At 57.3% G+C, this 54,888-nt stretch carries 60 protein-coding genes and 1 other RNA gene (2 of these 61 only partly in view); 37 read left to right on the plus strand and 24 right to left on the minus strand.

Features of this window, described 5'->3' with window-relative positions; all coding sequences use genetic code 11:
• On the minus strand, positions 1-534 hold the 5' end (the start) of the coding sequence (locus ACR0JX_RS00275) for a M24 family metallopeptidase (protein ID WP_480540386.1). 633 nt of this gene lie to the left of the window's left edge; only the first 534 of its 1,167 coding nucleotides appear in the window; its start codon is at positions 532-534; its stop codon lies beyond the left edge, outside the window.
• Positions 534-1,226 carry a metal-dependent hydrolase gene (locus ACR0JX_RS00280; RefSeq protein ID WP_480540388.1) on the minus strand — a complete coding sequence of 231 codons (693 nt, stop codon included), beginning with the start codon at positions 1,224-1,226 and terminating at the stop codon, positions 534-536. Before ACR0JX_RS00280 ends, ACR0JX_RS00275 begins: the two co-directional genes overlap by 1 nt.
• Positions 1,227-1,285: 59 nt before the next feature.
• On the opposite strand from ACR0JX_RS00280, the gene ACR0JX_RS00285 reads away from it, so the two are divergent.
• Complete coding sequence (locus ACR0JX_RS00285) at positions 1,286-1,963, plus strand: ceramidase domain-containing protein (protein WP_480540390.1); 678 nt, start codon at positions 1,286-1,288, stop codon at positions 1,961-1,963.
• Here ACR0JX_RS00285 and ACR0JX_RS00290 read toward each other — a convergent pair.
• From ACR0JX_RS00290 to ACR0JX_RS00300, 3 genes are all read right to left on the minus strand, one after another.
• On the minus strand, positions 1,944-2,633 hold the full coding sequence (locus ACR0JX_RS00290; RefSeq protein WP_480540392.1) for an SGNH/GDSL hydrolase family protein: 690 nt from the start codon (positions 2,631-2,633) through the stop codon (positions 1,944-1,946). The genes ACR0JX_RS00285 and ACR0JX_RS00290 overlap by 20 nt on opposite strands.
• 118 nt (positions 2,634-2,751) lie before the next feature.
• Positions 2,752-3,315 (minus strand): DUF4202 domain-containing protein, encoded by a 564-nt coding sequence (locus tag ACR0JX_RS00295; protein WP_480540394.1) that lies wholly within the window; start codon positions 3,313-3,315, stop codon positions 2,752-2,754.
• Positions 3,316-3,467: 152 nt separating this feature from the next.
• Positions 3,468-3,626 carry a hypothetical protein gene (locus tag ACR0JX_RS00300; RefSeq protein WP_170531829.1) on the minus strand — a complete coding sequence of 53 codons (159 nt, stop codon included), beginning with the start codon at positions 3,624-3,626 and terminating at the stop codon, positions 3,468-3,470.
• 228 nt (positions 3,627-3,854) lie between these two features.
• Between ACR0JX_RS00300 and gatC the strand changes: the two genes are divergently transcribed.
• From gatC to rpmG, 7 genes are all read left to right on the plus strand, one after another.
• Positions 3,855-4,142 (plus strand): Asp-tRNA(Asn)/Glu-tRNA(Gln) amidotransferase subunit GatC, encoded by a 288-nt coding sequence (gatC, locus tag ACR0JX_RS00305; protein WP_480540396.1) that lies wholly within the window; start codon positions 3,855-3,857, stop codon positions 4,140-4,142.
• Between the two features lie 3 nt (positions 4,143-4,145).
• Entirely contained in the window at positions 4,146-5,633 is a 1,488-nt protein-coding gene (gene gatA, locus ACR0JX_RS00310; protein ID WP_480540398.1) for an Asp-tRNA(Asn)/Glu-tRNA(Gln) amidotransferase subunit GatA, read from the plus strand.
• 38 nt (positions 5,634-5,671) lie between these two features.
• Positions 5,672-6,376 (plus strand): hypothetical protein, encoded by a 705-nt coding sequence (locus ACR0JX_RS00315; protein ID WP_480540400.1) that lies wholly within the window; start codon positions 5,672-5,674, stop codon positions 6,374-6,376.
• Positions 6,321-7,085, plus strand: a complete 765-nt coding sequence (locus ACR0JX_RS00320; RefSeq protein ID WP_480540402.1) for an N-acetylmuramoyl-L-alanine amidase — start codon at positions 6,321-6,323, stop codon at positions 7,083-7,085. Before ACR0JX_RS00315 ends, ACR0JX_RS00320 begins: the two co-directional genes overlap by 56 nt.
• Before the next feature lie 12 nt (positions 7,086-7,097).
• An RNA gene (rnpB, locus tag ACR0JX_RS00325) (RNase P RNA component class A) lies at positions 7,098-7,497 on the plus strand.
• Between the two features lie 118 nt (positions 7,498-7,615).
• Complete coding sequence (locus tag ACR0JX_RS00330) at positions 7,616-8,323, plus strand: DUF533 domain-containing protein (protein ID WP_480540404.1); 708 nt, start codon at positions 7,616-7,618, stop codon at positions 8,321-8,323.
• Between the two features lie 125 nt (positions 8,324-8,448).
• On the plus strand, positions 8,449-8,616 hold the full coding sequence (gene rpmG, locus ACR0JX_RS00335; RefSeq protein ID WP_005630270.1) for a 50S ribosomal protein L33: 168 nt from the start codon (positions 8,449-8,451) through the stop codon (positions 8,614-8,616).
• 12 nt (positions 8,617-8,628) lie between these two features.
• Here the strand turns inward: rpmG and ACR0JX_RS00340 are convergent, their stop codons facing one another.
• The gene (locus tag ACR0JX_RS00340) at positions 8,629-8,826 is read right to left on the minus strand and encodes a hypothetical protein (RefSeq protein ID WP_480540406.1); all 198 of its coding nucleotides are present in this window, start codon (positions 8,824-8,826) and stop codon (positions 8,629-8,631) included.
• Here ACR0JX_RS00340 and ACR0JX_RS00345 point away from each other — a divergent pair.
• Entirely contained in the window at positions 8,825-9,331 is a 507-nt protein-coding gene (locus ACR0JX_RS00345; protein ID WP_480540408.1) for a hypothetical protein, read from the plus strand. The two genes, ACR0JX_RS00340 and ACR0JX_RS00345, sit on opposite strands and share 2 nt — an antisense overlap.
• Positions 9,332-9,461: 130 nt before the next feature.
• On the opposite strand, the gene ACR0JX_RS00350 is transcribed toward ACR0JX_RS00345, so the two are convergent.
• On the minus strand, positions 9,462-10,241 hold the full coding sequence (locus ACR0JX_RS00350) for a Bax inhibitor-1/YccA family protein (RefSeq protein WP_170531842.1): 780 nt from the start codon (positions 10,239-10,241) through the stop codon (positions 9,462-9,464).
• Positions 10,242-10,424: 183 nt separating this feature from the next.
• Positions 10,425-10,634, minus strand: coding sequence for a YjiS-like domain-containing protein (locus tag ACR0JX_RS00355; RefSeq protein WP_480540410.1), 210 nt, complete (start codon positions 10,632-10,634; stop codon positions 10,425-10,427).
• A gap of 127 nt (positions 10,635-10,761) precedes the next feature.
• Between ACR0JX_RS00355 and ACR0JX_RS00360 the strand changes: the two genes are divergently transcribed.
• The gene (locus ACR0JX_RS00360) at positions 10,762-11,643 is read left to right on the plus strand and encodes a LysR family transcriptional regulator (RefSeq protein ID WP_170531846.1); all 882 of its coding nucleotides are present in this window, start codon (positions 10,762-10,764) and stop codon (positions 11,641-11,643) included.
• A 5-nt stretch (positions 11,644-11,648) separates the two neighbouring features.
• On the opposite strand, the gene ACR0JX_RS00365 is transcribed toward ACR0JX_RS00360, so the two are convergent.
• Positions 11,649-12,605 carry an NADPH:quinone oxidoreductase family protein gene (locus tag ACR0JX_RS00365; RefSeq protein ID WP_480540412.1) on the minus strand — a complete coding sequence of 319 codons (957 nt, stop codon included), beginning with the start codon at positions 12,603-12,605 and terminating at the stop codon, positions 11,649-11,651.
• Between the two features lie 321 nt (positions 12,606-12,926).
• Here ACR0JX_RS00365 and ACR0JX_RS00370 point away from each other — a divergent pair, with 321 nt between their 5' ends.
• The 3 genes from ACR0JX_RS00370 (at position 12,927) to ACR0JX_RS00380 (ending at position 15,590) form a co-directional block, all read left to right on the plus strand.
• The gene (locus ACR0JX_RS00370) at positions 12,927-13,298 is read left to right on the plus strand and encodes a helix-turn-helix domain-containing protein (RefSeq protein ID WP_480501238.1); all 372 of its coding nucleotides are present in this window, start codon (positions 12,927-12,929) and stop codon (positions 13,296-13,298) included.
• A gap of 50 nt (positions 13,299-13,348) precedes the next feature.
• Complete coding sequence (gene hisN, locus ACR0JX_RS00375) at positions 13,349-14,140, plus strand: histidinol-phosphatase (protein WP_480540414.1); 792 nt, start codon at positions 13,349-13,351, stop codon at positions 14,138-14,140.
• 112 nt (positions 14,141-14,252) lie between these two features.
• Positions 14,253-15,590, plus strand: coding sequence for an 8-oxoguanine deaminase (locus ACR0JX_RS00380; RefSeq protein ID WP_480540416.1), 1,338 nt, complete (start codon positions 14,253-14,255; stop codon positions 15,588-15,590).
• Here the strand turns inward: ACR0JX_RS00380 and guaD are convergent.
• Entirely contained in the window at positions 15,587-16,873 is a 1,287-nt protein-coding gene (gene guaD / locus ACR0JX_RS00385; RefSeq protein ID WP_480540418.1) for a guanine deaminase, read from the minus strand. The genes ACR0JX_RS00380 and guaD overlap by 4 nt on opposite strands.
• A 139-nt stretch (positions 16,874-17,012) precedes the next feature.
• Between guaD and mgtE the strand changes: the two genes are divergently transcribed.
• Both mgtE and ACR0JX_RS00395 read left to right on the plus strand, forming a co-directional pair.
• Positions 17,013-18,407, plus strand: a complete 1,395-nt coding sequence (gene mgtE / locus ACR0JX_RS00390; protein WP_480540420.1) for a magnesium transporter — start codon at positions 17,013-17,015, stop codon at positions 18,405-18,407.
• Positions 18,404-18,967 (plus strand): 5-formyltetrahydrofolate cyclo-ligase, encoded by a 564-nt coding sequence (locus ACR0JX_RS00395; RefSeq protein WP_480540422.1) that lies wholly within the window; start codon positions 18,404-18,406, stop codon positions 18,965-18,967. Before mgtE ends, ACR0JX_RS00395 begins: the two co-directional genes overlap by 4 nt.
• Here the strand turns inward: ACR0JX_RS00395 and ACR0JX_RS00400 are convergent.
• Positions 18,964-19,191 (minus strand): putative hemolysin, encoded by a 228-nt coding sequence (locus ACR0JX_RS00400; RefSeq protein WP_480540424.1) that lies wholly within the window; start codon positions 19,189-19,191, stop codon positions 18,964-18,966. The two genes, ACR0JX_RS00395 and ACR0JX_RS00400, sit on opposite strands and share 4 nt — an antisense overlap.
• 88 nt (positions 19,192-19,279) lie before the next feature.
• On the opposite strand from ACR0JX_RS00400, the gene ACR0JX_RS00405 reads away from it, so the two are divergent.
• The 3 genes from ACR0JX_RS00405 to ACR0JX_RS00415 all read left to right on the plus strand — a co-directional run bounded on the left by ACR0JX_RS00405 (position 19,280) and on the right by ACR0JX_RS00415 (position 22,779).
• Entirely contained in the window at positions 19,280-20,092 is an 813-nt protein-coding gene (locus ACR0JX_RS00405) for a TIGR00282 family metallophosphoesterase (protein WP_480540426.1), read from the plus strand.
• Between the two features lie 76 nt (positions 20,093-20,168).
• On the plus strand, positions 20,169-21,947 hold the full coding sequence (locus ACR0JX_RS00410) for an SLC13 family permease (protein WP_480540428.1): 1,779 nt from the start codon (positions 20,169-20,171) through the stop codon (positions 21,945-21,947).
• A 97-nt stretch (positions 21,948-22,044) separates the two neighbouring features.
• Positions 22,045-22,779, plus strand: a complete 735-nt coding sequence (locus ACR0JX_RS00415; protein WP_480540430.1) for a YbaY family lipoprotein — start codon at positions 22,045-22,047, stop codon at positions 22,777-22,779.
• Between the two features lie 6 nt (positions 22,780-22,785).
• Here the strand turns inward: ACR0JX_RS00415 and ACR0JX_RS00420 are convergent, their stop codons facing one another.
• The 4 genes from ACR0JX_RS00420 to ACR0JX_RS00435 form a co-directional block, all read right to left on the minus strand.
• Positions 22,786-24,447 (minus strand): FAD-binding dehydrogenase, encoded by a 1,662-nt coding sequence (locus tag ACR0JX_RS00420; protein WP_480540432.1) that lies wholly within the window; start codon positions 24,445-24,447, stop codon positions 22,786-22,788.
• A gap of 11 nt (positions 24,448-24,458) precedes the next feature.
• On the minus strand, positions 24,459-25,316 hold the full coding sequence (locus tag ACR0JX_RS00425) for a bile acid:sodium symporter family protein (protein ID WP_480540434.1): 858 nt from the start codon (positions 25,314-25,316) through the stop codon (positions 24,459-24,461).
• A gap of 73 nt (positions 25,317-25,389) precedes the next feature.
• A complete protein-coding gene (locus tag ACR0JX_RS00430) occupies positions 25,390-26,124 on the minus strand; it encodes a glutamine amidotransferase (RefSeq protein WP_480540436.1) in 735 nt (244 codons plus the stop codon).
• A 16-nt stretch (positions 26,125-26,140) separates the two neighbouring features.
• Positions 26,141-27,913, minus strand: coding sequence for an SLC13 family permease (locus tag ACR0JX_RS00435; protein ID WP_480540438.1), 1,773 nt, complete (start codon positions 27,911-27,913; stop codon positions 26,141-26,143).
• Positions 27,914-28,024: 111 nt separating this feature from the next.
• On the opposite strand from ACR0JX_RS00435, the gene ACR0JX_RS00440 reads away from it, so the two are divergent.
• Both ACR0JX_RS00440 and ACR0JX_RS00445 read left to right on the plus strand, forming a co-directional pair.
• Positions 28,025-28,765, plus strand: a complete 741-nt coding sequence (locus ACR0JX_RS00440) for a YebC/PmpR family DNA-binding transcriptional regulator (RefSeq protein ID WP_480540440.1) — start codon at positions 28,025-28,027, stop codon at positions 28,763-28,765.
• 150 nt (positions 28,766-28,915) lie between these two features.
• Positions 28,916-30,217 carry an MFS transporter gene (locus ACR0JX_RS00445; RefSeq protein ID WP_480540442.1) on the plus strand — a complete coding sequence of 434 codons (1,302 nt, stop codon included), beginning with the start codon at positions 28,916-28,918 and terminating at the stop codon, positions 30,215-30,217.
• On the opposite strand, the gene ACR0JX_RS00450 is transcribed toward ACR0JX_RS00445, so the two are convergent.
• Both ACR0JX_RS00450 and ACR0JX_RS00455 read right to left on the minus strand, forming a co-directional pair.
• The gene (locus tag ACR0JX_RS00450) at positions 30,203-30,892 is read right to left on the minus strand and encodes a nitroreductase family protein (RefSeq protein ID WP_480540444.1); all 690 of its coding nucleotides are present in this window, start codon (positions 30,890-30,892) and stop codon (positions 30,203-30,205) included. The two genes, ACR0JX_RS00445 and ACR0JX_RS00450, sit on opposite strands and share 15 nt — an antisense overlap.
• 4 nt (positions 30,893-30,896) lie before the next feature.
• The gene (locus ACR0JX_RS00455; protein ID WP_480540446.1) at positions 30,897-31,814 is read right to left on the minus strand and encodes a LysR family transcriptional regulator ArgP; all 918 of its coding nucleotides are present in this window, start codon (positions 31,812-31,814) and stop codon (positions 30,897-30,899) included.
• Positions 31,815-31,900: 86 nt separating this feature from the next.
• Between ACR0JX_RS00455 and ACR0JX_RS00460 the strand changes: the two genes are divergently transcribed.
• From ACR0JX_RS00460 to ACR0JX_RS00475, 4 genes are all read left to right on the plus strand, one after another.
• Positions 31,901-32,500 carry a LysE/ArgO family amino acid transporter gene (locus ACR0JX_RS00460; protein WP_353011449.1) on the plus strand — a complete coding sequence of 200 codons (600 nt, stop codon included), beginning with the start codon at positions 31,901-31,903 and terminating at the stop codon, positions 32,498-32,500.
• Between the two features lie 40 nt (positions 32,501-32,540).
• Positions 32,541-33,449 carry a DMT family transporter gene (locus ACR0JX_RS00465; RefSeq protein ID WP_480540448.1) on the plus strand — a complete coding sequence of 303 codons (909 nt, stop codon included), beginning with the start codon at positions 32,541-32,543 and terminating at the stop codon, positions 33,447-33,449.
• 170 nt (positions 33,450-33,619) lie between these two features.
• The gene (gene betC / locus ACR0JX_RS00470) at positions 33,620-35,128 is read left to right on the plus strand and encodes a choline-sulfatase (protein WP_480540450.1); all 1,509 of its coding nucleotides are present in this window, start codon (positions 33,620-33,622) and stop codon (positions 35,126-35,128) included.
• Between the two features lie 113 nt (positions 35,129-35,241).
• The gene (locus ACR0JX_RS00475; protein ID WP_170531892.1) at positions 35,242-35,481 is read left to right on the plus strand and encodes an HP1242/YdcH family protein; all 240 of its coding nucleotides are present in this window, start codon (positions 35,242-35,244) and stop codon (positions 35,479-35,481) included.
• Between the two features lie 73 nt (positions 35,482-35,554).
• Here the strand turns inward: ACR0JX_RS00475 and ACR0JX_RS00480 are convergent, their stop codons facing one another.
• Together ACR0JX_RS00480 and ACR0JX_RS00485 are read right to left on the minus strand one after the other, a co-directional pair.
• Positions 35,555-36,955 (minus strand): helix-turn-helix domain-containing protein, encoded by a 1,401-nt coding sequence (locus ACR0JX_RS00480; protein ID WP_480540452.1) that lies wholly within the window; start codon positions 36,953-36,955, stop codon positions 35,555-35,557.
• A gap of 65 nt (positions 36,956-37,020) precedes the next feature.
• Positions 37,021-38,226 carry a multidrug effflux MFS transporter gene (locus ACR0JX_RS00485; protein ID WP_480540454.1) on the minus strand — a complete coding sequence of 402 codons (1,206 nt, stop codon included), beginning with the start codon at positions 38,224-38,226 and terminating at the stop codon, positions 37,021-37,023.
• A gap of 182 nt (positions 38,227-38,408) precedes the next feature.
• Between ACR0JX_RS00485 and ACR0JX_RS00490 the strand changes: the two genes are divergently transcribed.
• From ACR0JX_RS00490 to ACR0JX_RS00505, 4 genes are all read left to right on the plus strand, one after another.
• The gene (locus tag ACR0JX_RS00490; RefSeq protein WP_170531898.1) at positions 38,409-39,941 is read left to right on the plus strand and encodes an acyl-CoA carboxylase subunit beta; all 1,533 of its coding nucleotides are present in this window, start codon (positions 38,409-38,411) and stop codon (positions 39,939-39,941) included.
• 228 nt (positions 39,942-40,169) lie between these two features.
• Entirely contained in the window at positions 40,170-40,538 is a 369-nt protein-coding gene (locus ACR0JX_RS00495) for a DUF6497 family protein (protein WP_480540456.1), read from the plus strand.
• Between the two features lie 2 nt (positions 40,539-40,540).
• Positions 40,541-40,681, plus strand: a complete 141-nt coding sequence (locus tag ACR0JX_RS00500; protein WP_480540458.1) for a hypothetical protein — start codon at positions 40,541-40,543, stop codon at positions 40,679-40,681.
• Entirely contained in the window at positions 40,675-41,025 is a 351-nt protein-coding gene (locus ACR0JX_RS00505) for a hypothetical protein (protein ID WP_480540460.1), read from the plus strand. The genes ACR0JX_RS00500 and ACR0JX_RS00505 overlap by 7 nt, the downstream gene beginning before the upstream one ends.
• A 71-nt stretch (positions 41,026-41,096) precedes the next feature.
• Here ACR0JX_RS00505 and ACR0JX_RS00510 read toward each other — a convergent pair whose 3' ends face one another.
• Positions 41,097-42,254 carry a DcaP family trimeric outer membrane transporter gene (locus ACR0JX_RS00510; protein WP_480540462.1) on the minus strand — a complete coding sequence of 386 codons (1,158 nt, stop codon included), beginning with the start codon at positions 42,252-42,254 and terminating at the stop codon, positions 41,097-41,099.
• A gap of 650 nt (positions 42,255-42,904) precedes the next feature.
• Between ACR0JX_RS00510 and ACR0JX_RS00515 the strand changes: the two genes are divergently transcribed.
• The 3 genes from ACR0JX_RS00515 (at position 42,905) to ACR0JX_RS00525 (ending at position 46,130) form a co-directional block, all read left to right on the plus strand.
• The gene (locus tag ACR0JX_RS00515) at positions 42,905-43,108 is read left to right on the plus strand and encodes a hypothetical protein (protein ID WP_170531909.1); all 204 of its coding nucleotides are present in this window, start codon (positions 42,905-42,907) and stop codon (positions 43,106-43,108) included.
• Between the two features lie 116 nt (positions 43,109-43,224).
• Positions 43,225-45,270, plus strand: coding sequence for an acetyl-CoA carboxylase biotin carboxylase subunit (locus tag ACR0JX_RS00520; RefSeq protein WP_480540464.1), 2,046 nt, complete (start codon positions 43,225-43,227; stop codon positions 45,268-45,270).
• Positions 45,270-46,130: a hypothetical protein gene (locus tag ACR0JX_RS00525; protein WP_480540466.1), complete on the plus strand. Its 861-nt coding sequence runs from the start codon at positions 45,270-45,272 to the stop codon at positions 46,128-46,130. Before ACR0JX_RS00520 ends, ACR0JX_RS00525 begins: the two co-directional genes overlap by 1 nt.
• Positions 46,131-46,281: 151 nt before the next feature.
• Here the strand turns inward: ACR0JX_RS00525 and ACR0JX_RS00530 are convergent, their stop codons facing one another.
• Complete coding sequence (locus ACR0JX_RS00530; protein WP_480540468.1) at positions 46,282-46,734, minus strand: DUF4174 domain-containing protein; 453 nt, start codon at positions 46,732-46,734, stop codon at positions 46,282-46,284.
• A gap of 168 nt (positions 46,735-46,902) precedes the next feature.
• Here ACR0JX_RS00530 and scpA point away from each other — a divergent pair, with 168 nt between their 5' ends.
• The 6 genes from scpA to ACR0JX_RS00560 all read left to right on the plus strand — a co-directional run bounded on the left by scpA (position 46,903) and on the right by ACR0JX_RS00560 (position 52,355).
• Positions 46,903-49,029: a methylmalonyl-CoA mutase gene (gene scpA, locus ACR0JX_RS00535; protein WP_480540470.1), complete on the plus strand. Its 2,127-nt coding sequence runs from the start codon at positions 46,903-46,905 to the stop codon at positions 49,027-49,029.
• A 103-nt stretch (positions 49,030-49,132) separates the two neighbouring features.
• Positions 49,133-49,735: a VOC family protein gene (locus ACR0JX_RS00540; protein WP_480540472.1), complete on the plus strand. Its 603-nt coding sequence runs from the start codon at positions 49,133-49,135 to the stop codon at positions 49,733-49,735.
• Positions 49,732-50,220, plus strand: coding sequence for an N-acetyltransferase family protein (locus ACR0JX_RS00545; RefSeq protein WP_480540474.1), 489 nt, complete (start codon positions 49,732-49,734; stop codon positions 50,218-50,220). Before ACR0JX_RS00540 ends, ACR0JX_RS00545 begins: the two co-directional genes overlap by 4 nt.
• 45 nt (positions 50,221-50,265) lie before the next feature.
• A complete protein-coding gene (locus ACR0JX_RS00550) occupies positions 50,266-50,946 on the plus strand; it encodes a TerB family tellurite resistance protein (RefSeq protein ID WP_480540476.1) in 681 nt (226 codons plus the stop codon).
• Between the two features lie 4 nt (positions 50,947-50,950).
• A complete protein-coding gene (locus ACR0JX_RS00555) occupies positions 50,951-51,943 on the plus strand; it encodes an endonuclease/exonuclease/phosphatase family protein (RefSeq protein WP_480540478.1) in 993 nt (330 codons plus the stop codon).
• A gap of 37 nt (positions 51,944-51,980) precedes the next feature.
• Positions 51,981-52,355, plus strand: a complete 375-nt coding sequence (locus ACR0JX_RS00560) for a hypothetical protein (RefSeq protein WP_480540480.1) — start codon at positions 51,981-51,983, stop codon at positions 52,353-52,355.
• An 8-nt stretch (positions 52,356-52,363) separates the two neighbouring features.
• Here ACR0JX_RS00560 and ACR0JX_RS00565 read toward each other — a convergent pair whose 3' ends face one another.
• The 3 genes in view from ACR0JX_RS00565 to ACR0JX_RS00575 are tightly spaced (at most 49 nt apart) and all read right to left on the minus strand, a layout consistent with a single transcriptional unit that may run on beyond the window.
• On the minus strand, positions 52,364-53,908 hold the full coding sequence (locus ACR0JX_RS00565; protein WP_480540482.1) for a Ppx/GppA family phosphatase: 1,545 nt from the start codon (positions 53,906-53,908) through the stop codon (positions 52,364-52,366).
• Between the two features lie 49 nt (positions 53,909-53,957).
• The gene (locus ACR0JX_RS00570; RefSeq protein ID WP_480540484.1) at positions 53,958-54,647 is read right to left on the minus strand and encodes an HdaA/DnaA family protein; all 690 of its coding nucleotides are present in this window, start codon (positions 54,645-54,647) and stop codon (positions 53,958-53,960) included.
• Positions 54,648-54,888, minus strand: partial view of an AI-2E family transporter gene (locus ACR0JX_RS00575; RefSeq protein WP_480540486.1) — the end only. It continues 836 nt past the right edge of the window; only the last 241 of its 1,077 coding nucleotides appear in the window; its start codon lies off the right edge, out of view — the gene reads right to left on this strand; its stop codon occupies positions 54,648-54,650.

Consider the following 54,888-nt stretch of genomic DNA (forward strand, 5'->3'; position numbering starts at 1 on the left):
CAATACTTCGTGCATATGCGCCGTCAACTGACCCGCCTTGCGCATCATCGCGATCTCGGCCTCGCTTTTGACCGCACGCTGCCAGTTCACAAGGCCGGTGGCGTCGATCAATTCGCCAAAGGCGCGTTCAAGAACCTGGTGGCTGGCGGCCGAGTAGTAATAGTTGTCCATCTCGACACCCAGCCCGGTGTTCCAACCTCGATCGCGCAGCGTAGTGACCAGCGCGTCGACGGGGTGGTGATCAGGGTGCTGAACATGTTCTTCGGGCCAGTCCAGCAGGTCAGACGGGTCCAGCCATGTGGTCTGGGCCGCCCCCGCCTTGTCTTGCGTGCGCCCCCACCAAAGGGGCGCGCCTTTCGCAGGCAGGATCACCATTTGGGGAACATAGAAGCTCCACCCGTCATAGCCCGTCAGCCAGGCCATGTTGGAGGGATCAGTGATCAGCAAAGTCTCAACCCCGCGCTGCGCCATCGCTGTACGGGTCTTGGCCAAACGGTGCGCGTATTCCTGCGTGCTGAAATCCGAGGCCGGCATCAGAGGGAGATTGCCTGCATAACCTCGGGTTCTATCACATCGACCCCAGGCAACCCGTCGACAAGCGCCTGGGCGGATTGTTCCAGTATCGGGAAGGTCTTGTAGTGGCTGGGGATCACCGTCTTAAAGTCGAAATATCGCTTGGCGGCATAGGCCGTCGCCTTCATATCCATGGTAAAATGGCCACCCGCCGAGAGGATGCCGATATCGGGTTTGTAATAATCGCCCATCCAATCCATGTCGGCCATGATGTCCGTATCGCCCGACACATAAAGCATGCGCCCCTCGGCGGCGATCATATAGCCGACCTCGCTACCGCCAGTCCTCAGCCCGTCAGGTGTGGAGAATGTGGAACTGTGCGAAGCAGGAACCATTGTAACCTTGACTCCGTTCAGGTTGACGGTTCCGCCTTTGTTAAACCCGATGGTTTCGATCTCTTCGGCCTCGGCCCAATAGCCCATCAGATCGTACTGGCCAACAACCGGTACCTTCAGGTGCTTGGACAAAGGCAGCACATCGACCACGTGGTCGAAATGCGTATGAGTCAGCAAGATATGCGTTGCCCCGTCCAATGCGGCGTCATGCTGGTCTTCGGGCAGAACCGGGTTACCCGTCAGCCAGGGATCAATCAACAACACCTGGCCCCCGGTCTCGATGCGGAAACTGCCATGTCCCAACCAAATGATGTTCATACTGAAATCCTCCGATAATGCCTCTTGGCACCAGCCTAGCATCCGCTATGTAAAATTCTATGGATTGGATGCAGGAAATCGACAGCTATTGCGAAAGACTGTCAGCCGCTTATTGGGCTGAGCCGATCAATGCAATCACCAACGCTGCCTTTCTGATCTCGGCCTTTATCATGTGGCGGCGGGTGCGCGGGCAAGACATGCCTCTTGCGATAGCGCTGGTTCTGGTACTGGGAGTCATCGGTGTCGGCAGCTATTTGTTTCATACCCATGCACAGGTTTGGGCGGCCGTTGCCGATGTCACGCCGATCTTGCTGTTCATCTTGATCTACATCTTTGCCGTAAACAAAAACATCTGGCGTATGCCATGGGGATATGCGCTGGGCGGGGCCATTCTGTTTGTCCCCTACGCAGCGGCGACGATCCCTTTGTTCCAGTGGGTGCCTGGCCTTGGCAGCTCGGCCGCTTATGCACCAGTGCCCTTGTTGATCCTGATCTACGCGTATCTGCTGCGCGACCGGCAACCGCAGTTTGCCAGGGATATGACGATTGGCGCGTTCATTCTGATCCTGTCAATCACGTTCCGTTCTTTGGATCACCCGATCTGTTCGCAGTTTCCGATTGGCACACATTTCATGTGGCATATCCTGAATGCCACTATGCTCGGTTGGATGATTGAGGCCTATCGCAGGGTTTTGATCCGCATGCGAGCGTGCGCCGTCAAATACCCTGCGCTTTGATAACGGCTGCAACGCGCTGACCGATGATCCGGCTGGATTTACGCGATGGATGAATCAGGTCAAACGAGAAATATGAGGCATCGCCGGGCTGCGCCACATCCTGAGATGAGACGAAGGTAATCCCCTCATCCTGCTGTGCCAGTTTGGCAATGCGGGCTTCAAATTCGTCGCCTTCGGCTTTGCAGTGTTCGATCGGTGTGATCAGATTGGGACTGCGCAAGTAGCCGACATAAATCACGCGGGTGCCAGTTGCCCGAATCCGGCTCAGGAACTGCGGTATTTGACCATGCTGACCATCAGCCGAGATCATATTGTCCAGAACGGCATCACAGCGGGTGCATCCGCAACCCAGCATCAGATCATTACCACCGCCGTTTACAACTGCCCATGACCAATCGCCATCGGCATATTGCGCTTGAACCCCAGATTCAGGTGCGCCATTCGGGTCAAATTTCGTTTGCAGCCAAGCTGCAGACACTGTGCGGTCAACGACCGGGGCACCAATCGTCTCTTCGATAACATCGGGGATAGATGAACCCGAGGGTGAGTTCCACGCCATCAGCGAATCGCCTATCGCAATGACTTTTGCATCCGGTTTGCTGGAAGGCATTTCCTGACATCCGACCAAGGCAAATAGAATGCCGACGACAAGATACAGATTTCTGGACATCTTTGACTCGGAAATTGGAGTTAAGAAGCGCCCATATGGGCTGAATATGGTTCATGCACAGTTAACCTGGCGTTGGTTAACGCACGATTAATGAAGCTGGTTCAGCGCAGCCTCTGTGTCAGCCATGAAAGGCGGCAGCCAGGTGCTCCGGCAGGTCAAATTCAACTAAAACCCGTGCGCGCCCTTCGGGTGACATTTTGCGTGCGGTCTTTTCGACAATGCTCTGGATTTTTTCCGGGGAATGCTTGCCTGCGAATGGCTGGAAATACCATTTCAGAAAGACAAAGCATATTACATCTTCCAGTGCCTGAACCTCGGCGTCGCGTTTGATGCCCTGCTTGCGCAACATGCGGCCTGCGGCGTCAACCTCTGTTTCGCTGTACCCGCCTTCGGCCATCAGGGACATTACCACATCCGCGTGGTGTACACCTTGCGCCTTGCGCCAGGCCAGATATCCTGCGCGACCCTCGGAATACTCGCTCCGCGCCAGTTTCCAGCGTTCGATATGCTGTCCGCGCGCTGCAATCTGTAGCGCGTCCGTGGCCTCGGGAAACAGCCGCTCCATCTCTGCACTCATGCGTTTGCCATACAGCAAAGCTTCGGGCTGGCCATCATCAATATTGGGATCATGTGCATTGGCCGCGTCAATGGCATCTAGAACTGCTTGTTTGCGCGCGCTCATGTATTACTCCGTTGGCTTTTGCGGATCTTGGCGATCCTCACAGTCTTGATAAGCCACCGTAGCGAGATGCCACAACATGTGCAGCACCCGATTCTGACATGGCCGGGTCAGATGAGGGGGAATCTGACCCGGCAGAGGGGCAGGTGATCTGCTTACTTGCCCGGTTTGACCTGATCCTGCGTGACCGGCTCGGTGATCGGGGTGGGGAAGGTCAGATCACGGGTCAGGTTCAGTGAACTGATGCCCATCGCCATGGCCGGTGCGGCCAGAAGAGAGGCGGACAACGTAACGGCAGTGATGAGGCTTTTCATGTTCTGTCTCCAGGTTTGTGTCGTTTCACAACAGATGAAATGAACAGTTCGGTTTAGTTTTTCAAGATTTAAAATGAACTAATTGGTTTACTTTTGTGCATACCGGCTATTCACCAGCGAATGGGTGGTGAAATCCGGCACGATAACTTGTCCCCTGTCGGGACCTACTGGCCTTGCGACTGCGGCGACAGACAGGTAAATGCCCCCTAACGCATATGAGGGTTTCCGATGTCGATTGACCAAAGCACCGCCGCCAAGGTGGCGAAACTGGCCCGTATCAAGGTCGAGGATGAGGCGCTGCCGGCGCTGGCATCCGAGTTCAACACCATCCTTGGGTTCATCGAGCAACTGAACGAAGTGGATGTCGATGGGGTCGAGCCGATGGTCTCGGTCGAGCCGATGCGCCTGAAGCGTCGTGAAGATGTGGTCACAGACGGAAACCAGCAGGACAAGGTTCTGGCCAATGCACCCGACGCGCGCGAAGGCTTTTTCGCAGTCCCCAAAGTGGTGGAGTAAGACATGAGCGATCTGAACAAACTGGGCCTGGCCGAGGCCCGCGACGCGCTGCGCAAGGGTGATGTGACCTCGGTGGAACTGACCGAGTCCTGCCTGAAGGCCATTGATGACGCCGACGCGCTGAACGCTTTTGTCCACAAAACGCCTGAAATCGCGCTGGAGCGTGCCAAGGCAGCGGACGAGCGCATCAAGGGCGGCGAAGCGCCGTCTATGTGTGGCTTGCCGATCGGCATCAAGGACCTGTTCTGCACCAAGGGCGTGCCTTCACAGGCGGCCTCGAAAATTCTGGAGGGCTTCAAGCCCGAATACGAATCCACCGTTTCTCAGCAACTGGCCGATGCCGGAGCCGTGATGCTGGGCAAGCTGAACATGGACGAATTCGCCATGGGCTCATCCAACGAAACCTCCGTTTATGGCAACGCAGTCAGCCCCTGGCGGCGCGGCAATGATGACGCGCAGCTGACACCGGGCGGTTCCTCGGGTGGCTCGGCCTCCGCCGTGTCGGCTGACCTGTGTCTGGCCGCGACCGGCACCGATACCGGTGGTTCGATCCGCCAGCCCGCCGCCTTTGTTGGCATCACCGGTATCAAGCCGACCTATGGCCGTTGCTCGCGCTGGGGCATTGTGGCCTTTGCGTCCTCGCTGGATCAGGCTGGTCCGATGACCAAGAACGTGCGCGACGCGGCGATCATGCTCGAAGCGATGTGTGGACACGACCCGAAGGACTCGACCAGCACCGAACTGGCCGTGCCGAATTTCGAGGCGATGCTAACCGGCGACATCAAGGGTAAAAAGATCGGCATCCCCAAGGAATACCGCATGGACGGTATGCCTGCCGAAATCGAAAAGCTGTGGGCCGACGGTGCGGCGATGCTGAAAGACGCCGGGGCTGAGATCGTCGACATCTCGCTGCCGCACACGAAATACGCGCTGCCCGCTTACTATGTGATCGCGCCTGCCGAGGCATCCTCGAACCTCGCCCGCTATGATGGTGTCCGCTACGGGCGCCGCGCGCAGTTGGCGCAGGGCGACGGCATCACCGAAATGTACGAGAAAACCCGCGCCGAAGGCTTTGGCCACGAAGTTCAGCGCCGCGTGATGATCGGGACGTACGTGCTGTCGGCGGGTTTCTACGACGCGTATTACAACCGCGCCCGCAAAGTCCGCACATTGATCAAGAAAGACTTCGAGGATGTCTTCGCCGCAGGCATCGACGCGATCCTAACTCCGGCCACCCCGTCCGCCTCCTTCGGTTTGGGCGAAATGACAGAGGCCGATCCTGTTCAAATGTACTTGAACGACGTCTTTACTGTGACCGTGAACCTTGCCGGTCTGCCGGGCATCTCAGTACCCGCAGGCCTCAACAAACAAGGGCTTCCTCTGGGTCTGCAACTGATCGGACGGCCTTGGGATGAAGGCGACCTGCTCAACACCGCCTATGCGTTGGAAAACGCCGCCGGGTTTGTGGCAAAGCCAGCAAAATGGTGGTAAGTCTCAGACTGCCTGATCACGAGTAACGGAGCGGTTGAATGCGTGTTTTTGCTTTGGTTCCTGTCATGGCCCTCGTTGCGGCCTGCGATACGGTCGCACCGGTGCAGGGAACGGGATTTAACACGCCAGCCTATCAGGCCCAACGTGAGGCACAATTGGCCGGGCAAGGGACCGTCGACAACCCATTGCTGGCACCAGTCGATGTCTCGCAACAGCCCTTGGGCACACCAGGTTCTGCCTTGCCGCAATCACTCGCCACTGGTGAGAATGCGGATATCGCCAACCAGGCTGCTGCTGCGCTGGCCAGCACCTCGGGCCAGACTGTTCAAACTGGTCCAGCGTCCAGCAATCCGGCGATTTCTGACGAACAGGATTTCGCGGCTGTCTCGGGCCGTCGCAGCATCGAATCTGACGCGGCACGGATTGAACAAAATCGCGAAACCTACGAGGTTGTCGCCCCAACCGCCGTCCCCGAACGTGGCGCAGATGGCCAACCCAATATCGTGCAATATGCGCTCAGCACCACAAACCCTGTTGGAACCCAGCTTTACAGCCGGGCGGGCTTTAATCTGCAAGCCAAGGCACAACGCAATTGCGCTCGGTTCCCCTCGGCGGATCAGGCACAGATCGAGTTTCTGACCAGCGGTGGCCCTCAGCGCGACCGCAAGGGGCTGGATCCGGATGGGGATGGCTTTGCCTGTAACTGGGATCCCAGCCCGTTCCGCAGTGCCGTCAGCAACTGATCACCCCTCAGCCATCTGGCATCCGTCGCCCAATTTCGGCGCGCGACGGGATGGGCTTAGTCCTCAGCTAATTGTCCTGCACTATACCGCGATGGGTAGCGCAGAAGCGGCGCTGGATCGGCTTTGCGACCCAAAGGCTGAGGTCTCGGCACACTACCTGATCGGCAATGATGGTACGCTTTGGCAAATGGTGCGCGAAGAAGACCGTGCCTGGCATGCCGGGGTAGGGGAGTGGCGCGGGCGACGTGACACCAATTCGCGATCTATCGGGATCGAATTGGACAATACGGGGCAGGTTCCGTTTTCGGAACTGCAAATGGCTGTTTTGGAAAACCTGCTGTTGGATGTTCAAGACCGTTTGGGGATCAAACCATGGAATGTAATCGGGCATTCGGACATGGCACCCCAGCGAAAATTTGATCCCGGACCCAAGTTTGATTGGGACCGCCTTGCGCGTGGCAGACTGGCTGTTGGGCCAACGCTTCTCAAGGGAATTTGTCTCGATGAAATGCCGCCAGATGAAAATCACTTTGCGTTCACTGCGATGAGAGCGGGATATCCAGAAGCCCCGACCGAAGATCTACTGAAAGCCTTCAGAAGTCGGTTTTTTCCGACGCGAAGCGGTCCGCTGTCCAAAAAGGACATGGGAGATATCGAAAGGTTGGCAGGGTTGATGGAACGACTTGACGGTATCCGAGCGGACGTTTAGTCGGGCTTTTGCGCGGAGGGCCGGATGGCCACTGGGGTCGCAAGACCCGAGAGGAAAGTCCGGACTCCACAAGGCAACGGTGCCGGGTAACGCCCGGGCGGGGCAACCCGACGGAAAGCGCCACAGAAATCAGACCGCCTGCGGCTTTGGTCAAAGGTAAGGGTGAAACGGTGGGGTAAGAGCCCACCGCGCCGCTGGCAACAGCGACGGCACGGCAAGCCCCACCGGGAGCAATGCCAAATAGGGTCCCCGCGCGGGCCGGTCGGCGCAAGCCGATACCGCCGCTAAGCACGTCTTGGCCCAGAGGGACCGGGTTGGCAGCTTGAGCCGCGCAGCAATGCACGGCCTAGAGGAATGGTCATCGAAGGGGGCAACCCCGGAACAAGATCCGGCTTACAGGCCCTCCGCGCGTATCTCAAATCACCCGACCGCTAAGTGGCGATCCGCCCACAGCCACACAGCCAGTATTCTCGGAACCCGTCTGCTGTTACCCTGACGTACATGGATTTTGTGAACCCGGGAGGAGTGGTATGAGTTTTCTTAAAACACTGGCATCCGTGGCGGTTGGTTTTGCGGCAGCAAAGGGCATGGAGAAATACAAGGAAATGGGCGGCATGGCCGGCTTGCAAAACATGATGCAAGGCACAGGCGGTGGTCTTGGCATGGACCAGCTTGGCAAAATGGCCGAGCAGTTTGGCATGCCGGGCGGCGCATCCGGATTGCAGGACATGATCGGCAAGATGGGGCTGGGCGGCGGGGCAGCCGGGGCTGCGGGCTTGGGCGGTTTGCTCAACGCGATGCAGGGTGCAGCCAAGACTAGCGGCCAGCAAACTGCCGATATGATGGAAACAGTGCTCAGCGGCACCCCAGCCGGGGCTGCGATGGAGGAGCAGGCCAAACTCATGCTGCGCGCGATGATCCAGGCCGCCAAGGCGGATGGAGAGCTGGACGAACAGGAAAAGCAAACGATCATCGGCGAATTGGGTGATGACATCAGCGACGAGGAACGCGCCTTTGTCCTCGACCAGATGGAGGCGCCGATTGATGTCATGGGACTCGCTGCTGATGCGGGGGCGCCCCTCAAGGCACAGATCTACGCAACCTCTTTGGCCGCGATTCGTTTGGATAACGAACGTGAGGCATCCTACCTGCTTCAATTGGCAACCGCTCTGAGCCTATCAGAGGCCGAACGGGATCAAATTCACACCTATATGGGCGCACCGACCTTGCCTCGTTAGGTCAGCAACGAAACCTGCGCATTGAAGGTGTGATTGGCCTTGACATGGGCGGTGCACAGCGTAAAAGCGCACGCTCATAGGAATTCAACCGAAGGGCCCTGCCTTTTCGGACGCAGGAGATAACCATGGCGAAGCCGACGACAATCAAGATCCGTCTGAACTCGACCGCGGGCACGGGCCACTTCTACGTGACCAAGAAAAACGCGCGCACCATGACCGAGAAAATGACCGTTCGCAAATACGACCCGGTCGCTCGCAAGCATGTCGAGTACAAGGAAGGCAAGATCAAGTAATCTGCCGTTCTGCTAAGACTTTCGGGAAAGGCTCTGCTTTGGCAGAGCCTTTTTTTCTTGCCCGGTGACAAGCAATACAGCGATCCGATCGGTCAACGGGCCGTTGCAGCGACGCATCACGCTTGGGGCCAATCGTTTTGCCTGCGGCTTGCTTTTTACCAAACCCTGCAAGTACGGTTCAGCAAACCGCCACAAAATGTTGAGCGCCATGAAAAAAATCTTGTTATCCACAACCATCGTTCTGGCCCTTGCGGCCTGTGAAGATCCCTTTAACCGGCAAGGTGTTGGGTTCACTGGAATTGATGGAGAACCCCGCACCATCTCGGACGTTCCCGGCGCGGTCGCCTTTGTACCGCCAGCGACCAATGTTCCGGCAGAGTTGGCCGAACTGCCAACCATCGCTGTAATTAGTGATCAGGTTGACCCTATCAAAAAGGCGCGGGTGGCCATCGACAATGGTGGTGTGAGCCCGGACAACGCGGTGCAATTGTCTGGCAGCGCGACCGATCTGTTCCTTAGCACGGTCGATGTGAACGGCACGGTCTATGGTGTTCTGCGCACCCGCAACAGCGCGACACGCGTGGATAACTCGATCGGTGCAATCTTTGGAGACGAGACCGAACGCTTTACAGGCTGTCTGGCAACTGGTGATGTTTTCGGAAAAGGATCGTCAAGCCGCAGCTCTGGTTTTGCCGTTCCACTGAACTGCAGCTAGTACAGCCAACAATCTCTATTCGGATACCCCCGCTTAAAAGGCGGGGGTTTTCTTTTGCAACATGACGTTGGACAAAAGAAAAGGGCCGGTCTTTCGACCGGCCCATATGCATTTGCAATGCTGTGAAGCTTTATTCCTGTTGCCCCATGAACATCAGCAGGAACTGGAACATGTTCAGGAACGAGATGTACAGGCTCAGCGCGCCGTCAAAGGCGGCTTTGTCCAGCCATTCCTGATCGCCATGTGCGGCATGTGCGACATATGTGTTCTTGATGTCCTGCGTGTAGTAGGCGGTCAGACCCGCAAAGATCAGGATACCGATGGCCGAGATGGCCAGCATCATCACGCCCGATTGCAGGAACAGGTTGATCACCATCGCCACCAGCAGGCCGATCACACCCATCATAAGAAAGGTGCCCATGCCGCTGAGGTTCCGCTTGGTGGTGTAGCCATAGAGGCTAAGACCACCAAACGCGATTGCGGTGACCAGGAAGGTCTGTGTGATCGAGTAAGGCGTAAAGATCATAAAGATCGAACTCATCGACACGCCCATCACGGCCGCGAAGACAAAGAAGCCAAGCTGAACAGTCGCGGCGGAACCGCGACGCATCAGAGCGCCCCAGCCGAACAGGATAAAGGCCAGCGGTGCAAACATGACAACCCACTTCAGCGGCGAAAGAAACAGGGTTCCGCCCAGGCTGGTCAGATAACGGTCAGCGCCGATCTGCGCCACTGCATTTGACGGGTCGCTGGTGACCGCAAGCCCGGCAATCGCCCAGGCTGCCAATGCTGTGATCAGCATGCCGACGGACATTGTGCCGTAGACTTTGTTCATATGGGCGCGCAGGCCCTGATCAATCTCGGCGGCGCGCGCGCCGGATACCGTCCGGACCGTGTCGAATTGTGCCATCAAAGGGTCTCCCTTTAGCTCGTGTTATTACGCCCCGGCAAAGCGGGGCGGTTTCTCGTTAAATATCGGCAACTAGGGGCTGTATTTCAAGAGTTTCCGGCGGAAAACCGACTAAAACACGTAACAAAAAAGGCGATAGGCAACCCAGCGTCACCTATCGCCTTAAAAACATGAGCATACGAGTCATCTTTTCCAGTAGTTTGGGGCATCCCAAAGGTAGCGGCGCGCTTCTTCCATCGCCTCTTCTCGGGTAATTCCCATGTCTTCCAAAGACGTATTGTCCAGCTGCATCAATCGGCGGCGCTGGCGCCTCACTGCTAACATGTGTTGGATCAACGACATCATAGGGCGCGTTGCGTTTTGACGGGTCTGTTTGAGTGCAATTTGGGTCATAATCATTGTCCTTTCTGCATTCTCTGATGGTTTCCCGAAAACCAATCAACTTCCTTGATGTATATGGCAAACCATGTCATATTTTAAAAACGAATATTTTTGATGAGTCACATAAGGGATCGTGAAGATGCGGAATCTGGACATTACCACCTTACGCTCGTTCATGGCGGTTGCCGATCAGGGTGGGGTCACCCGCGCGGCTGGTTTTCTGCATCTGACACAGTCTGCCGTTTCGATGCAGCTTAAGCGTCTAGAGGAGTTGCTGGGCCTTGAACTGCTGGATCGCAGTGGGCGCACGATCGCGCTCACCGCCTCGGGTGAGCAGTTATTGACCTATGCGCGTCGAATGATCGCGCTGAATGACGAGGTGATCTCGAAACTGACTGATCAGGCGTTCGAGGGCGAAGTGGTGCTGGGCGTACCACATGACATTGTCTACCCGGCCATCCCGCGCGTTCTGCAACGGTTCAACACCGACTTTCCACGGGTACGGGTGCAACTGGTGTCATCCTATTCGTTACAGTTAAAAGACATGCTCAAGCGGGGCGAATGCGATGTGATCCTGACCACCGAGCCGACCCCTGTTGATGGGTCCGAAACCATCGCTGAACTACCGCTGCGCTGGATCGGTGCGCAGGGCGGGTCTGCCTGGCGGAAGCGTCCATTGCCCTTGGCTTTGGGGCGCCGGTGCCTGTTCCGCCCGCAGGTGATCGCGGCATTGGACGCGGCTGGCATCCCTTGGGAATTGTCGGTGGAAACCGAGAATGACCGAACCATCGAAGCCACCGTCAGTGCCGATCTGGCCGTTCATGCCATGCTGGACGGAACCGAGGCCGCGCATCTGGAACAGATTGAATCAGGTGGTGCGCTTCCGGAATTGCCTGCCCATATGATCAACCTCTATGGCGGCAATGAAGGGCGGGATCCGATTGTCGATGCCTTGGCGCATCTGGTCAGGCAGAATTTCCGCATGCTCGGGGGCAGCCAGCTGCGTGCGGTCGCGGGATAGGTCGTTTAGATTGTGATAACGACCTTGCCGGTGGACTTGCGTTCTTTCAGCAGCTGCATTCCCTGTGCGACTTCGGACAAGGGTAAGATGTGGCTGATATGCGGCTTGATCTTGCCTTCACTGTGCCAGCGAAACAACGTGTTGAAACTGTCCCTTACGATTTCGGGTCGGAAGGTCAGATAACCGCCAATATAGAAGCCAATCACCGTCAGGTTTTTGACCAGTAGGTGATTGGCAGGAATTTGCGGAATCTCGCCACCGGCAAACCCGATGGGCAGCAGACGCCCTTCGGGGTTCGTGGCCCGAAAGGCCGCTTTGAACACGTCGCCACCGATTGCGTCATAGACGACATCTGCGCCACCCAACGCTTTGACCGCGTCTCTTAGGTCTTCTGAGGTGTCGATCAAGTGATCTGCGCCCGCAGCTTTGGCAACGGCCAGCTTGTCCGCCCCGCGTGCCTGCGCGATCACGGTTGCCCCCATCAACTTACCAATCTCGACCGCTGTCAGGCCAACCCCGCCCGCCGCGCCGGTAACCAGCAGTGTTTCACCCGGCTGCAACCTGGCACGGTGATCCAGTGCCAGGTGGCTGGTTCCATATGCGATCTGGATCGCCGCCGCCTCTTCGAAGCTGATCGTGTCGGGCAGTGATATCACCCGTGCGGCGTCAAAAACCCCAAATTCCGCCAGCCCACCCTGTCCTGAATAGACGGCCACGCGATCACCAATGCTGATGCCGCTTACATCGGCACCCACCGCATCTATGACACCCGCAACCTCCATCCCCAATGTGAACGGAGCGGCGGGCGTGTCCTGATATGTCCCTTTTTGCATCAGAAGGTCGGCAAAATTCAGCCCGCAGGCTTTGATCGCAACGCGCACCTGACCCAAGGAGGGATTAGGTGTGGTGATCTGGCAAAGCTTGGCCTGCTCACCTGCGGATTGAATGTGAAATGCCTGCATAATCTGATCATCTCCCTGCACCGGGCATAGGTGCGTTTTGCACGGGACTTGTCAATGATATTGGGCGGCCGAGCTTGACCCAAAAAGCAACACGGTGTTCGCGGCTTTGGCCAATCAGGGACACAACCATAAACCATCGTTCTGGCTGCATGACTCAACCATCTTGAAAAATGATCAAAAAAAAGTAATAAAGGCAGCTAGTGCTGTAATCGGGGGAGGCACGATCCGTATTAGGGAATGGTTAAATTCCATTCTCTAATGTTGCGATACCGGACGTCGCGCAATCCCGATCAGATGTTTGTGTACTAAAGGAGAATACCAATGACTCATCACGTCGATGTCCATGTGGGCAAGCGCGTTCGGCATCGCCGCTGGCTGATTGGGATGACCCAACAGCAATTGGCGCAGCAAGTTGGTATCAAGTTTCAACAGATCCAAAAATACGAAACCGGTGCCAACCGAATCAGTGCTTCTCGCCTTTGGGACATTGCTGAGGCATTGGAAGTTCCTGTCAGCTTTTTCTTTGAAGGGCTGGAAGAGGTTCAGAAAAGCGCGGATGAAAAGAAGTCTGTGCCTGCGGACCTGATGGGGGATAAGGAAGCGTTGGATCTGGTGCGCTCTTACTACGCAATCCCGGAAAATCAGCGCCGCCGTCTGTTCGAATTGGCACGGGTTCTGAGTGACGTAGCGTGATCTGATCGCGCGCGCTTGACTTTGACAGGCGTTGGCCGCACCAGTGGCCCATGCACCAGACCCATCTGACCGATATGGATGTTGCTGAAGAAATGGCCGACGCGGCGCGCGCGGCCATTCTTCCGCATTTTCGCCAACACGATCTTGAAACCGCTAACAAGCTGGAAGGCGGGTTTGATCCCGTCACTATCGCAGATCGCGCGGCTGAAAAAGCAATGCGCGAGGTGTTGCAACGTCTTCGCCCCGATGACGGCATCTTAGGTGAAGAGTATGGCCAGTCCGAAGGCCAAAGCGGTCGCGTTTGGGTTCTGGACCCAATCGACGGAACGCGCGGATTTGTCAGTGGCACACCGACGTGGGGCGTTTTGATCGCGCTCAGCACCTCAGCCGGCCCAGAACTGGGGGTGATCGATCAACCCTATATAGGCGAACGGTTCAGAGGGTCGTCCGAGATTGCGCAGCTGACCGGGCCCTTGGGCACATCACAGTTGGCGACGCGTGCAGTAAAGACGCTCGAACAAGCCACCCTGTTCACAACCTTCCCTGAAGTCGGCACCTCTGAAGATCGCGCAGGGTTCGAAGCTGTGTCAAAACAGGTACAACTGACGCGCTATGGCATGGATTGCTATGCCTACGCGCTGCTGGCTGCGGGACAGGCGGATCTGGTGATCGAGGCGGGGTTGAACGCCTATGATATTCAAGCTCCGATTGCGGTGATCGAGGCTGCTGGTGGCATCGTAACCGATTGGCAAGGCGGACCCGCGCATAATGGTGGACGTGCCCTTGCAGCTGCCAATGCCGAGATTCATGCGGCCGCGCTAGACATCCTGCGCACCTACTAAACCATTGCCCCAGTAACGCCCTGACGCTAAACCGGTATCAGCCGGTTCTTACGCCTGTTTTCCACCGGCCTCGCATTCCTTGCATGAGACAGGCAATTGCAGGAGTGCCGCTATGACTGAATTTCTTATCAAAAACGCAGATACCATCCTGACCATGGATGATGACCGTCGCGAGCTAAACGATGCAGATATCCTGATCCGCAACGGCCAGATCTCGCAACTTGGTCACGGGCTGACGACAACGGGCGAGATGCATGATGCCGGGGGCTGCGTGGTCACGCCGGGTCTGGTGAACACGCATCATCACCTTTACCAGACCCTGACCCGCGCGGTTCCGGGCGGGCAGGACGCGTTGCTGTTTGGCTGGCTGCAAACGCTCTATCCCATCTGGGCGCGGTTCGGGCCGGAGCAGATGTTTACCTCAGCCCAGATCGGGCTGGCCGAGCTGGCACTATCCGGCTGCACCCTCAGTTCCGATCACCTGTACCTCTATCCCAATGGCGCACGGCTGGAGGATACGATTTCCGCCGCCTCGGACCTGGGCCTACGCTTTCATCCCACCCGCGGCGCGATGAGCATTGGCGAAAGTGACGGGGGCCTGCCGCCGGACAGTCTGGTTGAGGCTGAAAATGATATCCTGAACGACATGATCCGCGTTGTGGATGCGTTCCATGATCCGAGCGAGGGATCGATGTGCCGGGTTGGCCTCGCGCCCTGTTCGCCCTTTTCAGTCAGCCGGGACCTGATGCGCGATGCCGCTCTGCTGGCGCGCGATAAGGGCGTCATGCTGCACACCCATTTGGCCGAGAATGACGAAGATATCGCTTATTCCCAGGCGCAATTTGGCTGCCGTCCGGGCCAATATGCCGAGGATCTAGGCTGGACCGGCCCCGATGTCTGGCACGCGCATTGCGTCAAGCTGGACGGGGCCGAGATCGATCTGTTCTCGAAATCCGGAACCGGGGTAGCCCATTGCCCTTGTTCGAACTGCCGTCTCGGATCGGGTATCGCACCGGTGCGAACCATGCGCGATCAGGGCGTGAATGTTGGGCTCGGCGCGGATGGGTCGGCCAGCAATGACAACGGCAATCTGATGCTTGAGGCGCGGCAGGCGATGCTCTTGCAACGTGTCACAAACGGGGCCGACGCCATGTCGGCCCGCGAAGCGCTGGAGATTGCCACACGGGGTGGCGCGGATGTGCTGGGGCGGCCCGATTGTGGGCGATTGATGCCGGGTAAACGGGCTGATATCGCCGTTTGGGATACCCGTACAAGCCTCGAAAGCGCGGGCAGCTGGGACCCCGCTGCTTTGCTGTTGGCCGGGCCTATGCAGGTCAAACACCTGTTCGTCGAGGGGCGTCAGATCGTACGGGACGGTCATATTGCAACGATTGACTTGCCGTTGGCCATTGAGCGGCAGAACGCATTGGCGCGGGCGTTGCGGGATTAACCCGCGCGCTGCCCGTTGATCCAGACGTCGGCAATGGCGCGGTCGTCGCCCATCATGATGGTCGGGAAGACTGCTTCCCACAGATCATCCGCATGGGCCTCGCGCTGGGCGATGGCTGGGGTCGAGGCAAGGTCGATGACAACCAGATCGGCCTCCATCCCCGGGGCGACGTTGCCGATGCAGTCGTCCATCCGCAGTGTCCGGGCTGATCCGACTGTACCCAGCCACAGCAATTGCGCCGGATGCAGAGGGCGCCCGCGCAGTTGGCCGATCTCATAAGCGGCGGCCATCGTGCGCAGCATCGAAAAGCTGGACCCGCCGCCGGTATCGGTCGCCAACCCGACCCGGTGGCCGTCATGGATCAACCCATTCATGTCAAACAGGCCCGAGCCGATGAAGGTGTTCGAAGTCGGGCAATGCACCAGCGCTGCATCAACTTCACGCAACCTGTCGCGTTCACGGTCTTCCAGATGGATAACGTGACCGTAAAGACCATTTCGACCTAGAAGACCGAATTTCTCATAGGTGTCCAGATAGTCCCGCGCATTCGGGAACAGCGACCTAACCCATTCGATCTCATCCGTCTGCTCGCTCAGATGGGTTTGCATCAGGCAATGTGGATGTTCTGCCCAAAGCGCCCCCAAAGCCTCAAGCTGTTCAGGCGTGGATGTGGGCGAAAACCGAGGTGTGATCGCGTAAGACAGACGATCCACGTGGTGCCATTTCTCCAGCAGCGCCGCGGACTGGTCATACGCTGTTTGCGCATTGTCCTGCAAACCCTCAGGCGCGTTGCGATCCATGCAGGTTTTGCCAGCTACAACCCGTTGCCCGCGTTGTTGCGCGACCGAGAAGAACGCATCGACGCTTTCGGGATGGATCGTGCAGAAGCTGCACATGGTGGTGGTGCCATGCGCCGTTGTCAGGTCGAGATAGCGGTTCGCGATCTCGGTCGCATAGTTGGTATCGCCGAACTTCATCTCTTCGGGGAAGGTATAGGTGTTCAGCCAGTCGATCAGCCGTTTGCCCCAGCTCGCGATCATGGCGGTTTGCGGGTAATGGACGTGAGGGTCCACAAAACCGGCCATGATCAGGTGGTTGCCATAGTCCCGAGTTTCGGCACCCGGATGAGCATCGGCCAGCGTGTCCAGTGAACCGACAGCTTGCACGCGCCCGTCTTCGATCACCAGCGCCTCGTCCAGACGGGTCGCGTCGGTAGGTACCCCGTCAAAGGGCGATCCGTCGAAACTCAGTATGCGCCCTTTCAAAAGCGTCTTTTGCACCATTCGCCCTGTTCCCTAGCTATTTGAGGCCACGGATCAGCATATGCGGGCGAAAGATGCGGGTAAATCGGCGTATTGTCATTGTTTTCCGGTAGCTGCTTCTTCTAATTAGGGATCAATGACCGACTAAACGGGGGCAGATATGACGACAGGCTTTGATGAACCCGTAAGTGACTCGACCTCTGACGAGGATGCCTATGCGCTGGATCGCCGGACTGTCGCGACCATTCTCTATGCCGTGGACGTGGATGATCGGGCCAAGCTGATCGAGCTGATGGAGCCGCTGCACGCAGCCGACATCGCCGACCTTTTGGAACAGATCAACCCTTATGACCGTGCCCGGCTGATCCGTCTGTATGACAAGGAATTTGACGGCGACATTCTCTCAGAACTGGATGAATCGGTCCGAGAAGAAGTCATCAGTGTCCTGAATCCCGATGTTCTGGCCGAAGCCGTTCGGGACATGGAAAGTGACGATGTCGTTGACCTGCTGGAAGACCTTGAAGAGCCGCAGCAGGAAACCATTTTGGACGCGCTGGAGGATTCCGAGCGCGTCGCGGCAGAGCAGGCGCTTGCCTATCCGGAAAACTCGGCCGGTCGCCTTATGCAGCGCGAGGTGGTCATGGCGCCCGAACACTGGACAGTGGGCCAGGCCATCGATTTCATGCGCGCCAATGACGACTTGCCTGAACAGTTCTATCACGTCGTTCTGGTCGATCCGCGCCTGAAACCCGTGGCACAAGTTACCTTGGGCAAGCTGATGGCAACCCGGCGCGAGGTTCCCCTGCATGATCTGACGGAAGAGGAATTTCATGTCATTCCCGTTGATCAGGACGAAGAGGATGTGGCCTACGCGTTCAACCAGTATCACCTAATCTCGGCCCCAGTTGTGGATGCTGATGGCCGACTGGTCGGCGTAATCACCATTGACGACGCGATGGTGGTTCTTGACGAGGAGCATGAGGAAGACATTCTGCGTCTCGCCGGTGTCAGCGACGAAAGCTCGCTGTCGGACAGCGTTGCCGCAACAAGTCGTCGGCGTTTGCCGTGGCTGGCGGTGAACCTGTGTACGGCCATCTGCGCCTCGCTGGTGATTTCACAATTCGAGGCGGCGATCGATCAGTTGGTGGCGCTGGCGATCCTGATGCCGATTGTGGCCTCGATGGGGGGGAATGCGGGGACCCAATCGCTGACTGTTGCGGTGCGGGCGCTGGCGACGCGCGATCTGACTGCCGCCAATGTCATGCGCGTGATCCGGCGAGAGCTGTTGGTCGGCATGCTGAACGGGCTGTGTTTTGCCATCGTGTTGGGGACGGTAGGAATGCTCTGGTTTGATTCTCCACTGCTGGGCGTCGTGATTGGATCAGCCTTGGTCGTGAACATGATCATCGCGGGTTTCGCGGGTACGGTAGTACCTGTGGTGCTGGACCGACTGGGTGTTGACCCCGCTCTGGCTTCGGGGACATTTGTGACGACCACAACGGATGTCATGGGGTTCTTTATCTTCTTAGGACTGGCCAGCGTGGTGCTTTTGTGACCGATCTGACTGAAATCAAGGCTTCAGCGCGCAAAGCGGCCTTCGCCCGTCGCAAAGCCGCGTTTGATGCGCGCCTGCCCGGAGCCGCAGGACGTCTGTCCGAGGTTTTGGCAGGCTACCGCGGTGTGCCGCTGTCCGGCTACATGCCGATCCGAACCGAGATCGACCCGCTGCCTGGCATGGCTGAGGCTTCGGCCTATGGTCCGGTTGGTGTTCCGGTTATTGAGGCTGCCGGTCAGCCGCTTAAGTTCTCGCGCTGGACACCGGAAGGCAAGTTGAAAGACGGTCCTTTTGGCGCAAAAGTGCCTGAGGTTGACGACTATTTCGACCCCGAAATCCTGATCGTTCCACTGGTGGCCTTCGATGCGCAGGGCGGGCGCCTGGGGTATGGTGGCGGATTCTATGACCGCACGCTGGAAGGGTTGCGCGCCAAGCGTCCGACGCTGGCCATCGGCTTTGCCTTTGATGCGCAAGAGGCCGAGGGGCTACCGCTGGAACCCACAGATCAGCCGCTGAACATGGTCATTACCGAGAGCCGAGTGCTGAGTTTCGGGGGCTAACCCATATTCTCGGCTCGGAAATACTCCCATGCATCCTGCGTTGAGCCATCGGGCAGGGTGCATGTCCCGGTTTGGCCATCCTCGCCATCGACGATCTGATACTGCCCACCTTTTTCGCCGCAGAAGGTCGCTGCCGGGTTGGCCAGCCCGGTCGTGGGCTCCGAAGGCTGATCGCAGGCGGCGAGGGGGGCAAGAAGGGCGGCGAAAATCAGTTGGCGGGTCATGAATGTCTCCGATCCAATGCAGTTTTGCGCTCTATCGCCATAGTTTAACCGCTTGTGCTTGGCATTGACCACACTTAGGACGGTTGGCATGAGGATACTTTTTCTGGGTGACGTCATGGGCCGCGCGGGACGCACGGCCATCCAGCAGCATCTGCCGCGTCTGCGCGATGAGTGGCGGCTGGATTTCGTTGTGGTCAATGGCGAGAACGCCTCGAACGGGATGGGCCTGACCGGCGATCACTCCAAGCTGTTGCTGGATGCAGGTGCAGATTGTGTGACGTTGGGCGATCATGCCTTCGACCAGAAAGATATGCTGCAGTTCATCGAGAAAGAGCCGCGCATCGTGCGCCCGGTGAACTTTGCCAAAGGCGCACCGGGGCGCGGGCATCGCTTGTTCAACGCGCCTGGAGGCCGAAAGGTGCTGGTGGTTCAGGTGCTGGGGCAGGTCTTCATGAAACGGCCCTTTGACGACCCGTTCTCGGCCATTGAACCGATCCTGAAATCCCACCCGCGCGGCGGGCAGGCGAACGCGATCATCGTCGATATGCATTGCGAGGCGACGTCCGAAAAGATGGCGATGGGCCATTATTGCGACAAACGCGCCAGCCTCGTGGTGGGGACACACACACATGTGCCCACGGCAGACTCGCAGATCCTGCCCGGTGGCACGGCCTATCTGACGGATGCGGGGATGTGCGGCGACTATGACTCGGTCATTGGTATGGACAAGGTCGAGCCGCTGCGCCGGTTCATTACCGGTATGCCAAAAGCTCGATTCACCCCCGCGAATGGCGAGGCAACGTTGAGCGGTGTATTCGTCGAGACCAACGATCAGGACGGCAGTACAAAAACCGTGCGCATGGTACGCGTCGGTGGGCGGCTAGAGCAAACGGGTCCGTAAAGGCTTGCCCTGCCTCGCGCAATGCGGGAAACTACCCGTCAGGCGCTTGGGCCAGGGTTCGGACAGAATACCACGAATGCACTTCCTTTCACTGACAGACACCGGCAGCGCAATTCTGGCGCTTTTGATTGTTGCGGGCATGTTCGTCATGTTCCTGCGAGAAGTTTACCCGACCGAGGTGGTCGCCATCGGTGGTGTTGCTTTGATGCTTGTGACGGGAATACTGCCCTATCAAAGCGCGCTGGCCGTCCTGTCAAATCCCGCCCCTTGGACCATTGCGGCGATGTTCATCATCATGGGGGCACTGGTGCGAACCGGGGCACTGGATGCCTTTACCTCGACTGCGCAGAAACAGGCGCAAGTGAACCCGAAGATTGCCATCGCCTTGCTTATGGCATTTGTGGTTCTGGCCTCGGCGGTGGTCTCTAACACGCCCGTTGTTGTTGTGATGATCCCGGTCTTTGTCCAGATCGCGCGCACGCTGAATGTACCAGCCTCGAAACTGCTGATCCCGCTGAGCTATGCGGCCATTCTGGGTGGAACGCTGACCCTGATCGGAACCTCGACCAACCTGCTGGTGGATGGTGTTGCCCGCGCGCAGGGTATGCAGCCCTTCACGATTTTCGAGGTTACCCCGCTGGGCATCGCGCTCGTCATCTATGGCATGGTCTACCTGCGCTTTGTTGCGCCCCGCCTGCTGCCGGAGCGCGACAGTATGGCATCGCTGCTTAGCGATCGCTCCAAGATGAAGTTCTTTACCGAGGCCGTCATCCCACCCGACAGCAACTTGATCGGGCGCGAAGTAACCGGCGTGCAGTTGTTCAAACGCCCCGGCGTACGACTGATCGACGTTGTGCGCGGCGATGACTCGCTGCGTCGCAATCTGCAAGGCGTGACGCTCGATGTGGGTGATCGGGTGGTTCTGCGCACCGAGATGACCGAACTTTTGAGCCTGCAACGCAACAAAGAGCTAAAGCGGGTTGATCAGGTGTCGGCGATTGAGACCAAAACGGTCGAGGTACTGATCACTCCGGGCTGTCGTATGGTTGGACGCACACTTGGGGCGCTCAGGCTGCGACGGCGCTATGGTGTTTATGTTCTGGCGGTTCATCGTCGGAACCAGAATATCGGCCGACAGTTGGATGATCTGGTCGTTCGCGTGGGCGATACTTTGTTGTTGGAAGGCTCACCTGCCGACATTCAGAAACTGGCCGCCGATATGGATATGGTCGACGTCACCCAACCTTCGGCCCGTGCCTTTCGTCGCAGCCATGCACCGATTGCTATTGGTGCACTGGTTGGCATCGTCGCGCTGGCTGCGCTGGGTGTCGCGCCAATCCTATTACTGTCGATTTTGGCGGTCGCAGTCGTCCTGGTCACGCGTTGCATCGATGCGGATGAGGCGTTTTCCTTTGTTGAGGGCCGTCTGCTAGCCCTCATTTTTGCAATGCTTGCCATCGGGGCCGCTCTCGATGCTTCGGGTGCAGTGTCGCTGATTGTCGAAGCGATCGCGCCTTCGCTTGGGCTATTGCCACCTTTCTTGATCATATGGGCGGTATATCTACTGACCTCGGTCTTAACTGAACTGGTATCGAACAATGCGGTTGCAGTTGTGGTTACACCTATCGCCATCGGGTTGGCGCAAGCTGTCGGGATGGATCCACGCCCCTTGGTTGTCGCTGTCATGGTTGCGGCTTCGGCGTCTTTTGCGACGCCCATTGGATATCAGACCAACATGATGGTCTATGGTCCCGGCGGGTACAGGTTTACTGATTTTATGAAGGTAGGCATACCGCTCAACCTGACGGTTGGGCTGCTGGCATCGCTGTTGATTCCGTTGATCTGGCCTCTGTAAAATCGGCGCAAGCTTGCCGTCCCGCTGGGGCAACCCTTGTAAAATCACGCGAACATACAAAGCTTTGTGCATGTGATTGTGCAGAAGGAATTGGATCATGTCTGCGAGAGTAACCGCAATTTGCGCAGCAACGGCTTTGCTGACGGGAATGGGTCAGGCGGGTATCGCCGGAACCGTCGAAGGATCCGCCACCTATCGTGAACGGATCGCTGTGCCGCCAGATGCCACCTTGTTTGTCGAACTTCAGGATGTCTCTCTGGCGGACGCACCTGCTGTGACCTTGGCCGCTCAACGCTATGCGCTGACAGGTGTTCCTGCACATTTTGAGCTGACTTATGACGACGCACTGATCCAGGACGGACACCGCTATAGCGTTCGTGCGTCGATTTCGCAGGGTCAAAGGCTGTTGTTCACTACAGATACCAGTTACCCGGTTCTGACAAACGGTGCCGATGATGCGGTCGATCTGATCTTGGTTCAGGTGCAGAGTGAACCATCACTGGACAACACAGAATGGATTGCCGCAACGCTGAACGGCGCTCCGATAGAAACTGAGCGAACGCCAGAGCTGATCTTTGCGCAAAACGGCGCCTTCTCCGGGACTGGTGGGTGCAATCGGTTCACTGGTCAGGCCGAGATATCCAGCAACCAAATCGACTTTCCGGACAATATGGCCGCAACCCTAATGGCGTGCCCACCCCCGTTGGATGAGGTCGAACGTGAGTTTCTCAAAGCGCTGCAAACCATCACGAGTTTTGTGCGGCAAGGGGACGCATTGGCGCTGTTGGATGGGGCGGGTGAGCCGGTCATCAAACTGGTACGCAAACAGTAAGCTTAGTTAAGCCACCGCACGTGACCGACCTGCATTGCGGCCCGAGAAGATACAGCCACCAAGGAACGTGCCCTCAAGCGCGTTGTAGCCATGATAGCCTCCGCCGCCAAAGCCCGCGACCTCTCCGGCGGCGAACAGGCCGGGCACCATTTGCCCGTCAGCACCGATCATCTGGCTGTCCAGATTGGTCTGCAGCCCGCCCAGGGTCTTGCGGGTCAGCACATGCAGTTTGACCGCAATCAGCGGGCCATTGGATGGATCAAGGAACTTGTGCGGCTTGGCGGTGCGGATCAGTTTGTCCCCGCGATAGTTGCGCGCTGCCAGGATCGCCATCATCTGCGCATCTTTCGAGAACGGATTGTCGACCTGAGAATCCCGCGCCTCAATCTGTGCCCGCAGATGTGCCTCGTCAATCAGACCGCCGCCCAACTGGTTCATGCCACTGACCAGTTCGGTCAAGGTATTGGCAACGACAAAATCCTCACCCTTTTCCTTGAAGGCCTCGACCGGTGCGGTGGCTTTCGAGCCCGATAAAATGCGCTGCCGGATGACCTCTTTCCAACTGCCCGAGGTGAAATCGGGGTTTTGTTCTGATCCGGACAAAGCGAATTCTTTTTTGATCACCTTCTGCGTCAGTACAAACCAGCTGTAATCGTATCCGGTTTTTAGGATCTCGCGCAGGGTCCCCAACGTGTCAAAGCCCGGCAGGCAAGGAGGTTCCATCCGGTTGCCAGTCGCGTCGAACCACATCGAGCTTGGTCCGGGTAGAATACGAATGCCATGGGCGGGCCAGATCGGATCCCAGTTTTTGACGCCTTCGGTATAGTGCCACATGCGATCGCCGTTGATCACATGCCCCCCTGCCTTTTCGCTGATCGCGATCATGCGGCCGTCGACGTGAAACGGAACGCCAGCGACCATGTCTTTGGGTGGCTTACCCAGACGATCTTGCGGCCAGTTCTTCCGGACCATTTCGAAATTGCCACCGATCCCGCCAGAGGTGACGATCACCGACGGTGCGTAGAACTCGAACTCTCCAACCTCTTCCCGGTTGGTCTTGCCGCCGCGCTGGGCGGTGTCGTCGGCCAGAACCTCACCCGACACGCCTTTGGCGGTACCGTTTTGCATGATGATGTGGCTGACCTGATGGCGGAACTTCAACTCGATCAAACCGGCGCTGACATGATCTTTGACGCGGCGAATGAAATGTTCCAGAACGCCGGGCCCTGTGCCCCAGGTGATATGAAATCGAGGGACCGAATTGCCATGTCCATTGGCGAAAGACCCGCCGCGTTCGGCCCAGCCCACCACTGGGAACCAGCGCAGACCCATCTCATGCAGCCATGGCCGCATTTCTCCAGCCGCAAACTCTACATAGGCTTCGGCCCATTTGCGCGGCCAGGTATCTTCGTCACGGTCGAACTGAGCGCTGCCCATCCAGTCGCGCAGGGCCAATTCATTACTGTCCTTGATCCCCATACGGCGCTGTTCCGGCGTGTCGACCATGAACAGGCCACCCAGGCTCCAGAACGCCTGACCGCCCAGAAAGCTTTCGGGTTCCTGATCAACCATGATCACATTTTTGCCGCGGTCGCCCAGTTCGGCCGCCGCGGCCAGACCGGCCAAACCGCTACCAACAATAACTGCATCTGCGGTGGTGTTGGTCATGAGCGGTCCTTTCAGCGTTTGCGGAACCAAATGAGAAATGGCAGCACGACCGCATACATCGTGATCCCGTAGACGGCAGATGGCAGGGCCAACGGGCTGAACCCGCTGTCGGTACTGGTGATCAGGGCCGCCAGCGTGATACCCAGCGTCGAGTTCTGGATGCCCGTATCAATCGAGATGCTTTTACACTCGGCCCATGACAGGTTTGCGGCACGCGCGATCCCCAGCCCGATCAGCAAAAGCGCGATATTCAAGGAAATCAAGCCCGTGCCCATAATGCCAAGGTTATCGACAAAAGTTTGCCAGTTTCCAGCCAGTGCTGCCACGACGATCAGAACGAAAAGAATGGAGGCAAGCGCGGACAAGCCACCTTCAACGCGGTTTGCAAACCCTGTGGCAAACTTACGAATACTGACGCCGATCGCGACTGGAAGGGTTGTGATCAGGAACATGGCAATGGCCAAACCGGTGATCGAAACCTCGGGCGCGTTTTCTCCCATAAAATGCGTGATAGACCACGCCGCCAGAACCGGAACTGTCAGGATCGACAGAATGCTGATTACCGCGGTCAGGCTGACCGATAAAGCCACATCGCCCTTGGCAAGTTTGGTCAGGATGTTGCTGGTTACACCGCCGGGGCAGAAGCTGAGCAACATAAAACCAACCGCGATCTCAGGGGGAAAGCCAAACAAGGTAACAGTTGCAAACGCGGCGATGGGCAGCAGCACCACCTGACACACCGCACCGATGGCAAAGGGGATTTTGCGGCTTAGCACACGTCGGAAATCTGCAATCTCAAGCCCAATACCCAGCGACAGCATGATAATGGCCAGCGAGATCGGCAGGCCGACATTAATAAGCAAATCCAAGAACAACTCCTCCCCAGGGTGTTTGGGATCAGCCTACGCGAGCTTGAAAGCCGCAGGCAATACCGCCGTTAGGTCACTTGTAGCGCTGGACAAACCGGCGCAGGATTTCACCGGGCTGGGTGACATCTGCGGCGTTGCAGATATCGATCAGGATTTGCGCGTCTTCAGGTGGGAAATAGCCGTGGTGCTTGTAGATATTGATGCGCTGCTCAAAGTCCTTTGCGTCCGCCTCCGGGTGAAATTGCGTGGCATAGACGTTCTGGCCCCAGCGGATCATCTGAAACGGGCAGGGGGCAGACGCGACAAGATGTACGCAGCCGTCAGGCAAGGCTTGCACGGCTTCCTTGTGGCCGACAAAGGCGTCGAATTCCCGGGTCAGCCCGGCTGTCAAAGGGTCTGTTGCGCCGTCGTCGGTCAGTCGGCAGGATGATGGGCCCACCGGCTCGCCGAACCGGGCTTTGCTGACATCCCCGCCCAGATGAGCCACCAGAACACCCAAGCCATAGCAGCAACCCATGAAGGGATGATCCTGCGCCGTGATCTGAGGCATCAGCCCCATGACCGCACCTTCGATCTTTGCGTCAAGCGAGGATTTCGTGTTGGGATCGTCACTGACGCAGCCGGGGCCTCCGCCGACGATGACACCCGCGTAATCTGTGACATTCAGCCCCTCGGGCAGGTCTTCGCAATCCAGCCGAATGCGGTGGGTCTGCTCTGGCGTGAGGCCGGTCTTGTCCAATATCGAGGCATATTCGGCGTCCGAGGCATCTGTCTCGGGGCGGAGTTGCAGGATCAGAAAGCGTTTCATAGGCGGCCTTTACCTGTCACAGCGGCCAGAAGACAAGGATCGAGGGGATCGAGACCGCGATGATCAGGATCTCCAGTGGCAATCCCATGCGCCAGTAGTCGCCGAACCTGTAGCCACCGGGACCCAGAACCAGTGTATTGTTTTTGTGTCCGATGGGGGTGAGGAATGCAGCTGAGGCCGCCACCGCAACCGTCATCAGGAATGGATCGGGTGAAACTTCCAAAGTACGGGCCATCTGGATACCAACAGGGGCGGCGACAATGGCCGTGGCAGTGTTGTTCAGCACATCCGACAGGGTCATGGTCACGACCATCAGCACTGTCAGAATAGCCCAGGCGGGCAAGCCATTGGTCAGTTGTATCAAGGCGTTCGCGATGAGTTCAGTCCCGCCGGAAGTCTCCAACGCACTGCCTAAAGGGATCATTGACCCTAACAGTACGACGACGGGCCATTCGATGTGATTGTAGATGTCGCTGATCGGCATGATCTTGATCAACACATAGGCAATGACCACAAGCCCCAACGCAATGGGCAGATAGATCAGGCCGACGCTAGCCGCCAGAACGGCCGCCGCAAACAGGCCAATGGCGAGCCAGGCTTTTTCATTTGCGGTTACGTTCAACCCGCGTTGTGCCAGCGGCAAACAGCCCAGCCATTCGGTCACATCAGCACCTCTGTCGCGGGGGCAGAGCAGCAGAAGGATATCACCTGCTTCCACCTCGGTCTTGCGGACCTGTTCGGTAATCTGGCGACCCTGACGGGAAATACCCATCAAAACGGTGCTCTGTCGCCATGCTAGCCCCAATCCCTGAGCGGTGCGACCTGCAATTCGCGCGCTTTCGGTGGCGACGACCTCGATCACTTCAAGCCCTTCGCCCTCGGCGGTCAGCACCTCTTGCCTCCGGGTGTCCGAGAAATTGAGTTTCAACGCTGCGCGAAATTCGTCCAGCGCTTCGGGGCGGGCCTCCAGCACCAGCGCGTCGCCTTCTTTCAGTGTCGCGTGGGAGGATCGGCCATAGCGCCGCTTGCCATCTCGGATCAGCCCAATGATGGCGACATCGGATTTCTCGGCATCTTCATAAAGTTCGCTGACACGCTTGCCGATATGAGGGGAGTCAGGAGGCAAGGTCAGTTCCGCGATGTATTCTGCTAAGGAATCCGAGGCTTCCTGTTGCTGGCCTCGGTTCGGGATTAACCGCCAGCCAATGAGGGACACAAACGCGAGGCCAGCAATCGCGGCTATGCCGCCGACTGGGGCAAAATCGAACATCCTGAAGGGCTCGCCCAGCGTTTCGGCGCGGATTGAGGCGATGATGATGTTCGGCGGCGTGCCAATCAACGTAGCCATGCCACCCAGGATGGTCGCAAAGCTGAGCGGCATCAGGGACAGCCCCACCGATCGCCCGGCCTTGCGCGCGGTCTGAATGTCCACCGGCATCAGCAGGGCCAGCGCGGCGACGTTGTTCATGAAGGCTGACAGAACCGCGCCGATCCCACCCATCAGCGCGATATGGGCGCCCAAACCGCGTGAGGCATCAACCAGCGTGCGGGTGATCAGGAACACCGCCCCGGACCGGACCAGCCCGGCAGAGACAACCAGAACCAACGCAACGATGATCGTTGCAGGATGACCAAACCCGGCGAAAGCTTTGTCTACTGGTACTACACCCAGCACGACGCCGATCATCAGGGCGGCGAAAGCCACGAGGTCATAGCGGAACCGGCCCCATAGCAGCATTGCAAAAACAGCAGCAAAAAGCGTGAAAAGAATGATTTGGTCTGTCGTCATGCCGCCACCATACCTGCACGGGGGCGTCTCGCAAGCCGATCCCTTGATCCTGCCCCCCGCAAACGTCTATATGAGCGCCGAACACGCAATTACGAATGACGAGGACGCACCATGGCAGGCCATTCCAAATGGGCCAACATCCAGCACCGCAAGGGACGTCAGGACGCCGCGCGGTCCAAACTGTTTTCTAAACTGTCGAAAGAGATCACCGTGGCCGCCAAGATGGGCGATCCTGATCCCGACAAGAACCCGCGCCTGCGTCTGGCGGTGAAAGAGGCCAAGTCGAACTCGGTCCCCAAGGACGTGATCGACCGCGCGATCAAGAAATCGGTTGCGGGTGAAGGCGACGAATACGAAGAAATCCGGTACGAGGGCTACGGCCCCAACGGTGTGGCCGTGATCGTTGAGACCATGACCGACAACCGCAACCGGACGGCTTCGACCGTTCGTTCCACGTTCTCGAAGAACGGCGGTAATCTGGGCGAGACCGGCTCGGTCGGGTTCATGTTCGATCGCAAAGGTGAGGTCATTTACCCGGCAGATGCGGGTGATGCGGACACGATTTTCGAAGCCGCGATTGAAGCAGGTGCCGAAGATGTCGAAAGTTCGGAAGACGGGCATATCATCTGGTGCGCGGATACCGATCTGAACGATGTCTCAAACGCTCTGGAAGGGGCGCTGGGCGAGTCTGAATCGACCAAGCTGATCTGGAAACCCACGACCACAACCGAACTTGGTCTGGAAGACATGCAAAAGCTGATGAAATTGGTCGATGCGCTTGAGGACGATGACGACGTTCAGCGTGTTACAACTAACTTCGAAGCCACTGACGAGGTCATGGCGCAGCTGTAACGTTTAGCGCGTTTTGTTTTCAAAGCTCGGTCATATTGGCCGGGCTTTTTTGATGCTTCAGAGGTGCTTGGCCGTAACCCTGTAACAGAATAGGCTAAACTGAGTTAGTCAGCACAGGTGCTGGTTTGGTCGTAGTTGATGGCAGAATGAATGACTCAAGACGCAAATGAGTTGGCAAAACGCAACGTCCCGGTTTTGACTGGGCAGAGCATATTGTCTCAGGTCGCGTGGACCTTGGGCAGCCCATCCGTTGTCTTACCCTTTCTGGCTGTGTCTTTTGAGTTGCCCATGTTTGTAGCGGGTGCGCTGGTCTCGATCCGTATGGTCGGCAGCATGATCGCAGATTTCTTTCTGGCTCAACCCATTGCGGCCCAACCCAGAAAGAAGCGCGCCATCGCAATGACCGAGTTTGTGATCGGAATTTGCCTGCTGATCGCGATGGCCGTTGCCGCGTCAGGCGTCGTGCCCCTGATCGCTGTGGCCTTTGTTATGGTCTTCTTTGTGATTGGTCTGGTCGATGAAATGCAGAACCTTATGTATACTGACCTGCTTGGGGATCATGTCCAATCCAAATCACGTATTTCAATGCGGTATTTGCAGTTTGGGGCCGGAGGTCTGGCGGCGATAGGTTTGGCCCTGCTGATCCATGAGATCACAAAGGACAACCCTCCGTTTTCGCGACACTCTGCTGTGATTGCAGTATCATTCACGTTCTTCGTTCTGTCAGGGATCTGCATCATGGCGGTGGCCGAGATCGGTAAAACTACAGGCGCATCGACCGACGGGAAACCTGCAGTCAAATTGTCATTCAAAGCAAATGTAAAAGCCATTGTTGAGATGTTCGATCACGCATGGTTCAGGCGCTACATGACAATGCGCATGCCTTTGGTTGTTGTATCCTTATCGGTTCCATTCTTCGCCCTGATCGCGGCCGAGGCGCATCATGCGTCGGCCAAAGGGTTGACCGCGATGATCATCTCGTCAGCTTCTGGGTATCTGGTGGCGGCGCCGCTTTGGCAAGTTGTCAATATGAAGTCGCATCGCGCCGTGATGGTTACGGGCACTCTGATGGTCGCGGCGACTGGAGTGGTGTTGTTGACGTTTCACTATCTCAAGCTGGATCATGATGTGCATCTGCATGCCGTTGCCCTGTTCATCGTAACGGTTGCCTCCACAGGTATCAGCAGCGCGCGCAAACTGTATTTTCTGGATGTCGCGCCAAAGGATCAACGCGTTCAGGCTTCGGCTGCGGTCAAGAGCATTGCCCGAATTGCAGCGGTTGTCTTGTCCGCTGGACTGGCCGCGATTGCACATATGCATGAGGTCGCCTTGGCCGTTGCATTTATCGTGGGGTGCAGTTTGATCTCGGCCTTAACATGCTACAGGATCGCTTTGCCGAAGGCTCAGGCGAAGGTCAATGAAACCAGCGGAAAAGCGTCAGAAGAAGGATGAGATTTCGTCTAAAGGCTTCTTCAGCTTGGCCACCGATGGAACCGTTGCAGTCTCTGAAGGGTGTCCAACCGCGATGATCATCGTGGGTTTTTCCGAGGCTGGCCGTTTCAGGGCCCCGTTAAGAAACTTCATCGGATTGGGGGTGTGGGTCAGCGTTGACAGACCGGCGTGATGCAGCGCCGCCAGCAGGAACCCGGTGGCGATATTCACGCTTTCGGGGACATAGTAGTTCTTGTAGCGCGTGCCGTCCTCAAACTCGCCCCAGCGCTGGGCGAACACAACGATCAGCCAGGGGGCGATGGTCAGGTGCTCTTTCACCGCGTTGGTGCCAATTGGTTCCAGTGCCTTGATCCATTCATCGCCTGCGCCACCGGCATAGAACCGGCGTTCCTCTTCCTCGGCTTCTTCGCGGATCTGCTGTTTCAGTGCGGCATCTGAAATGGCCGCAAAGTGCCACGGCTGATGATTGGCGCCCGACGGGGCCGTACCAGCTGTGCGCAGGCATGTTTCGATTACTGTTTTTTCGACATGGCGGGCCGAGAAATCGCGCACCGTATGGCGCTGCCGCATCTTATCGTGAAAGGCCAGTGCAGCCTGCTGCATCTGATCGTCGCTGATCTCGCACCGGTCGGGCAGGGGGATCGGATCATAGCTGAGGGCGTCGCGTGAAAACATAAGGTTACTCCGAAGGTTTACCTCTTATCCGTTTGCGGGCACCGGGGATCAAGGCTTTGGCTGCAGCCGCTTTGACCGCCTTGGTTAGCGGGGCCAGAGCTGGGGACAGGACGCGACCGACTTGCCAGGTCAACGCAACATCCAGATGTGCGTCTGGAATGAGGGGCTGCAACTTCCCGTCGGTTATGGGCTTGCGCACTAACGGTTCGGGGTTCATCCCCCAGCCGACGCCTGCAATCGCGGCATCAACGAAGCCGTGAGAGGATGGCAAAAAATGGGTCGGTGGCGTAATACGACCACCCGCCTGAGCCTCAAACCATGCCTTTTGCAGGCCGTCTTTGCGGTTGAATACAAGGCAGGGGGCGAGGCTGAGGGTGGATTTGTTTACACCTTCGGAAAACCAACGCTGCATGAAATCCGGGCTGGCCGTTGGCATATACCTTAGGGCTCCAAGCTCGGTGGCATCACAACCCGTCACCGGCTGGCCATCCACGGTGATCGCTGCGCTGACTTCGCCCCTGCGCAGCCATTGAGCCGAATGGTCCTGATCATCGATGACCAGATCAAACAGCAGACCCGACGTATTGGCCATCACGTCAATAAACAGGGTCGCGAGTATATCCGCTGGTATGGCCACGCGCACGCGGGCGATGTCGTTGGTTTGGTCTAGCGATAGCTCACGCGAGAGCTGCGCTTCGAGCAAACCGATATCTTCTGCATATTGCGCGATCCGCAAACCGGCTGGGGTTCCGGTGCAAGGGCTTCCTCGATTGATCAGGGTCGCGCCTACGCGATCCTCTAGCGCTTTGATCCGCTGCGAGATAGCGGAAGGGGTGACAGCCAAAGCACTCGCGGCCGCATCAAAGCTGCCATGGCGCAAAATCGCGGACAGCGCTGACAGGTGAAGAGGGTCGAGTAACATTAGTCAAACTTAACTCAGTTTACTATCATTAATTTGATAGATCACGTGGATGACGTTAGTCAACGCCTCGAGCAGTAGGAGGCATCATGTTCACAACCTTCATCGCCGGTTTTGCGCTTAGTTTCAGCCTGATCCTTGCGATCGGGGCCCAAAACGCCTTTATCCTACGACAAGGGTTGCGCCGCGAACATGTCTTTGTGCTGTGTCTGACCTGTGGGCTGTCTGACGCGATCCTGATTGCCGCCGGGGTTGCGGGATTTGGAACATTGGCGCAGGCCTTGCCGTGGTTTGAAACTGTGATGCGGTATGGTGGTGCCGCTTTCCTGATCTGGTATGCTGTTCGCAGCTTCTTATCAGCTTGGAAGGGTGGTGCGGCTCTCAAGGCCGGGAATGGCCAGGCAACCAGCCTGCGAACAGCCATGCTGACCGTTATGGCCTTCACCTGGTTGAACCCGCATGTTTATTTGGACACGGTTGTCCTGATCGGCTCAATCTCGGCGCAGTATGATGATCGGCTGAGCTTTGCAATTGGTGCGATGCTGGCGAGTTTCGTATTCTTCTTTACCCTTGGCTACGGGGCCAGGATCTTGTCGCCGTTCTTTGCGCGACCAAGGGCCTGGCAGGTGCTGGACGTGATCATTGGCATCGTCATGCTGGGTATTGCTTTGAAACTTGTTATCATGTGAAGGGTTGCCCGTGCCGACGTTTCGGTGTTCAACCTAGCGCATGAGTTCCCAAGCTGTTTCCTCGCGCCCGATCGCAGGCATGTTCTGGATGTTTGCCGCCGGGTTGAGCTTTGTCGTCATGACGGCTTTGGTCAAGTCTTTGGGCTCGACGATGGACCCGATACAGGCAGCATTTCTGCGCTATGTTCTGGGTCTTGTATTTCTGCTACCTGCGTTGCGACTAATTCTAACGACCCATCTCAGCAAACGTGATCTTGCATTGTTTGGGCTGCGTGGCGTGATCCATGGCGGCGCGGTCATGCTTTGGTTCTACGCGATGACGCAGATCCCGTTGGCAGAGGTGACGGCGATGAACTACATGACCCCGGTTTATGTCACGCTGGGTGCGGCGCTGTTTCTGGGTGAGAAGCTGGCCTTTCGCCGGATCGCAGCCATTCTGGTTGCCCTTATCGGGGTTCTGATCATCTTGCGACCGGGATTCCGAGAGGTCTCGCCCGGCCATGTTGCCATGCTTGGCACCGCGCTTACCCTCGGTGGGTCTTATCTGCTAGCCAAGTTGCTGGTGCGCGATATCCCACCTTCGGTTGTTGTGGCACATCTATCGATCTGGGTCACAATTGTATTGATCCCGTTCGCCATCGCAGTCTGGAACCCACCCAGCCTGCGCGATATCGGTGTCCTTTTTCTGGTGGCCAGCTTCGCCACGGCAGGGCACTATTTCATGACGCTGGCTTTGCAGGCCGCACCAGTAGCGGTTACGCAGCCGGTCACATTCCTGCAACTGATATGGGCTACCGTGTTGGGTGCTTTGGTTTTCAACGAGCCCATTGATATCTGGGTGGTTGCTGGCGGCACATTGATCTTGGCGGCGGTCAGCTTCATTTCCTGGCGCGAGGCCGTGCTGAACCGACGGGAACTGACACCACCCACCATCGCAACAAAGTTGTGATTTTATATCACGGAATGTTTGTTGATTGACGAGTCAACGTCTGCGCCCTAGCGTTTGCAGGCTGCGCCAGAGCGGGGTGGGGGTCTTTCCCGTGCGATGAGATCATCGGCTATCGTGCGAGGTCCTGAAACCCAGTTCTTTGGCCGTCACTTTCTGATTGGGGCCCGACAATGACAAAGCCGAATATTCTGATCCTGATGGTGGATCAGCTGAATGGAACGCTCTTTCCCGATGGCCCAGCTGATTGGCTGCATGCGCCCAATCTGAAGAAACTGGCAGCGCGCTCGACTCGCTTCGCCAATGCCTATACCGCCTCGCCCCTATGCGCGCCGGGCCGGGCAAGTTTCATGTCTGGGCAATTGCCCTCGCGCACTGGGGTTTACGACAACGCGGCCGAGTTCCGCAGCGACATCCCGACCTATGCGCATCATCTGCGCCGTGCGGGGTACTACACCTGTCTGTCCGGCAAAATGCATTTTGTCGGGCCGGATCAATTGCACGGGTTCGAAGACCGGCTGACAACCGATATTTACCCCGCCGATTTCGGCTGGACCCCGGACTATCGCAAGCCCGGAGAGCGGATTGACTGGTGGTATCACAATATGGGTTCGGTCACCGGCGCCGGGGTCGCCGAGATTTCCAACCAGATGGAATATGATGACGAAGTCGCATACCATGCGAAAGCCAAAATCTACGATTTGGCCCGGGGGCAGGATGACCGCCCGTGGTGCCTGACCGTCAGCTTTACGCATCCTCACGACCCTTACGTTGCGCGCCGCAAGTACTGGGACCTGTATGAGGATTGCGAGCATCTGCTGCCTGATGTCGCGGACTTTGGCTATGACAATCAGGATCCGCATTCCAAGCGGATTTTCGATGCCAATGACTGGCGCAGCTTTGATATCTCCGAAGACGATATTCGCAAATCCCGCCGAGCCTATTTCGCGAATATCTCGTATCTGGACGAAAAGATTGGTGAGATCCTGGAAGTGCTTGAAACCACCCGACAGGAGGCGATCATCCTGTTTGTCTCGGATCACGGCGACATGTTGGGCGAGCGGGGATTGTGGTTCAAAATGACCTTCTTTGAAGGCTCGGCCCGCGTTCCGCTAATGATCTCGGCCCCTGATCTGCCACCGGGTCGGATCGACACGCCGGTTTCAACCATCGATGTAACGCCCACGTTGGGCGCGTTGTCCGGCGTCGATATGGCTGAGATTGCCCCATGGACGGATGGTGAAGACCTATGCCCATTGGCAAAAGGGGCTGAACGGACGGTGCCCGTGGCGATGGAATATGCGGCTGAAGCGTCCTATGCACCGCTCGTTTCCCTGCGATATGGAAAATGGAAGTACAACCGCTGTGCCCTTGATCCGGATCAGCTGTTTGACCTTGAAAAGGACCCGCATGAACTGACCAATCTGGCCGACAATCCAGACCATGCGGGCACGCTGGAAAGCCTGCGTGCGAAGTCGCAAGCGCGATGGGATCTGGATCAGTTCGACGCGGATGTGCGAGCCAGTCAGGCGCGTCGCTGGGTGGTCTATGAGGCGTTGCGGCAGGGCGGTTACTACCCTTGGGATTATCAGCCACTGCAAAAAGCGTCGGAACGCTATATGCGAAATCACATGGATCTGAATGATGTCGAAGAAAAACAACGTTTCCCACGCGGCGAATAGTCGTACGCTTGGGTTTGGTGGGATGGATCCCTTCGGTTTGATCCGCGTCAAAGTATCGGCTGTTGTGGGTTGCTAGATAGATCCCACACAATCATGTTTTAGGAGCGAACAGCATGTCTCACACCCCGCACGAACTGGCCGAAGAGTTTCCGGACAAGGTCGAACTGATGAGCCAACTCAAGCAATCGGACGCACATTTTGCGCGTCTGGCCGATGAGTATCACGAGATCAACAGGCAGGTGCACCGGGCCGAGACAAATATCGAACCCGTGGAAGAACTGGCCGAAGGTGAGATGCGCAAGAAACGCGCGGCGCTGAAAGACGAAATTTGGGCAATGTTGACTAAAGCCTGAGGGCTTGGGCGGGGGCTCTGCCCCCGTCGCGGCGGGCTGCGGTTCCCCTAAGGTATATTCAGCCAGGTGAAGATCAGGTCACCTTGTAGGGCAGGGTGCCGCGCGTATGGGTATCGATGCTCAAGCGGCGCTCCAAAGGTGGGACTGAACGCTGATGGCAGGTTTGCCGTTCGCAAATCCGGCAGGAAATGCCGATAGGCTCGTAGGCGCTGGCATTGTTGATGTCGAGATTGTCGGCGTAGACAAGGGCCTGCGCATGGCGCACCTCGCATCCCAGGGCAATGGCATAGCGGCGGACCGGCGCGCCGTAGGAACCGCCTGATTTCGAGATATCGCGCGCCAGGGAGATGTATTTGACCCCGTCCGGTGTTTCCGCAAGCTGCAACAGAAAGTGCCCGGGCGTTTCGAACGCGCGATGCACATTCCATAGCGGGCAGGCGCCGCCAAAGCGGGCGAATTGCAACCGCGTTGCGGAATGGCGTTTGGTGATGGTTCCGGCCTGATCAACGCGGACAAAGAAGAACGGGATGCCCTTGGCCCCAGGCCGTTGCAGCGTTGAGAGGCGGTGCGCGATCTGTTCGATTGATGCGCCGAAACGGGTACTGAGCAATTCCAGATCATGGCGGGTTTCCTGTGCAGCAGCCAAAAAACTGGCATAGGGCATCAGCGACGCACCGGCAAAGTAGTTGGCCAATCCTATCTTGGCGATGGATCGAGCCTCGTCGCTTTGGAACTTGGCAAAGTCCAGCGTGGCTTCGAGCAGTTTATCCTGACTGATCAGAGCGACCTGCAGCAGCAACTGGAAGACCTGTGTTTGTGGCGCGGCGCGGGATGACAGGCGCAAGGTCTTGCTTTCAGAATCATAGGCGCGCAAGGTTTCGATGTCTGAGAACACGACTTGAATTCCGCGTTCGGCCAGGCTGTTCAGCGCGGCCTCTCGGATCCCCCCTGGTGCCTCGGCCCGATTGGCGAACAGTTCAGCGGCGCGGTCGACTGCATCGATGTAGTTGTCGCAATAGTGAAAGAAGTCTCGCACCTCTTCCCAGGGGCTGGCTTGCGTGCGTGAATCTTCGCGTCCCAATGCCTCATCCAATGAGGCGAGGCGTTCATGGGTTTGCCGATAGGTGCGATGAAGTTCGATAAAGGCCCGCGCCAGAGCGGGCGCGTTCGAAGCAGTCAATCGCAGATCGGCCAAAGGTGGAATGGCATCGGCAAAAACCGGATCGGCGAGCGCTTCGCGCATATCAGAGACCAGACGTTCGCTGTCACCTGTGCTGAGCTCGGTGACATCCATCCCGAACTCCTGCGCCAATGCCAGCACGACAGTGGTTGAGATCGGGCGGTTGTTGTTTTCCATCTGATTGAGGTAGGGCAGCGATACGCCAAGCTTTGCGGCAAATTCTTTCTGCGTGAGGGACAAACGGGTGCGCATCTCGCGCAGTTTGGCGCCTGCGTAGAGTTTTTGGGTGGGCATGGCGTGCCTTTGCAAGTTTACCTGTCTGGGAGGCTAACTTTGCAAACTCTGGAAGGCAAGCGGGCTTACAGGCCCAATTGTCGTTCGCGCCGGATCACCGAATAGATGGAGCAGATGGCCAGAACCGCCGTCGTCAGCATCAACCATAACAACGGCATGGCGCCTGTCTCGACTGTCAATAAAGCTCCGGCAAGCGCGCTGAGCCCTGCGCCACCACCCAGCATGATAGCCCCGCTCAGGCCCGCTGCGGTTGCTGCCAGATGCGGGCGAACAGAGAGTGCGCCGGACGTCGCGTTGGGTATGGTCATCCCGTTGCCGAGTCCTACAAACGTCATGAGACTAAAAAAGCTAAGTGCGCTACCGGCGCCGATCAGGAACAGCACGGCTGAAATTGCCACACCAGCGGCGTTTAGAATGCTGCCCCAAAGAACCATTCGGTTGACGCCAAAGCGCACAGAGTAGCGCCCGCTTAGGAAGTTTCCGAGAAAGTATCCAACCGCAGGCGCACCAAAATAAAACCCAACTTCGGCTGCGCTAAGCCCGAACAGTTCGGTTCCAATGAATGGTGCGCCGCCCAGATAGGCGAAGAATGCGCCGGACGAGAAGGCAGACGAAAGCGAATAGCCCCAAAACCGGGGGGATTTCAGAAGCTCGGGATATTCCCTGAATTGTTGGATCAGGGTTTTTCCGCTTTTTGCAGAGGTTTCGCCGAAATCCCAGTAGGTTAACGCCAGGATCAGTGCGCCCAACGCGAATGGTAGCCAGAAATTGGCTTTCCAGCCAAAGCTTTCTTCAAGGATACCACCGATCGCGGGGCCAATCATCGGAACCACTGCCATGCCCATGGTGACATAGCCAATCATAGACGCCGCCTGATCTTGATCATACATGTCCCGCACTGCCGCGCGGCTGAGAACCATCCCGACAACGATCACCGCCTGGCACATTCTAAAGAATAGAAAAACCTCGGCAGTGGGGGCGTAGATGCATCCGAGCGTTGCCAGCAAAAACAACCAAAGTCCCCACAGCAGCACCGGCCTGCGCCCGGCTTTGTCCGCGATGGGGCCGATCAGGATTTGCAGCACCGCATTGACCAGCAGATACAGCGCAATCGACAATTGCATGACCTTGTAGTCAGTCGCAAAATACAGCGCCATGTTCGGTAGGCTGGGCAAGAACAAATTCATGCTCAGCGCCGCTAGGCCTGACAGTAGTACAAGTGTGCCGATTGTGGGTGGCGTGCGGCGAACCGCAGTCGATCTGAACTGCATTGTTCACATGTATAGTGGCGGTTTTTGGGAATGCCAGATCAGTATCGGGCGAACCGCATATATTAGCAATTTTACAATTTATCAGGATGTGATTTTCATATATTTGCAAATTTGCTGGAAAGAACTTTAGCCAAGGTTGCTCAGCGGGTAGTGTTCGCCAAATTTAACAGGGGATATGCGCCATGAAAGACATCCTTTCCGAGCTTGAAAACCGTCGTGACGCGGCGCGTTTGGGCGGTGGGCAAAAGCGAATTGATGCCCAACACGGTCGCGGCAAGTTGACTGCGCGCGAGCGGATCGAACTGCTGCTGGACGAAGGCAGTTTCGAAGAGTTTGACATGTTCGTCAGCCACCGCTGCACTGATTTCGGCATGGAAAAACAGCAGCCTGCAGGGGATGGTGTGGTAACCGGTTGGGGCACGATCAATGGTCGCATGGTTTATGTGTTCAGCCAGGATTTCACGGTCTTTGGTGGCTCGCTTTCGGAAACGCATGCTCAAAAGATCTGCAAGGTCATGGATATGGCGGTTCAGAACGGAGCGCCCATCATCGGCATCAACGACTCGGGTGGTGCGCGTATTCAGGAAGGTGTGGCGTCACTTGCGGGATATGCCGAGGTGTTCCAGCGCAACATCACGGCCTCGGGCGTGGTGCCGCAGATCAGCGTGATCATGGGCCCCTGTGCCGGTGGTGCGGTGTACAGCCCGGCGATGACGGACTTTATCTTCATGGTCAAGGACTCGTCCTACATGTTCGTGACCGGCCCCGACGTGGTCAAAACCGTTACAAACGAAGTGGTTACGGCTGAAGAGCTTGGTGGCGCATCAACCCACACCAAAAAGTCATCCGTCGCGGATGGCGCGTTTGAAAACGATGTTGAAGCACTGGCCGAGGTGCGCCGCCTTGTCGATTTCCTGCCGCTGAATAACCGCGAAAAGCCCCCTGTCCGTCCGTTCTTTGATGATCCGGATCGCGTGGAGAAATCCCTAGATACTCTGGTGCCAGACAATCCGAATACGCCTTATGATATGAAGGAACTGATCACGAAGATCGCGGATGAGGGCGACTTCTACGAAATTCAGGAAGATTTCGCCAAGAACATCATCACCGGTTTTATCCGGCTCGAAGGGCAGACTGTTGGCGTTGTTGCGAACCAGCCGATGGTTCTGGCAGGATGCCTGGACATCGACAGCTCGCGTAAAGCGGCGAGGTTCGTTCGCTTCTGTGACTGTTTCGAGATCCCGATCCTAACCCTGGTCGACGTGCCAGGCTTCTTGCCGGGAACGCAGCAGGAATACAGCGGCGTGATCAAGCACGGTGCCAAACTGCTTTATGCCTATGGCGAAGCAACCGTGCCGAAGGTCACAGTTATTACCCGCAAGGCTTATGGCGGCGCCTATGTGGTTATGGCGTCCAAGCATCTGCGCGGCGATTTCAACTATGCCTGGCCCACGGCCGAGATCGCGGTGATGGGTGCAAAAGGCGCGACCGAGATCATCCACCGGGCCGATCTGAAAGATGCCGAGAAAACCGCGCAGCACGTGGCAGACTACGAGGATCGCTTTGCGAATCCGTTTGTGGCGGCTGAACGTGGCTTTGTGGACGAGGTAATCATGCCCCATTCAACCCGCCGCCGTGTTTCGCGTGCTTTCGCCAGCTTGCGGGGCAAGCAGCTGAAGAACCCATGGAAAAAACACGACAATATCCCGTTGTAAGGCCCTCAGGGCGGAAAAACCGCCCTGCGCCTTGGGTCACGTTGAATATGAGGATGGTTTAGAAACTGCCGCCAAATACGGCAGGTTTGACAAAAACTGCTAAATAGTTGAATGATCCGCCCCAGCAATCATAGAACTGCGCAGGCCACAAGCACTGCGCGCGCGACCCCGGAAGGAGGAGCTTGCCATTGGCGGGTCCGGGGCCGCGCCATAGTTTTGCTGTCCAGTTTGTTTGCAACTCCGGCTTTCCCACAATCGGAAACCCCGCTGCCCGTGCCGTCTGGCCAGCCTGTTCACCTGAACAGTGTCCTGTTGGACAATAATCCGGGTGAGCTTTGGGTTCGGTTTCGGTTCATTGCCCCAAAGATCGGCGCAACCGTGGGTCGGATCGGCTATGACGTCGCCACGAAGGATATGGCGCATCTGTGTCAGACCCTAGCGATTGCCTATGTCGCTCAGCACGAATTGGACCCGGCACTTGTGATTATATCGCTGGCGGACCGGCCTATCGAATTCGGCGACAGCGCGCCGGATGCCACACAGTTCTTTGAAGCCTACCGGTTGGAACCGTCCGGGTGTATCTGGGAGGGGCTTTGACCATGATCATCGAACTTCATGTGCTCAAAGCGTCTCAGATCAATGATGCGGCTTTGGAGGTGCGCACTATGACCTCATCCCGAAACGGGTGTGATTTTCCCGGTATCAAACACGACGTCATGCCAGAGGTGTCGATATGCTGAAACATCGCGGATTTCCCGGGCGTCTGGCTGGCACCGATTTTCAGTTCACCATTCGCCGCGCCAACCCTAAGGGCGTAACCCCGATCACCCGTCGCGAACGGTTTCGGGATCGCAAACCAGCCGACCGCAGGGCCGATGCAGGCTTTATGGAAGCGCTATGGCAGGCGTTCGGTGATCAGCCGTTTGAACGCGGCAATTTGGATGCGGGCCGGCTGAGTTGGCTGTTCGGGCGCGAAGTCATTCCGGCAGAAGATCCGTTCGATCCGGAAAGCTATGATGCGTTGCTGGTAATTGATCTGGACGCCGCTCGTGCGTCGTTCCCTGATTTGTTCGGCACGGGTTGATCATGTTGAACCTGACGCAGCCTTTGGCAAGTAAGACCCCGCCCAGTATCGGGCAGGGTCGAATGGGCGCGTCAGAAGTTCAACTGGGCGGCGACCTGTATCCGATTGCCATCGAAGTCTTGCCCCGAGTTCACGTCGTTCCGCTCGCCATAGATGTATTCGGCGCTAAGGGTCAGGTTGTCGGTCGCTTTGTAGAAGGCGTTGACATGGATGGTCTCCAACTCGGTGAACGCCAGTGTTCCGGTCGATGTGGCCAGATCATAGTCCTCGCGTCCGTAAGCGATGCCAACGTTCCATTTGTCACTCAAGTCCTGCCGGAACTCGACCGTGTAGCCATCGACATCGTTGGCCTCACCCCCGACAATCGCATCGCCCAGGCCAATCAGGTATGGGCCAAGGGCCTGACCGTGGACATAGTTGACCTGAAACAGGCCACCCGCCCAGGGGCGGATCGAGCCCGACAGAGTAACGCCCCACTGATCGACCTCGGTCGCACCGTCGCTTGTTTGAGCGTTGCCATAGAGCGCCGAAGCACGCGCAATATATGTGCCGTTGTTATACTCGGCTGCAGCGGTAAGAACCGGGTCGTCCGAGTTCGATCCACTGACATTTTCTTCGATCGAGGTGCTGAACACGGTATTCGAACCCAGATTGGCTGTGTAACGGACCTGCGGTACCCGGGCGAATGCGATACCGACAGGACCATTGAACTCAACCGAGGTCGGATAAGTGTCCAACGGCTGGAAGTTGGTCCAGTACTGCCCGATCAACCAACTGTCACCAATGGTGATATTGGCATGACGCAACCGCAGCTCTGCCGTGCCATTCGAGGCGAACAGATCCAGCTCCAACTGTCCGCCGATCTCACCGATGCCGCTTGGGGTACTTGTGCGCAATCCGATCCGCGATTGGCGGATCGTCGCGCCAAAGGTTCCATCAGTTGCAGCCGATGGCTCGCCAATGACGTTCACAAAAGCGGTATCGCCCTGATCAAATTCGAAATCGTAGAAGAAATCGGCTTTGACGTAGCCATAAACGTCGAGAGTGGTGTTCCCGATTCTGAAATCACCATTAGCAGGGCCCGCGCGGTTGGCCTCAAGCGCTTCGACTCTGGCGCGCAGCGCATCCAGTTCGGCCTGTGTCTGGGCGTCCTCAGCCACAGCATTCGTGCCGGTCAAACAGAGTGCAGAAGCCGCAAGAAGGGTCGCCTTTTTTCCTATCGTAGTCATGTGGGTGTTTCCTTGTGTGCGAGTAAGCACTTGCACCGTTCCACGCGCTTTGTGGCTTCGGAAATCACGAGATCGGGACGGAAAAGCCTATATTTCTCAAGGGAATGTGCATTTTTGGACGCGCTAAGTCACGATGGGGTGAAACGTTCTGCCAAGCGTATGATTGTGAACATGTTTCCACCCAGGCCGATTTCTTCAATATGTGATGCTGCGCCTGCAAAAAGGCTGGCTCGGAAGCTGAAATATAACAAAACTGTGACGCCGGGCCTCGGGTGCAGGCCTGAATCGCCGCAAAAGGCGATCGGCGCAATTTTGCGCGGAAACTTGCCGCATGGGCAAATTCCAGCCGGAATCTTCTCAGGAAACAATACTTTGTTTGCTGCTTGGATTGTGGCGTGCAACCTGAGTGGGCCGTGCGGCTCTACTTTGCCTGCGCCGCACATGCACCTACTATTCCGTACCCCTTCCTTCCGCGGGCAGGCTTGTGTTCCCCACAATGTCCTGTCCGCGTTTTTCTTTGAGCATCCTGCAGGTATCAAGCGGCATAAATCTGCGCAAAATGTGAATTTGCTGTGTTTGATATTGAATAACAGAGCCCAAACCCCGCATCTGACCTTAAAGATATCAAATCGAGCAAGAGGGCAGACTAAATGCAAATCTCACGTATTATTCTGGTTGCAGCAACTTGCGCGGGCCTGTCGGCCTGCGGTGACACGACCGGCGAACAGGCTTTGCTGGGTGGCGGAGCCGGCGCAGTCGGGGCTGCGGTCCTCAGCGCGGACCCGCTGTTTGGGGCAGCCGTTGGCGCCGCGGGTAACGTCCTTTACTGCAAAACGCAGAACAACTGTAACTAACACAAATTCCTTGGGGCGTTTTTCGCCCCATCCGTCATCGCGTATCACGCCGTTGCGGGGATCCCTCCCTGCGGCGGCGTTTTGCGTTTCCAGAGCACCAAACCAAAGGACATCGCATGTTCAATAAGATCCTGATCGCCAACCGGGGCGAGATTGCCTGCCGGGTCATCAAGACCGCCCGCAAGATGGGTATCGGCACCGTTGCCATTTATTCGGACGCGGACAGGAACGCGTTGCATGTCTCGATGGCGGATGAGGCGGTGCATATCGGTCCGCCGCCTGCGAACCAGTCTTATATCGTGATTGACAAGGTCATGGACGCCATCCGTCAAAGCGGCGCACAAGCGGTTCACCCCGGCTATGGCTTCCTGTCTGAAAACGCGAAGTTTGCCGAGGCGCTTGAGGCCGAAGGCGTTGCTTTTGTCGGCCCGCCCAAAGGCGCGATTGAGGCGATGGGGGACAAGATCACCTCGAAAAAGATCGCTCAGGAGGCGGGCGTTTCGACGGTTCCGGGATACATGGGCTTGATCGAAGACGCGGAAGAAGCGGTCAAGATTTCGAACGAGATCGGCTATCCGGTGATGATCAAAGCCAGTGCCGGTGGCGGCGGCAAGGGTATGCGGATTGCCTGGAGTGACGAGGAGGCGCGTGAAGGTTTCCAGTCGTCCAAGAACGAGGCTGCGAACTCGTTTGGCGATGACCGGATTTTCATCGAGAAATTCGTGACCCAACCGCGCCACATCGAAATTCAGGTTCTGTGCGACAGTCATGGCAACGGCATCTATCTGGGCGAGCGTGAATGTTCGATCCAGCGCCGGAACCAGAAAGTGGTGGAGGAAGCGCCGTCGCCGTTCCTCGATGAAGCAACCCGCAAGGCAATGGGGGAACAGGCTGTGGCCCTAGCCAAGGCCGTGGGCTACTCCAGCGCGGGTACGGTAGAGTTTATCGTTGACGGTCAGAAGAACTTCTACTTTCTCGAAATGAACACCCGCCTGCAGGTGGAACACCCGGTGACCGAGTTGATCACCGGCGTCGATCTGGTTGAACAGATGATCCGCGTGGCCAATGGTGAGCCCTTGTCGATTACGCAGGACGACGTGACGCTGACCGGATGGGCCATTGAAAACCGTCTGTATGCGGAAGACCCATATCGCAACTTCCTGCCCTCAATCGGGCGTCTGACCCGCTATCGCCCGCCGCAGGAAATTGCCGCTGGCCCGATGCTGATCAACGGTAAATGGCAGGGCGATGCGCCGGAAGGTCAGGCCGCTGTGCGCAACGACACAGGCGTCTATGAAGGCGGCGAGATCAGCATGTATTACGATCCGATGATCGCCAAACTTTGCACCTGGGCCCCGACCCGCGAGGCGGCGATTGAGGCAATGCGCGTGGCGCTGGACAGTTTCGAGGTCGAGGGCATTGGCCACAATCTGCCGTTCCTGTCGGCGGTGATGGATCACCCCAAATTCGTCAGCGGTGATATGACGACCGCCTTCATCGCCGAAGAATATCCGGATGGGTTCGAAGGTGTCACCTTGCCCGAAGGTGATCTGCGTCGGATTGCAGCCTCTTGCGCTGCGATGCACCGCGTCGCCGAGATCAGGCGCACGCGCGTGTCGGGCCGGATGGACAATCACGAACGCAAGGTTGGTAAGCGCTGGGTTGTGGCTGTGGAGGGGCATGAGCTTCCGGTTCAGGTCAATGCCGACAAAGAAGGCGCGACGGTGAAATTCGAGGATGGATCAAGTCTCCGCGTTTCCTCGGATTGGACACCGGGTGATCAACTGGCGGTGCTGGATGTTGATGGCAGTCCGCTTGTTTTGAAGGTGGGCAAGGTTTCAGGCGGGTTCCGGGTGCGCAACCGTGGCGCGGACCTGAAAGTTCTGGTGCGCCGTCCGCGTCAGGCCGAACTGGCCAAGCTGATGCCCGAGAAACTGCCTCCCGACACCTCTAAAATGCTGCTCTGCCCGATGCCGGGGCTGATCGTGAAGATTGACGTCGAAGTAGGGCAGGAGGTGCAGGAAGGTCAGGCATTGTGCACGATTGAGGCGATGAAGATGGAAAACATCCTGCGCGCCGAGAAGAAAGGCACCGTTTCCAAGATCAACGCGGGTGCCGGTGACAGTTTGGCTGTGGATGATGTGATCATGGAATTCGAGTGATGTTCAGCGGGCATCGCGAAATAGACTTTTGCGTGCTCGCTTTTCTGACCTCTGCAATGCTTGGCGGTGTGGTTTTGGCCTATCTGAGACATGAAATCGGAGATTTGACCCTGATCCTGATCGGGTCTGCTTTGGTGCTCGGGTTTTACAGCTGGGCCATTCCGCCGCTTCTGCGCCGCAGTTTCCTTCGGATTCTTGTGGTTTTGCCCCCGTTTCTTCTGCTGGGTGTGATTGGAGGAATAGTCGTCTGGGAATACGTACCGGACGCCGCAAGGGACAAGGTTTACCCGGCTTTGGTGACGGGTTCGGTTATCGTTCTGGGGTGGTTCGTCACATTTCTATTCTCATCCTATGCCGAAGCGCAGAAATTCCATCTTCAGCGTAGGGATACGCTGATTGCTTTGCGAAATGAGATTTTTGCGTTGGTGGATAAACTTGACAACCAGCCTATCGCGGCCCATGCGGAAAAGGTCCAGAAACGGATTCTGAGTGGTGACGGCACGGATGCGAACGGTAATCTGATCGAGTATTTTCCGTTTTCAACCATGGAAAGCGAACCCATCGTGTTCGAGGCGATTTCGTCGTCTATCCCAGCGTTGGGCGAAGATGCTGTTGAAGGCGTAATTCGTTTCTACGCCGAATACACCGATTTGCGCCGGATGATTGAAGATTCCCGAAATGAACAGACTCGCAGCCTATCCCGTGAACGCCGAGTGGCGTTTCATGAACAATTGACGAAACGCAGAATTAGCACGCTGCGCTGGGGTTTGCGCGCGTTGGTTGCAATAAATATTGAGATGGGGCACGAAAATCCCGAGGGGATCAATCGCTCTGGCGAGAATGAGGATGTAAACCCTTGACCCTATTGTGTAAAATAGGGGCTAGCAGCCGATCAGATATCGCCGCTGATCGGCTTTTCCGGAGATTTTTCTGGTTGGTCACTGCTATAAAGCATGATCTTTTCCTCACCTTCTACGTCGTAAACATAATATCTATTGGTGAATATTTCAATTACGGTTTCGCCGCATCACGTCGCTCGCGGATTTCGCGTTCACGTAGCGGGGTTTTGTCGATGGATCGGCCAATCTCGCGAACGCTCCACGGGCTGGGTTTGCGCAGTTTCACCACACCATCCTTATCAACGAATACCATCTGGAACCCGCGCGGGCGTAGCTTTGACCGGATCGGAGATCGCGCTGACGGGTCAGTATCTGTCAGCACAATCACATCCCGATCCCGCATCGCGTCCTCGCCATCCAGCAACATGTCGATCTGTTGCTGGAACCGGGGGTCAGCGGGCGTGTCCGCAAAGACGACGATGGGCCGGTTGACCCACAGAAATTCGCTGAGATCGCTGTCGCCTGCCGGGCGAACGAACTCCTCATCGGCGGGTGCCGATCCGTCGGCCGCCAAAGCCGCCAGCGGGAATAGCGCCGAAAAAACAAAGGCAAGCGTTCGTGTCATGGGGCCTCCTGCTGGAATGAATATAGCCCCTGTCCGCGTGAATGCGACCGGTGATTTGTACAAGGGGTTCAAATTCTTTTGTTTTACAGCTCGCAAATCGACCCCTTCAGTGACAACAGCGCGCAGGCCAAGGCCGGGCGCGTCCCGAATCGAGAAAAGGATATTGCCATGACCGATAAGAAAGACTGGCAGGCGCTGGCCGAAAAAGAACTGCGTGGTCGCCCGCTGGATGACCTGACCAAAGAGACGCTGGAAGGCATCGACGTCAAACCTCTCTATACGCAAGAAGACACCGCCAACCTGCCGCATATGGGCTCGCTGCCCGGGTTTGGTCCGTTCACGCGTGGGGTGAAGGCGACCATGTATGCGGGCCGTCCATGGACGATCCGGCAGTATGCGGGTTTTTCGACAGCTGAAGAGTCGAACGCTTTCTATCGCCGCAATCTGGCCGCCGGTCAGCAGGGGGTTTCTGTGGCTTTCGATCTGGCGACGCACCGCGGCTATGACAGTGACCACCCGCGTGTCGTGGGCGACGTGGGTAAGGCCGGTGTGGCGATCGATAGCGTTGAGGACATGAAGATTCTGTTCGACGGTATCCCGCTGGACAAGGTTTCGGTCTCGATGACCATGAACGGCGCGGTGGTTCCGATTTTGGCGAGTTTCATCGTCGCGGGCGAAGAGCAGGGGCATGACAAATCCGTCCTGTCCGGCACAATTCAGAATGACATTCTGAAAGAGTTCATGGTGCGCAACACCTATATCTACCCGCCTGAGCCGTCGATGAAGATCATCTCGGACATCATCGAATACACCTCAAACGAGATGCCCAAGTTCAACTCGATCTCGATCTCGGGCTATCACATGCAAGAGGCCGGGGCGAACCTGGTGCAGGAACTGGCCTATACGCTGGCGGATGGGCGTGAATACGTCCGGGCCGCGACCGAGGCCGGGATGGATGTGGATAAATTCGCGGGCCGTTTGTCCTTCTTCTTTGCCATCGGCATGAACTTCTTCATGGAGATCGCCAAGCTGCGTGCGGCCCGTACATTGTGGCACCGGGTGATGACCGATTTCGGCGCGAAGTCCGAGCGGTCCAAGATGTTGCGGACCCATTGCCAGACCTCCGGCGTGTCGCTGCAGGAGCAGGACCCCTATAACAATGTGATCCGCACCGCCTATGAGGCGATGAGCGCGGTTCTGGGCGGCACGCAATCGCTGCACACCAACGCGTTGGATGAGGCGATTGCCCTGCCCACCGATTTCTCGGCCCGCATTGCGCGGAACACCCAGCTGGTGCTGCAGGAGGAAACCGGAGTGACCGACGTGGTCGATCCGCTGGCGGGTTCCTATTATATCGAAAGCCTGACCAACGAGCTGGTCGAAAAGGCCTGGGCTCTGATGGAAGAGGTCGAAGAGATGGGCGGCATGACCAAGGCTGTGGCCTCTGGCATGCCTAAGCTGCGGATCGAGGAAAGCGCGGCACGTCGTCAGGCGATGATCGATCGGGGCGATGAGGTGATCGTTGGGGTCAACAAATACCGCAAGGAACAGGAAGACCCGATCGACATTCTGGATGTCGACAACGTCGCCGTACGCGAAGCTCAGGTCGCGCGGCTGGAACGCATCCGCGCCACCCGCGATGAAGCTGCGTGCCAACAGGCACTGGAGGCACTGACCAATACTGCCCGAGACGGCGGAAACCTTCTGGCCGCTGCCGTTGAGGCTGCCCGCGCCCGCGCATCCGTAGGAGAGATCAGCATGGCAATGGAAAAGGAATTCGGCCGCCATCGCGCCGAGGTAAAGACACTGGCTGGTGTCTATGGGGCGGCCTACGAAGGTGACGAAGGCTTTGCCGCGATCCAGAAATCCATCGAGGAATTCGCTGAGACCGAAGGCCGGCGCCCGCGTCTGCTGGTGGTCAAGATGGGGCAGGATGGTCACGACCGGGGGGCCAAGGTCATCGCGACGGCTTTTGCCGATATCGGGTTTGACGTGGATGTCGGTCCATTGTTTCAGACACCGGCTGAGGCTGCTCAGGATGCGGTTGACAATGATGTTCATGTGGTTGGTATCTCGTCCCAGGCGGCAGGGCATAAAACGCTTGCACCGCAACTGGTTGAAGAACTGAAGAAAGCCGGGGCCGAGGACATCATCGTGATTTGCGGCGGGGTGATTCCGCAACAGGACTATCAGTTCCTCTATGATCACGGCGTCAAGGCGATCTTTGGGCCCGGAACAAATATACCTGAGGCTGCGCAGGATATCCTGCGACTGATCAAAGAAGCGCGCAGCTAGTTTCAAGCACAGGATTCTCGACGAAAAATCTTGTGCACGGTAACGCTTGGGTGAAACATGCGACCAGATCTATGGATCTGGTCGTTTTCTTAGGGAGGTGCGGATGTTACTCGATCACTTGGCCGTTGCGGGCGAAACGCTGGAGGCGGCATCGGCCCATATCGAACAGGCGTTGGGTATCTCGCTTCAACCCGGCGGAAAGCACGAAAAATTTGGCACTTATAATCGTCTTCTGGGCCTAAGGGATGGTCTGTATCTGGAAGCGATTGCTATTGATCCTGACGCAGCTGTACCTCAGCGAACCCGTTGGTTTGATCTGGATCGGTTTTCAGGAGAACCACGTCTGACCAATTGGATCTGTAGCGTTCCAGATATTGAAGCCGCACTTGCAACGTTTCCTGATGGCACTGGCACACCAATTGATCTGACCCGGGGGGCTTTGACTTGGCGGATGGCAGTGCCGCCCAACGGACGCTTGCCCTTCGACAATCTGTTTCCCGCGTTGATCCAATGGCAGGGCGATTTGCACCCTGCGCAGATGTTGCAAGACAGCGGGTGCAGTTTGCGGCGGCTGATCGTCTATCACCCGGAGGCATTGGAACTGGCCCAGCATTTGGGAGAACTTGATCTGGTTGTGTTCGACACCGGTCCGGCCTCGATGCGGGCAGAGTTCGAAACGCCAAATGGGGTGCGCGTGTTGGAATGACGGTTCGGCAAGCCCGCCCGGATGATGCTGCTCAGATCGCAGCGATCACGAACGCCATCATCCGCGATACGTTGGTGACGTTCACCACAGAAGAACGCAGCACCGAAGCGATTGCCAAAGATATTCGCGCGCGTGGCCCGTCTTTTCTGATCGCAGAAGATCAGGGTCAGGTGCTGGGTTTTGCAACATACGGGATGTTTCGCAGCGGACCGGGATACACCAATACGCGGGAACACTCGATCCAGTTGGCGGAAGGGGCGCGGCGCAAGGGTATTGGTCGGGCCTTAATGACCGAACTGGAAGCTGTGGCACGCGCAGACGGGGTTCATGTTCTTGTGGCTGGCATATCTTCTGCCAACCCTTCAGCCATTGCGTTTCATGAGGCGGTCGGGTTCCAAAGGGTCGGCCTTATGCCGGAAGTTGGGTTCAAATGGGGCCAATGGCTCGATCTTGTGCTGATGCAGAAAATTCTTCGTGCAGAGTGACCTGTTCCACCTGACAGTCCCGAATTGGGACGCTAGGGTACGCCCATGTCGATCTGGACCCGCATATCCGACGCGCTGAGCGCCCTTGCCCAAGGCGAAAGCCTGACGGCAGTTTTTGAGAAGCTGCGTTCGCCACCCGAACGTTCGGTGGCCTTCACCATTGCCGTAATCGCGTTGGGGGCCAAAATGGCCAAGGCTGACGGACAGGTGACGCGCGATGAAGTCACGGCCTTTCGGGATGTGTTCCAGATCGCGCGTGCGGATGAAGAAGGCGCGGCGCGGGTCTTCAACATGGCGCGGAAGGATGTTGCAGGCTATCAGGACTATGCGCGCAAGATCGCGCGCATGTTTTCCGAAGACAGCACCGCGCTTTGTGACCTGATGGAGGGTTTGTTCCACATCGCCATGGCCGATGGGTTCTATCACCCCAACGAGAATGAATTCCTTGAGGACGTCAGTCGCATCTTCGGACAGACAGATGCGCAATTCCTGGCCTTGCGCGCGCGCTTCGTGCCGGATGCGCCCAATGATCCTTATGTGGTTCTGGGCGTTTCGCGCAACATGCCGGTGTCTGAGATTCGCAAAGTGTGGCGTCAACTGGTGCGCGATACCCATCCCGACGCAATGATGGCACGCGGTGTCCCGGAAGAGGCGATCCGCCTTGCCGAAAAGAAGATGATCGACATCAACCAAGCCTGGGATGACATCAACGGCGCGCGGGCCTGAGTGGATGCGTTTGGCGACCTACAACATCGAATGGTTCGCCAACTTGTTTGATAAAAACGATGCGCTGATCATGGATGACAGCTGGTCGGGCCGTCATGAGGTGACAAAGGCCCAGCAGGTTGAGGCGATTGCCAAGGTTCTGACCGCGCTGGATGCGGACGCCATCCTGATCGTCGAAGCGCCCAATACCGGTAAGCGCCAGAACACAGTGCGGGCATTGCAAGGCTTTGCCGAGGCATTTGATCTGCGAACGCAGCGCGCGGTTATGGGTTTTGCCAACGACACGCATCAGGAACTCGCCCTGCTCTATGATCCCGAAGTGTTAACGGCCCAACATGCGCCGCGCGACGATGCGAATGCGCCGCGGTTCGATCGTTCCTTTCAGATCGATTTGGATGTGGATGCGACTGAAGATGTGGTGCGCTTCTCGAAACCCCCGCTGGAGTTGCTGGTTCAGTCAAACTCCGGTTTTGAGTTCCGCATGATCGGCGCTCATCTCAAATCCAAAGCCCCGCATGGTGCAGAATCCCGCGATGAGGCGATCCGGATTTCAATCGCCAACCGGCGCAAGCAACTTGCGCAGGCAATCTGGCTGTCACGGCGGGTGGCCGACCATGTCGAGGCACAAGAACCTGTTGTGCTTCTGGGCGATCTCAATGATGGTCCGGGTTTGGATGAGTTCGAGCATCTGTTCGGGCATTCATCGGTTGAAATCTTGCTGCAGGCCGGATTGTTTGACCCCCATGCCGTTACGGCGCATGGACCCCGACCGGGGTCTGTCCCTTCCACGGCCCGGTTCGCCCGCCCAAAAGAGGGCAAGTTTCTTGAGGCTTTGCTGGACTATGTCATGATCAGCGAAGACCTGCGTAATCGCCAACCCGCCTGGCGCATCTGGCACCCGTTTCGAGATGCGACCTGCTGGACATCTGTTGAACTACGCGAGGCGCTGCTGACAGCCTCGGATCACTTCCCGGTCACGCTGGATATCGAGTTGTGATCTTCCCTGAGACCCTTTGAGGGCCTATATTCCCAATATGAAACGCCTTCTGATCATCGCGGCCTTGTCTGCCAACCTCAGCACTCCTGCCTTTGCGCAGGAAGATGACAGCAAATCCCTGATGGAGCAGGGGGCCGAGCTGTTCTTTGAAGGACTGCGTCGAGAGATGGAGCCCGCGCTGGATGAGCTTTTGGGCATGGCGCATTCACTTGGGCCGGCGATGCAATCCTTTCTTCAGGAAATGGGTCCCGCATTGGCCGAACTGGTAGCCGAGATTAAGGATTGGAGCGCTTACGAAGCACCTGAAATCCTTCCAAATGGCGATATCATCATTCGCAAAAAACCTGTGCCTGATGATGAGGTCGCCCCCAAGCCTGAAGATCAGGCACCAGATGAAGGCACCGATATCTGATCGGGGGCCTAACCTTTGATGATCACGCGCACTTCGGATTTCAGGGCGTTTGACAGCGAGTTTAGGCGCGCCTCGGCCACCTCGTTGAACAAGGGCTCAGCCGCTTTGGGCAGGAACAGTTCAAGCTGGCGCTTCTTAGGGTAAAATCTAAGTCTGCCGATGTTGGCTTCGTTGTGCATCCAAAGCATCGCACCGAACCGCATTGCCTTGCCCAGGATCTCGGCCTGTTTCTGCCCAGTCTCATCTAGTAACTCGTACAATGGTGCAAATCGATTGCCCTCACGTTTGTTGCGATAGCGGTGTTGCAGTGCCAGCCCGATAAAGACGCGTTCGGAGTGCTTCAGGCCACCCAGATTAGCGCGGGTGACGTAGTCGAAACAGGCCTCGGCCCGATAATCGGGATGCGCGCGCCAACTCACGTCATGCAGCAGGCAGGCGGCCTTGACTAACCTAACCCGCGCGGGCGGCGCTGATTTGAACAATGGCATCACAAAACTGTAAAGGTTCCGCCCAAAACCAGGCAGGCGGGCATCTTTGGATTCGGAAAACCGGCTGGCCTCGATCAAAGGGTCTCGATCCCGGATCTCTTGCGACATTTGCTCGTACAACAAACCTTCGCGGATGCCGTAGCTTGAGATCGCGATGTCCTTGGGTTTGAAGGTGCGAATCAATCGCCCCAGAACATCCATCGCATAGGGGATCAACGCCATTCGAGAGTTGGACACACCTGCTTGGCTGCGCAGTTTGTCGTGATCATTGGCTTCGATGAACTTGATCGTGTCACGCACCTGCGTGGTGGTCATGCGGTACTCATGCAGAACATTCAGAGGGTAGCCACGGCGCAACATATCGATCCGAGCGAATGCGCGCCAGCTACCGCCGACAAGAAACAAGCGGTCCCGCTGCTGACCAAGCTGAGCGCGCAACTCCTCCATCGTGTCCTTGATATGCGCTTTTCGCGCGCGCCGCCCACCTTTGATGTCACGCAGTTTCAGCGGCCCAAGGGCTGAGGTCACCCGTCGCCCAACCTGACCATCCCCGATTTCGGCCAGTTCCATTGACGATCCGCCGATATCGCAGATCAGGCCATAAGCACCGGGCCAGCCCAGTAGTACGCCCTGTGCGGACAGGCGCGCCTCTTCCTGACCGTCGATCACAGCGACATGCAGCCCGGTTTGGGCCTGAACCTCGGCACAGAAATCCGGCCCGTCTTTGGCTTCGCGCACGGCGGCGGTTGCAACCACATGCAGGCCCGGCAGGTCCAAGTCTTGCGCCAGTTGCTGGAACCGCCTCAACGCGGCCAGAGCCCTTTCGCGCCCGCGCGGGTTCAGCTTTCCGGTTTCAGACAACCCGGCGCCAAGCTCGCACATTACCTTTTCATTGTAGAAATAAGCCGGCGATCGGGCCGCGCCGTCAAAAATCACCATCCGGACCGAGTTCGAGCCCACATCGACAACGCCCACCCGCGACAGCGCACGCGCGCCAGGGTCATCGAACAGAGGTTTGCCGAATGGGCCCCAGTCCGGGATGTCGGTTTCGACTGTCTGATCCATGTATCTTCCAGATATTCCGGGGTTAGAATGCGAAATCACCGATAGTGGGTCAATCACTTGCATTCATCTGATCCGCTTTTTCGTTTATAATCCGCACGGCCAAGGCCCGCGTGATCTCGCGTTTTTCAGCAAGGGCCAGTTGATCCAATTGTTGGACAACGTCTGCGGCTGTCTCAAAGCGGCGATCCATATGTTTCACCAGATAGGCAATAACCTCGGGGCCGGGGTTAAGCTGACGGTCAAGGAAGAGTTTGGCCAGAACAGCCCCCAGCAACGCGTCATCGGGTGGATCAAGGGCAACGTGATGCGCGCCCTCAACCCGGCTTTGCAGGTCGGCGAGTGGGAGCTGCCAAAGCTTGGGCGCAAGCCGTCCGGTCATCAGCAGGGCATGCCCCTCGGCCAGAACCAGATTGTGCAGATGAAACAGCACCTTTTGCTGTTCGATATCATCGACGATGGCTGGAACATCCTCAACCGCGATGGACGAACGGGCCAGTTCCGGCACTGCGTCATAATCCAGCTCGGTTGCCTGAACGATGCGTCCCCCAGTTTCGGCTGCCCAGACATGCGCAAGATGGGTTTTGCCAGACCCAGCTGGGCCGCTAAGCACCAGTTTGTTTCCGGGCCATGAGGTTGCGGATATCATAGCCACGGCTAGTGCATTGGCCGGAGAGACAAAGAAATCATCACGCTCCAGCGCGGTTTTGGCCGGCAGATCAAAGCTCAGTTGTCGGGCCATTTAGTCGTCTTCCCGACCCTGTTGCCCTTCGAGGCCGGTATATAGCCTGCTGTCGAGGTAGAGCGATGTGCCAAACCGGGCCACTACACCAAGGGCGGCGGCGACTGGGACGGCAATCAACATCCCGACAAAGCCAAAGAGCGCACCAAATACAGACAGCGCCAACAGCAGCCAGACCGGGTGCAACCCAACCGAACTGCCAACCAGTTTCGGGGTGAGAAAGTTGCCTTCGGTTACCTGA

The sequence above is a fragment of the Ruegeria sp. AH7 genome (assembly GCF_056541325.1).

Coding starts and splice junctions, on each gene's coding strand:
- ACR0JX_RS00280 (WP_480540388.1), bottom strand. CDS start 1,226: ATGAACATCATTTGGTTGGGACATGGCAGTTTCCGCATCGAGACCGGG.
- ACR0JX_RS00285 (WP_480540390.1), top strand. CDS start 1,286: ATGGATTGGATGCAGGAAATCGACAGCTATTGCGAAAGACTGTCAGCC.
- ACR0JX_RS00290 (WP_480540392.1), bottom strand. CDS start 2,633: ATGTCCAGAAATCTGTATCTTGTCGTCGGCATTCTATTTGCCTTGGTC.
- ACR0JX_RS00295 (WP_480540394.1), bottom strand. CDS start 3,315: ATGAGCGCGCGCAAACAAGCAGTTCTAGATGCCATTGACGCGGCCAAT.
- ACR0JX_RS00300 (WP_170531829.1), bottom strand. CDS start 3,626: ATGAAAAGCCTCATCACTGCCGTTACGTTGTCCGCCTCTCTTCTGGCC.
- gatC (WP_480540396.1), top strand. CDS start 3,855: ATGTCGATTGACCAAAGCACCGCCGCCAAGGTGGCGAAACTGGCCCGT.
- gatA (WP_480540398.1), top strand. CDS start 4,146: ATGAGCGATCTGAACAAACTGGGCCTGGCCGAGGCCCGCGACGCGCTG.
- ACR0JX_RS00315 (WP_480540400.1), top strand. CDS start 5,672: ATGCGTGTTTTTGCTTTGGTTCCTGTCATGGCCCTCGTTGCGGCCTGC.
- ACR0JX_RS00320 (WP_480540402.1), top strand. CDS start 6,321: ATGGCTTTGCCTGTAACTGGGATCCCAGCCCGTTCCGCAGTGCCGTCA.
- ACR0JX_RS00330 (WP_480540404.1), top strand. CDS start 7,616: ATGAGTTTTCTTAAAACACTGGCATCCGTGGCGGTTGGTTTTGCGGCA.
- rpmG (WP_005630270.1), top strand. CDS start 8,449: ATGGCGAAGCCGACGACAATCAAGATCCGTCTGAACTCGACCGCGGGC.
- ACR0JX_RS00345 (WP_480540408.1), top strand. CDS start 8,825: ATGAAAAAAATCTTGTTATCCACAACCATCGTTCTGGCCCTTGCGGCC.
- ACR0JX_RS00340 (WP_480540406.1), bottom strand. CDS start 8,826: ATGGCGCTCAACATTTTGTGGCGGTTTGCTGAACCGTACTTGCAGGGT.
- ACR0JX_RS00350 (WP_170531842.1), bottom strand. CDS start 10,241: ATGGCACAATTCGACACGGTCCGGACGGTATCCGGCGCGCGCGCCGCC.
- ACR0JX_RS00355 (WP_480540410.1), bottom strand. CDS start 10,634: ATGACCCAAATTGCACTCAAACAGACCCGTCAAAACGCAACGCGCCCT.
- ACR0JX_RS00360 (WP_170531846.1), top strand. CDS start 10,762: ATGCGGAATCTGGACATTACCACCTTACGCTCGTTCATGGCGGTTGCC.
- ACR0JX_RS00365 (WP_480540412.1), bottom strand. CDS start 12,605: ATGCAGGCATTTCACATTCAATCCGCAGGTGAGCAGGCCAAGCTTTGC.
- ACR0JX_RS00370 (WP_480501238.1), top strand. CDS start 12,927: ATGACTCATCACGTCGATGTCCATGTGGGCAAGCGCGTTCGGCATCGC.
- hisN (WP_480540414.1), top strand. CDS start 13,349: ATGCACCAGACCCATCTGACCGATATGGATGTTGCTGAAGAAATGGCC.
- ACR0JX_RS00380 (WP_480540416.1), top strand. CDS start 14,253: ATGACTGAATTTCTTATCAAAAACGCAGATACCATCCTGACCATGGAT.
- guaD (WP_480540418.1), bottom strand. CDS start 16,873: ATGGTGCAAAAGACGCTTTTGAAAGGGCGCATACTGAGTTTCGACGGA.
- mgtE (WP_480540420.1), top strand. CDS start 17,013: ATGACGACAGGCTTTGATGAACCCGTAAGTGACTCGACCTCTGACGAG.
- ACR0JX_RS00400 (WP_480540424.1), bottom strand. CDS start 19,191: ATGACCCGCCAACTGATTTTCGCCGCCCTTCTTGCCCCCCTCGCCGCC.
- ACR0JX_RS00405 (WP_480540426.1), top strand. CDS start 19,280: ATGAGGATACTTTTTCTGGGTGACGTCATGGGCCGCGCGGGACGCACG.
- ACR0JX_RS00410 (WP_480540428.1), top strand. CDS start 20,169: ATGCACTTCCTTTCACTGACAGACACCGGCAGCGCAATTCTGGCGCTT.
- ACR0JX_RS00415 (WP_480540430.1), top strand. CDS start 22,045: ATGTCTGCGAGAGTAACCGCAATTTGCGCAGCAACGGCTTTGCTGACG.
- ACR0JX_RS00420 (WP_480540432.1), bottom strand. CDS start 24,447: ATGACCAACACCACCGCAGATGCAGTTATTGTTGGTAGCGGTTTGGCC.
- ACR0JX_RS00430 (WP_480540436.1), bottom strand. CDS start 26,124: ATGAAACGCTTTCTGATCCTGCAACTCCGCCCCGAGACAGATGCCTCG.
- ACR0JX_RS00435 (WP_480540438.1), bottom strand. CDS start 27,913: ATGACGACAGACCAAATCATTCTTTTCACGCTTTTTGCTGCTGTTTTT.
- ACR0JX_RS00440 (WP_480540440.1), top strand. CDS start 28,025: ATGGCAGGCCATTCCAAATGGGCCAACATCCAGCACCGCAAGGGACGT.
- ACR0JX_RS00445 (WP_480540442.1), top strand. CDS start 28,916: ATGACTCAAGACGCAAATGAGTTGGCAAAACGCAACGTCCCGGTTTTG.
- ACR0JX_RS00450 (WP_480540444.1), bottom strand. CDS start 30,892: ATGTTTTCACGCGACGCCCTCAGCTATGATCCGATCCCCCTGCCCGAC.
- ACR0JX_RS00455 (WP_480540446.1), bottom strand. CDS start 31,814: ATGTTACTCGACCCTCTTCACCTGTCAGCGCTGTCCGCGATTTTGCGC.
- ACR0JX_RS00460 (WP_353011449.1), top strand. CDS start 31,901: ATGTTCACAACCTTCATCGCCGGTTTTGCGCTTAGTTTCAGCCTGATC.
- ACR0JX_RS00465 (WP_480540448.1), top strand. CDS start 32,541: ATGAGTTCCCAAGCTGTTTCCTCGCGCCCGATCGCAGGCATGTTCTGG.
- betC (WP_480540450.1), top strand. CDS start 33,620: ATGACAAAGCCGAATATTCTGATCCTGATGGTGGATCAGCTGAATGGA.
- ACR0JX_RS00475 (WP_170531892.1), top strand. CDS start 35,242: ATGTCTCACACCCCGCACGAACTGGCCGAAGAGTTTCCGGACAAGGTC.
- ACR0JX_RS00480 (WP_480540452.1), bottom strand. CDS start 36,955: ATGCCCACCCAAAAACTCTACGCAGGCGCCAAACTGCGCGAGATGCGC.
- ACR0JX_RS00485 (WP_480540454.1), bottom strand. CDS start 38,226: ATGCAGTTCAGATCGACTGCGGTTCGCCGCACGCCACCCACAATCGGC.
- ACR0JX_RS00490 (WP_170531898.1), top strand. CDS start 38,409: ATGAAAGACATCCTTTCCGAGCTTGAAAACCGTCGTGACGCGGCGCGT.
- ACR0JX_RS00500 (WP_480540458.1), top strand. CDS start 40,541: ATGATCATCGAACTTCATGTGCTCAAAGCGTCTCAGATCAATGATGCG.
- ACR0JX_RS00505 (WP_480540460.1), top strand. CDS start 40,675: ATGCTGAAACATCGCGGATTTCCCGGGCGTCTGGCTGGCACCGATTTT.
- ACR0JX_RS00510 (WP_480540462.1), bottom strand. CDS start 42,254: ATGACTACGATAGGAAAAAAGGCGACCCTTCTTGCGGCTTCTGCACTC.
- ACR0JX_RS00515 (WP_170531909.1), top strand. CDS start 42,905: ATGCAAATCTCACGTATTATTCTGGTTGCAGCAACTTGCGCGGGCCTG.
- ACR0JX_RS00520 (WP_480540464.1), top strand. CDS start 43,225: ATGTTCAATAAGATCCTGATCGCCAACCGGGGCGAGATTGCCTGCCGG.
- ACR0JX_RS00525 (WP_480540466.1), top strand. CDS start 45,270: ATGTTCAGCGGGCATCGCGAAATAGACTTTTGCGTGCTCGCTTTTCTG.
- ACR0JX_RS00530 (WP_480540468.1), bottom strand. CDS start 46,734: ATGACACGAACGCTTGCCTTTGTTTTTTCGGCGCTATTCCCGCTGGCG.
- scpA (WP_480540470.1), top strand. CDS start 46,903: ATGACCGATAAGAAAGACTGGCAGGCGCTGGCCGAAAAAGAACTGCGT.
- ACR0JX_RS00540 (WP_480540472.1), top strand. CDS start 49,133: ATGTTACTCGATCACTTGGCCGTTGCGGGCGAAACGCTGGAGGCGGCA.
- ACR0JX_RS00545 (WP_480540474.1), top strand. CDS start 49,732: ATGACGGTTCGGCAAGCCCGCCCGGATGATGCTGCTCAGATCGCAGCG.
- ACR0JX_RS00550 (WP_480540476.1), top strand. CDS start 50,266: ATGTCGATCTGGACCCGCATATCCGACGCGCTGAGCGCCCTTGCCCAA.
- ACR0JX_RS00555 (WP_480540478.1), top strand. CDS start 50,951: ATGCGTTTGGCGACCTACAACATCGAATGGTTCGCCAACTTGTTTGAT.
- ACR0JX_RS00560 (WP_480540480.1), top strand. CDS start 51,981: ATGAAACGCCTTCTGATCATCGCGGCCTTGTCTGCCAACCTCAGCACT.
- ACR0JX_RS00565 (WP_480540482.1), bottom strand. CDS start 53,908: ATGGATCAGACAGTCGAAACCGACATCCCGGACTGGGGCCCATTCGGC.
- ACR0JX_RS00570 (WP_480540484.1), bottom strand. CDS start 54,647: ATGGCCCGACAACTGAGCTTTGATCTGCCGGCCAAAACCGCGCTGGAG.